This is a genomic window from Amycolatopsis sp. VS8301801F10, from assembly GCF_046195355.1.
In the GTDB taxonomy this organism is placed as follows: Bacteria; Actinomycetota; Actinomycetes; order Mycobacteriales; family Pseudonocardiaceae; genus Amycolatopsis.
Genome location: NZ_CP176065.1, coordinates 4,989,640 through 5,045,826, shown reverse-complemented (window position 1 = coordinate 5,045,826; position 56,187 = coordinate 4,989,640). Strand labels below are relative to the sequence as shown.

Sequence of the window (56,187 nt, the reverse complement as noted above, 5' to 3'; positions counted from 1 at the left end):
CTGGCCCGGTAAGCCCGGATCCCGGCGACGACCACCTGCGCGGCGGGCTGGTCGAAGATGTCCTCGCCCGCGGACCAGGCCACGAAACGCCGCCAGTCGCGGTCGCGGTTCAGCACGATCGCCGCGAGAGCGCGGCGTTGCGCGGCGGCGGAGAACTTCGCGCCGACCGTCGTCGGGTCGAGCAGGCACAGCGCGGCGAGCCGGTCCGGGGCGTGGATCGCCTGGTTGACCGCGTGCCAACCGCCGGTCGAGCCGCCGACGAGGCAGACGTCGCCGAGCCCGAGCCCGGCCAGGACGTCGTCGAGCCCGAGCGCACGGTCGCGGACGTCGGCGAACGGCCTGGTCTGCACGCTGCGTCCGGCCTCGCCGAGGGTGTCGACGGCGTAGACGGGACCGCTGAGCCCCGGGAGGAGCGGCGCGTAGCAGACCGAGGCGGCCATCAGGCCCGGCAGGAGCACGATCGGGCGGCCGCCTTCGCCGAAACGGTAGACGCGCGTGGTCCCGTGCCGGCAGGGAACGTCGAAAACCTCGTCCGGCCGCGGGCATTCCCGCAGCGCCTGCTCGTAGACGGCGAAATAGCGTTGCCGTGCCTCGGGGTTCTTGAACTGGCCGATCTTCTTCATGGACCGGAACGCTATTCCGCGCGCCTCCGGCCGGTCTTGGACGAAAGTAAGATGGCGGCATGACAGAGTGGTCGCTCGTCGTCCCGCGCCGGGAAATCACGGCCTCCCGGGGACGGCACTTCTTCGGGGGTTCGCGAGTCCCCGGCGTCTTGGACTACGCGGGCCACGAGTTCCCGGACTCCGCCGAAATGCCTTGGCGGGTAACGCCGTTGGGCGCGCTCACCCTGATCCTCGACTTCGAGGCTCCCCTCCGGTCGGTGCCCCGGTCGCCGGTCTTGGGGCTGCGGGACCGGCCGCTGCTCGTGTCGCAGGCCGGACCCGCGCGGGGAATCACGATCGCGCTGACCCCGCCCGCCGCGCACGCGTTGTTCGGCCTGCCGCTGCGCCTGCTGGCGAACGCGAGCGTCTCCGCGACCGACCTCCTCGGCCGCGACGCCGACCTGCTCGCCGAGCAGCTGGCCTCCGCCCCCGACTGGCCCGCGCGGTTCGCCCTGCTCGACGCCTTCCTGCTCCCCCGCATCCGCTCCGGCCCGGCCCTGGCGCGCCCCGTACACGCCGCGTGGCACCGGCTGACGTCCTCGGCGATCCGGGTCGACGCGGCAGCCGCCGAAGTCGGCTGGACCCGGCAGCATCTGACGGCCCGCTTCCGGGAGGAGATCGGCCTTTCGCCCCGGACGGTCGGACGGATCGCCCGCCTGCACCGCGCGGTGTCCCGGCTCCCGGCCGCGCGCTCGTGGGCGGAGTTAGCGGTCCGCTGCGGATACGCCGACCAATCCCACCTCAACCGCGATTTCCGCAGCCTCACCGGGTGCACGCCCACCGAATACGTCACCGGCTAGCGCTGGCCGCGGCAGCATCTGACGGCCGACACCGCGCCGTATCCCGGCCGCGCGATCATAAGCAGAGTCAGCGGTCCACTGCGGATACGCCGACCAATCCCACCTCAACCGCGATTTCCGCAGCCTCACCGGATGCACACCCACCGAATACCTCACCGGCTAGCGCTGGACGCCTCGGTGAGCTGTTCCCGCAGCGTGCTCAGCGTCCGGGCCAGCAATCGCGACACCTGCATCTGCGACAGGCCGACCCGTTCCGCGATCTGGCTCTGCGTCATGTTCGAGAAAAACCGCATGACGAGAATCGCGCGTTCCCGTTCCGGCAAGGCGCGCAGGAGCGGTTTCAGCGTTTCCCGGTCTTCGAGCTTTTCGATTTCCGGGTCCTCGTCGCCGAGCGTGTCGGCCAGTGCGGTCGAGCCCGTGTCGTCGTGGGCCGGGTGGTCGATCGAGGAGGCTTGGTAGGCGTTGCCTGCGTGCAGGGCTTCGGCGACCTCGTCGAGGTCGAGGTCCAGGTGGTCGGCGAGTTCGCGCGCGGTGGGCGCGCGGCCCAGGCGCTGGCCCAGTTCGGTGGCGGCCTGGCCGATCCGCAGGTGGAGTTCCTTGAGCCGGCGCGGGACCCGGACCGACCAGGTGTGATCGCGGAAGTACCGGCGGACCTCGCCCATCACCGTCGGGACGGCGAAGGCCACGAAATCCGTCTGCCGCGCCGGGTCGTAGCGGTCGACGGCGTTGATCAAGCCGATCCGCGCCACTTGCAGCAGGTCCTCGGACGGCTGGCCGCGCCGGGCGAAGCGGCGCGCGATGTGCTCGGCCAGCGGGAGGTGCTCCTCGATGAGACGGCGCCGCAGCCGGGAGTGCTCGTCGGTGTCCTCGGCGAGGTGGCTGATTTCCTCGAACAGCACCGCGCAGTGCCGGTAGTCGTCGCTGCGCCGGGTGCGGGTCATGGTCGCCGCGGTCATGCAGGTCCTCCTGACAGCCGAAGGGAACGTGACTCGGGGTGGTGCCCTGGTGCGCCTCGCCGACGCTAACCATCCTTAGTGGACAGTGCACGGCACCGCAAGGCGAGCGGGCGGCGGATCGGCGCGCTCGCCCGGTCGTTCGGAAGCCGGAGCGTCATGGCCGGGTGGTACCCGCCCGGGCGCGAGATCAATCAGCCGCCCACCCGAATGGGGGCTCAAGCCGCGGCGCGCAAGCGCAGCAGAGTGGCGATTTCCGCAGGACTGCCCACTGAACGCAGGGTCGGCGGCGTCAGCTGCCCGATGCGGTGATCGTCCTCACGCAAGGCGGTGAGGAACCGGACCAGCCGCGCGGGCGGCGGCGCGACGCTGTCGCCGCCGAGATACCGGATGACGATCAGGTCCTCGCCGGAATGGGTTTCCACCGCGGCCGACCAGCCGTGGACCTCGTCCCACAGCAGCGCGACGTCCCGGCCGGGGTAACCCGGGAGCCGGTCGTCGAGGGCGAGGTAGGCCGAGAGCGGCGAATCCTGGTCGACAGTGCGGGATTCCGGGCCGACCCCGAGTGCGCGCGCGACCTCGTCGAGGTAGCCGTACAGCGCGACGAGGACAGCCTGCGGATTGCTGGGCGAGAGGTGGGGGGTTGTGGTCACGAGTGCCTTTCTCCAGAAGAATCGGTGCTGGGCCGCCAACGGCCGCGCAGCGAACGGTGATCGGTGCGGCTGAGCACACCGGACGTGTCGCGCGTCCAGTGGCCGCCGCGGGAATCGGTGAAGGACAGAGCGGGAACCGCGGCTGCCGAGTACAAGTCGTCCAAGGGCAGCGCGTCCTCGCCGAAGGGCAGCGCGCGCACTGCGGTCGACGCGGGCGGGATGATCGCGAACCGGACGCAATGCGGTTCGTCCTCGTCCGGCCGCTCGACTTCCAGCGAGCAGTCGAACACCGGCGCGTCGCCGCTGTTGTGCGCGCACACCACGTAATCCTCGTCGCGGTCGTGCCGGGCGCCCTCGTCGAGCCACGCGGCGACCGACTGCGCTTGCTGCTCCTGGCGGACTTCCGCCTGGTCCTTCCGGTTGAGCAGCATGATCCACACGTACGAGGCGAACCCCAGCAGCGATCCCGCGCTCCCGATCGCCGACACCCAGGTCGCGGTCAGTTGTGATCCCATTTCGCGTCGGGTTCCCCGATCCGGCCGCTCGGCAAACCTCGTCCGGGAGAGGTTTGGACCTTCCCCGGACGGGGTAGCAAGAACGCGGCGCGGAACCCGTTCCGCCTTGAGACTTTCGTTGCCGTGGGGACGCCGGTGGTGCCGAGACACCGCCGGCGTTTCTGCTGTCCACAATGGACAACCGGCGGTCAGGCCGCGAGCCAGGACGGGCAAGCGCCCTTGCGCAGCGTGCGCCATTCGCCGGCGAACCTGTCCCGCAGCATCTTCGCCGCGGCTTCGTCACGGCCGTAGAGGAGCCCGAAGGTGAAAGTGTTCTGGTTCTCGCCGAAGCCGTCGATCGCGAAGTGCCGCAACGCCGCACGGTCGACCACCGTGTCCTGATGTTTGCCCAGGGTCTGCTGCACTGCCTTGACATTTTTGCGCCAGGTGCGCAGCTTCTTGCCGAACACCGGACGGACCGCGTCGGCCGCGTAACGGGCTCGCTTGGCCTTCTTCCGCACATTGTGCAACGCCTGCTCCAACTCGGCGCCGCTGAGCCCTTCCGTCGCCGCGGCGGCCCGGTAAAGCTTGCGCGCCGTCTTGCGCAACGGCTTCCGCAAGGCCTTCTTGCGCACCGGAGGCATCGTGTCGAGCAGCGTGGCGATCGACTTCAGCAAAGTCGCATACCGGGTGCTGGACAACGCTTCGGTCGCGCGAGCCAGCCCGTTTTGGGAAGTGCGGGCGAAGTCCCGCGTGAGGTATTGGCGCAGCGGCCCGAAAACCAGCTCCGACGGAACCTCGTCGAGACAAGCTTCGAGGCGAGCTTGGCTGACTTCGGCGTCCCGTGCCGGAGCGAGTTCGCCGCCCAGCCACTTCAGTTCCGCTGCGAGCGCGGTGGCTTTCTTCTTTCCTGCCAAGGAGTTGAACGTCTGGAGCGCGCTGCGCAGCTTTCGCGCCGCCACCCGCAACTGGTGCACCGAATCTTCTTCCCCCAGCCGGAAACCGAGGTCAGCCCGGCGCAACCGCTCGAATTGCTCGCTCAAATACGCGGGCAGAACCTCGTCCCGGCCGCGCGCGCCCTCGGTCTCGTCTCCGAGCAGCCGTTGCAGTTTCGACGGCCACCAGGCGTTCTCGGCACCGCGCTTCCGCAAGGTGCGATCAAGGCGGTCCAGAAGCCCGGGCGAGGAATCCGGCGCGAGTTCGACGTCCAGCTCGCGCCAGCGGTCCAGCCGAAGTGCTTGTCCCCCCAGGAATTCCCCGGTGACATGGTCGTCCGCCAGCGTCGCCACCGTCCGGCCGGACTCGTCGGACCAGCGATGCGTGAAACGGTCCGTCCGCACCTGCGCGATCGGGCGCAGCTTCCGGTCCAGCGTGTAGGCGCGCACCAGCGGAGCGAACGAAGCGGGGCCCTCGCCGAGCGGAAACCGCAGCTCCTGGCCGGACGGGAAACTCAGGCGCCACCCGGAATCGCTGCTTCTTCGCAGCGTGATCCCGGCTCTGGTCAACCGGAAACCCTTGGTGTCGTAATAAACAGTCTCCAGCGTCCGCTCGGCGGGAGCCTCCTGCGCGATCCCCTTGCCCGCCAGCCGCGGCACCCGCGCTTTCAGGCTCAGCTCGTACTTCCGTCCGGACTCCGCGCTCTTCATTCGCCCCTCCTTCAGTCGTTTTCCGCCGCACCGGCGACGCCCTCGGCGATCGCGGGCACCAGGCTCTCGTCGAACACGCTGGGCACGATGTGCTCCCGGTCGAGGTCGTCGCCGACGGTCCCGGCCACCGCGTGCGAGGCCGCGAGCAGCATCCGCGCGGTCACCCTCGTGGCGCCGGAGTCGAGCAGGCCGCGGAACATCCCCGGGAACACCAGGACGTTGTTGATCTGGTTGGGCAGGTCGCTGCGGCCGGTCGCGACGATCTCCGCGTGCTCGTGCGCGTCCTCCGGATCGACCTCGGGATCGGGGTTGGCCAGCGCGAACACGATCGCCCGGTCCGCCATCCGGGCGAGGTCGTCCCCCTTCAGCAGGCCGCCGACGCTCACGCCGATGAAGACGTCCGCGTCCTGCAAAGCGTCTCGCAGGCTCCCCCGGACCGCGTCGCCGCGGTTGGTGTTCTCCGCGAGCCACTGCTTCTCGCCGGTCAAATCGCGTTCGCCGTGCAGGGCGCCCTTGCTGTCGCAGACCACGATCCGCTCCGCGGCGAAATCCGCCTTGAGCAGCAACCGGGCGATCGCGGACCCCGCCGCGCCCGCGCCGGAGATCACCACCGACGTGTCCCCTGGCGTGCGGTCGGTCAGCTTCAGCGCGTTGTGCAGGGCGGCCAGCACGGCTATCGCGGTCCCGTGCTGGTCGTCGTGGAAGACCGGGATGTCCAGCTCGTCGTGCAGCTGCCGCTCGACGGTGAAGCACCGGGGCGCGGCGATGTCTTCCAGGTTGATCGCGCCGAACGACGTCGCGAGGTCCTTGGCGGTGCGCACCAGGTCTTCCGGTTCGCGGCTGACCGGGCAGATCGGCCAGGCGTCGACGTCGGCGAACCGCTTCAGCAGCGCCGCTTTGCCCTCCATCACCGGCAGCGCGGCGGCCGGGCCCTGGTCGCCGAGCCCGAGCAGCGCGGACCCGTCGGACACGATCGCGACGGAGTTGCCGCGCACGGTCTCCCGCGCCAGCACCGACGGGTCCTCGGCGACGCGCTTGGCCAGCTCGGCGACGCCCGGCGTGTAGTGCTCGGCGAGGTCGCCGGCGCCGTCGAGCCGCACCCGGGTGGTGACTTGGATCTTTCCGCGACTGCTCATGGCAGCCGGATACCCGGCCGCGCGGCGGCGGAACCGTGCTCAGCCGGAGCTCCGCCCCCTGCCCTGGCTGGGCAGCTGCCGCATCGGGTGCGAACGCAGATCCGGTCCCGGCGAGCATGATCGGGCGTTTCGGCCAGGTTGGCGTCCATCGCGGCGGTCAGCGGGGCTACTCAGCTCAAGTTCCCGGCATTGAGGCTCAGAGTCCCCGCACGGCTCGCTGCCGCGATGCCCGGCGCCGGTCGCCCTGTGCTCAGTCCAGCACGAGGGCCGCGTCCGGTTCGGTCACCCGGAAGCTGAAGCTCTCCTCCAGGTACAGCGTGAGCGTCTCGGCGTCGTGGTGGCGGTAGCCGACCGAGAGGTCCTGGCCGAGTTCCAGCACGAAGTCCCCGCCGGACAGGCTCAGCACCACCGCGCCGGTCAGCCCCGGCGTCCGCTTGACCCGGCCGCCGCCCAGCGCGCGGCGGAGGTGGTCGAGCACGAGAAGGCCGCCGTGTTCGGCGCTCTCCACGATGGACGTGTAGCCCGCGGGGTTGATCGCGAGCGCGTACGGACCCTCGATTCCGTTGCACCGCAACGTGTTCACCGCGTTGGCCACGACGTGCGGGTAGCGTTCCGGGTCGGTGCCCAGCGTCCCGTGGTCGTACGGGCTCGCTTCGACGATCCCGGTGATCCCGGCGTCCGGCCAGCCGTGGAACACCGCGCGGTTCTCCAGCAGGCCGACCTGAGCGGCGGCCTGGTCGAGGTCGTCGAACTCCAGGTCGTCGGCGCCGCGTTCGGCGTCCTCGAGTTCCCTGCGCTCGACGGTGAACGGCACCCGCACCTCCACCAGCGGCAGCACCCGGCGCTGCCGCGCGAGGGTTTCGCGTTCGCGGGCCGCTTCCGGCGGGTCGATCCGCCGGGTCCGGCCGAGCGGCGTGGCGGAGTACTCCCAGCCGTGCGGGCCTTCGACGTCGACCATCTTGCGCGCCGCCAGGTGCGTCGTCAGCCGCTCCCGCGCCTCGTCGTCGATCTGCTTCCAGCCCTCGGCCGGAATCGGCGCGAGTTCGCGCATCAGGTGGTTCATCGTGCTCCCTCTCCGTCAGTCCTTCAGGCTGCCGATGCCCAGCGAACCGTCGTCCGGCGGCGTCTTCCCGGCTTTCCGCTCCTGCTCCGCGACGTAGCGCTCCGGGTCGACGTCCCCGGTGTCGATGCCCTTGGCGCCCTCGTGCTCGGCCTTGAACGCGAGGAACTTCCGGCCGAGTTCCTCGCGCAGTCCCGGATCCGCGTGCTTGCGGAAGTCGGCGAGCGCGTCGTCCTCCTCCTCGGCCATGTGCTCGCTGTTGGCGGTGCGGGCCTGCCGGACCGCCGCGTGCCAGGCGGCGCTGCCCGGCGGGTGGCGGCGGGTTTCGGCGACGGCGTCGCGGATGTCGTTGTGGTCGCCGACCGCGTCGAGCGTCTCGTCCTCGGCGTCCGCGCCGCGCTGGATCAGCTCGGGGTAGAAGACCGCCTCCTCGGCCGCCGCGTGCAGGTCCAGCAGGTCGGCGAGCGGTTCCCAGGCCCGCGCCAGCTCGTCCGGGCGGTCGAGGTCGTCCAGTTCCGCGAACGCCCGCCGGAACCGCTCGTGATCGTCGAGGATCAGGCTGGTGATGTCGGTCATGGCCCCCGACGTTAGCTCTCCCGGCGGCGGCGCGCTCGCCGTGTTTGCCCGGGGCCCGGTGCGGGTAAAGAGATCCGATGGCCGCGCGACAGGAACCGGGAGCCGAGCCGCCGGACACCGCCAGCCTCGGCAAGCTCCGCGAAGCCGCCCTCGAATGCCGCGGCTGCGGGCTGTACCGCGACGCCACGGAGACGGTCTTCGGCGCCGGAAACCAGCGCGCGGACATCTTCGCCCTCGGCGAGCAGCCCGGCGACCAGGAGGACCGGCGCGGCGAGCCGTTCGTCGGCCCGGCCGGACGGCTGCTCGACCGAGCGCTGGAAGACGCGGGGCTGGACCGCGGTTCGCTCTACGTGACCAACGCGGTCAAGCACTTCAAGTTCAAGCTGCGCGGCAAACGCCGGATCCACGAAAAACCGGCGCGGTCCGAGGTCGTCGCGTGCCGGCCGTGGCTGGTGGCCGAGCTGCGTGCGGTGCGGCCGCGGCTTGTCCTGTTGCTGGGCGCGACGGCGGCGCAATCGGTGTACGGCAGCAGTTTCCGGCTCACCCGGCATCGCGGCGAACCGCTGGACCCGCCGGAGGAGTTCGCCGGCCTGTTCGCTTCGGCGGTCGCCACCGTGCATCCGTCCGCGGTGCTGCGCGCGCCCGACCGGGACGCCGCCTACGACGAGTTCGTCGCGGACCTGCGCGGGCTCTGACGTTTGCCCGCCCCGGCGAGGGGAATCCGGCCGCCATGAAAGCAGTGACCTGGCACGGCAAGCGGGACGTGCGAGTCGACGACGTCCCGGACCCGAAAATCGAGGAACCGACCGACGCCGTCGTGCGGGTGACCTCCACCGGCATCTGCGGCTCGGACCTGCACCTGTACGAGGTCCTCGGCCCGTTCATGACCGAGGGCGACATCCTCGGCCACGAGCCGATGGGGATCGTCGAGGAGGTCGGCGGCGCGGTGAGTTCGCTGAAACCCGGCGACCGCGTCGTGGTGCCGTTCAACATCTCCTGCGGCCGGTGCTGGATGTGCGAGCGCGGGCTGCAGTCGCAGTGCGAGATCACCCAGGTCAAGGACCAGGAAAAGGGCGCGGCGCTGTTCGGCTACACGAAGCTCTACGGCCAGGTGCCCGGCGGGCAGGCCGAGTACCTGCGCGTCCCGCAGGCGCAGTACGGGCCGATCAAGGTGCCCGAGGGCCCGCCGGACGAACGGTTCGTCTACCTGTCCGACGTGGTCCCGACCGCCTGGCAGGCCGTGGAGTACGCGGACGTCCCCGACGGCGGCTCCGTCGCGGTCTTCGGGCTCGGCCCGATCGGCCAGATGTGCGCCCGGGTCGCGCGGCATCGCGGCGCCGGCGAGGTGATCGGGATCGACCTCGTGCCGGAACGGCTGGCACGGGCCCGCGCGCACGGCGCGACCACGCTGGACCTGCGCGACCACCGGCGGATCGGGGACGCGATCCGCGACCTCACCGGCGGCCGCGGCGCGGACTCGGTGATCGACGCGGTCGGCATGGAAGCGCACGGCGCGCCGATCGGGAAACTCGCGCACAACCTGGTCGCGCTGCTGCCGCAGACGCTGGGCGCGAAGGTGACCGAGAAGGCCGGGATCGACCGGCTGAGCGTGCTGTACGCGGCGATCGACAGCGTCCGGCGCGGCGGCACGATCTCGCTGTCCGGGGTGTACGGCGGGATGGCCGACCCGATCCCGATGATGGAACTGTTCGACAAGCAGATCCGGCTGCACACCGGGCAGGCGAACGTGCGGCGCTGGATCGACGACGTGCTGCCGGTGCTCACCGCGGACGGGGACCCGCTGGGCGTCGAAGGGTTCGCCACGCACAAGCTCCCGCTGGCCGACGCGCCGCGGGCGTACGACATGTTCCAGAAGAAGCTCGACGGGGTGCAGAAGATCCTGCTGGAACCGGCGGCGTGAGCACGGGGGCGTCCGGGCTCACCGGCCCGGACGCTCTTCCGCTCGCCGGGCCAGCTGCTCCCGCTGCGGGACGACGACGTACTTCGGGTCCTTTGTGGACTCCACCCCGGCCGCGTACACGCCGAACCGCGTGCACAAGCCGGACGCGAGATAAGCCGCCCCGGCAGCGACGCCCGCCGCGCGATTGCGCCGTGCGGCCAACGACAACGCTGCCCCCGCCGCGGTCAGCACCTTCGCCGCCTTAAGCAAGCGCCCGGCCCGCCCGGTCCGGTACGGCTCCGAAGCCAGCCCCAGGCCGGTCTCGAGATGGTGCTCGGCAGCCAGTTCCGCCGCCGCCCCGGCGAGTCCGGCGCGCACCACCGGACCGTTTTCCTTCCGCGGCACGGAAATCAGCGCGATCCCCGCCCCGCTGGTGAGCGCGCTGCCCGCGAACAGCACCGGCAGCGTCCCGTGCGCCTCGTGCCAGGACGGGGTCGCCGTGTCGGCCAGCAGCACCGCGGTGTAGGTGCACATCGCCGGGCCCAGCACGCCCGCCCCCGCTCCGGCCAGCCGGCCGAGTCGCGGGAAACGCCCGGTCAGCGTGGAAAACGCCGCCCCCGCCGCGAGACCGGAGAACGGCGACAGGATCCACGAACCCACCGACAGCGGTGAAGTCGGCTTGAGCACGCGCAGCATGTTGAGGAACCGCGTCGGCTTGCCGAGGTCGTGGATCAGCGCGACCACGCTGGCGATCGACCCGCCCGAAGCCGCCAGCCTGCCGACCTTGGCCAGCTCCGTCCGTCCGGTCGCGTCGGCGAGCGCGGCCAGCGACGCCGACGCTCCGGCCGCGCCGCCGAGGAACAAATACAGCGGGACGTCCGGCTGCTTCCAAGCCGGCTCCTTGAGGATCGGCCTGCCGTAGTAGGACCGGAATTCGGCGGGCTCGACCATCGCCCGTTCGCGGCGCGGGCTCATCGGCGCCGTCCCAGGAACGACACGACGAGCGCCGCGGCCACCCCGGCGGCGGTGGTCGCGGCCCGCTTCCACATCCGCGGCAAGTCGCGCGTCGTCACCACCGGGTCCGGCGGGAAGCCGTACACCTCGGGTTCGTCCAGCAGCAGGAAGAACGCGCCGTCTCCGCCCACCCCGTCCTCGGGGTCGTGCCCGTAGAGCCGCGCCTCCGGCACGCCGTCCTCGTGCAGCGCCGACACTCGGGCGGCGGCGCGTTCGCGGAGTTCGTCCAGTTCGCCGAACTGGATGGAATCGGTCGGGCAGGCCTTGGCGCACGCGGGTTCCATCCCCGCGCCGAGCCGGTCGTAACAGAGGGTGCACTTGAACGCGCGCCCGTCGCTTTCGCGTTTTTCGATCACCCCGTACGGACACGCGGGAACGCAGTAGCCGCAGCCGTTGCAGATGTCCTGCTGCACCACGACGGTGTCGAATTCGGTGCGGAACAGCGCACCGGTCGGGCAGACGTCGAGGCAGGCCGCGTGCGTGCAGTGCTTGCACACGTCGCTGGACATCAGCCACCGCACGCCCGCTTCTTCCGGCGCTCCGACCGTCGGCATCCCCAGGTCGACCGCGGGCTGTTCGATGAACGCCACGTGCCGCCAGGTGTTCGAGCCGAGGTCGCCGGTGTTGTCGTAGGACAGCCCGAGCAGGTCCGGCGCGCTTTCGGCCTCCGGGACGCCGTTCCACTCCTTGCACGCGACCTCGCACGCCTTGCACCCGATGCACACCGACGTGTCGGTGAAGAAGCCCATCCGGGGCTGGGTGCCGTACTCAGCCATTCGCTCGCCTCCGGTACTCCGCCACGAATTCCAGCAGCGCCGGTCCGCGCGGCCGCCGTCCGGGACGGATGTCGCAGGTGGCCGCCTTGGCCTCCTGGATGTGCACGTTCGGGTCCAGCACGATCGACAGCAGGTCGTTGGCCGCGTCGCCGCGGGACAGGCCGTTCGGGCCCCAGTGATACGGCAGCCCGACCTGGTGGACGGTGCGGCCGCGCACCTTGAGCGGTTTCACGCGTTCGGTGACCAGCACGCGGGCCTCGATCGCGGTCCGCGACGAAACGATGGTCGCCCAGCCGAGGTGCTCGAGGCCGCGTTCGGCCGCCAGCGCGGGCGAGACCTCGCAGAAGAACTCCGGCTGCAGTTCGGACAGGTACGGCAGCGTCCGGCTCATCCCGCCCGCCGTGTGGTGCTCGGTGAGCCGGTAGGTGGTGAACACGTACGGAAAGACCTCGCTGCGCGGCGGGTTGTACTGGTTCACCGGGCTGTCCAAGGTCTGCCGCACCGGCGAGGACTGCTGGCCGTACAACGCGTTGCCGACCGGGCTTTCGAACGGCTCGTAGTGCGTGGGCAGCGGGCCGTCGGCCAGCCCGGCCGGGACGTAGAGCCAGGCTTTGCCGTCGGTCTGCATGATGAACGGATCGCGGCCGCTCAGCGCGTCCTGCGCCTTCGCCCCGTCCGGCGGGACGTAGCCGGGCGGCTTCGCCGGCTCGAAGTCCGGGACGTCCGGGCCGGTCCACTTGGCTTCCGCGGCGTCCCAGTAGATCAGCTTCTTGCGTTCGCTCCACGGTTTCCCGTCCGGGTCCGCCGAGGCGCGGTTGTACAGGATCCGCCGGTTCGCCGGCCACGCCCAGGCCCAGCCCGGAGCGATCCAGTCCTGTTCGGAGCCGGGCTGCCGGTTCGCCGCGTGGTTGTGCCCGTCGGCGCGGACGCCGCAGTAGATCCAGCAGCCGCACGACGTCGAACCGTCGTCCTTCAGCTGGGTATAGGCCGAGAGCGGGCCGTCCGGGCCGTGGCCGTTGATCTCCGCGAGCACGGACTCCGCGCTCGGGTCGTCCGTCGGGCCCTCGGTCGGATAGCTCCAGGCCAGGTCGCGCAGCGGGGCGTCGCGCTCGTCGCGGCCGGCGCGCTCCCGGATCAGCCTGCCCAGGTGGTAGTAGAACCACAGGTCGCTGCGGGCGTCGCCGGGCGGTTCGACCGCTTTGTGGTGCCATTGCAGCAGCCGCTGGGTGTTGGTGAAGCTGCCGTCCTTCTCGGTGTGCGCGGCGGCGGGCAGGAAGAAGACCTCGGTGCCGATCTCCTCGGACTTCAGCTCGCCGGTCTCGATCTCCGGGCCGTCTTTCCAGAACGTCGCGCTCTCGATCAGCTGCAGGTCGCGGACCACCAGCCAGTCGAGATTCGCCAGCCCGAGCCGCTGGAACTTCCCGTTGGCCGACCCGACCGCCGGGTTCTCCCCGACCAGGAAGTACCCCTTGCACTCCCCCGCGATCTGCTTCTGGACCGTCGCGTAGGTGCCGTGGTCGCCGGTCAGCCGCGGCAGGTAGTCGAAGCAGAAGTCGTTGTGCGGCTGGGCGTTGTCGCCCCAGTACGCCTTGAGCAGGCTGACCGTGTACGAGCGCATGTTGCCCCAGAACCCGGTCTTGCCCGCGTCGGCCTCCACGAAACTGTCCAGGTCGAGGTGCTGGTGCGCGTGCGGCATCGGGAGGTAGCCGGGCAGCAGGTTGAACAGCGTCGGGATGTCGGTCGAGCCCTGGATGCTGGCGTGCCCGCGCAGGGCGAGGATGCCGCCGCCCGGACGGCCGATGTTGCCCAGCAGCGTCTGCAGGATCGAGGCGGTGCGGATGTACTGCGCGCCGACCGTGTGGTGCGTCCAGCCGACCGAATACACCCAGGCCGTGGTGCGGTCGCGGCCGGAGTTCGCGGTGATCGCCTCGGCGATTTCGGCGAACTGCTCGACCGGCAGGCCGCAGACGTCCGCGACGGCCTCCGGGGTGTAGCGGGAGAAATGCCGTTTGAGGACTTGGTAAACGCAGCGCGGATGCCGCAGCGTCTCGTCCCTCTTCGGCTTCGCGCCGATCGCCGCGCCGCCGCTGCCGTAGGACTCGGCGCGCGCGGAGCTTTGGTGCTTCTCGCCGCCGTGGTGCCCGCCCGGCTGCCCCGGGTCGCGGGCGCCCGCGGCCGGGCTCGCTTCGGCGTCCTCGTACGCCCAGGTCGAGTTGTCGTACTGGCGCTTCTCCGGGTCGAAACCGGAGAACAGGCCGTCGAGGTCTTCGGTGTCGGCGAACTCCTCGGTGAGGATCGCCGCGGCGTTCGTGTAGGCCACGACGTACTCGCGGAAGTCCAGCTCGTGCTGCAGGACGTAGTTGATCAGCCCGCCGAGGAACGCGATGTCCGAGCCCGCGCGCACCGAGGCGTGGACGTGCGCGACCGCGCTCGTGCGGGTGAACCGCGGGTCGACGTGGATGATCTTCGCGCCGCGGGCCTTCGCCTCCATCACCCACTGGAACCCGACCGGATGGCATTCGGCCATGTTCGAGCCCTGGACGACGATGCAGTCGGCGTTGGCGAGGTCCTGCTGGAACGTCGTGGCGCCGCCACGGCCGAAGGAGGTCCCCAGACCGGGAACCGTGGCGGAGTGTCAAATACGGGCCTGATTCTCGATCTGTATCGCGCCGAGCGCGGTGTACAGCTTCTTCATCAGGTAGTTCTCTTCGTTGTCCAGCGTCGCGCCGCCGAGGCTCGCGAAGCCGAGCGTGCGGTTGAGCTTGCGGCCCTGGTCGTCGGAGTCCTGCCAGGTTTCGGCACGCGTCTTGAGCACCCGGTCGGCGATCATGTCCATCGCCTGGTCGAGGGACAGCCGTTCCCAGTCGGCGCCGTACGGGCGGCGGTAGAGGACTTCGGTGACGCGGCTCGGGCTGGTCACGAGCTGCTTGCTGGCCGATCCCTTCGGGCACAGCCTGCCGCGGGAGATCGGCGAATCCGGGTCGCCTTCGATCTGGGTGACCGCGCCGTCCTTGACGTACACCTTCTGCCCGCAGCCGACCGCGCAATACGGGCAGATCGAACGGACTACCTTGTCCGCGTCCTCGGTGCGGGCGTGCCAGTTTTCCGAGCCGCGGGATTTGGCCGCCGCGCCGCGCGCGGTGCGGTCGGGACCGGCCAGCTGCCGGTACACCGGCCAGCCTTCGATCCACTGCCGCATGCCCATGCTGTCACGGTAATCCGTTCCCCGGGCGCTCGCAGCACATCCGGCGGGTCCCGTCGCCGAGCGGTTCGGTCAGCCCGGCCGCGTCGAGGTGCTCCAGCAGCGGGATCATCACCCGGCGGGTGCTGTCCAGCGCCTGCCGCGCGCGCGACACGGTGAACGGCTCGCCGAGCGCGGCCAGCACTTCCGCCGCGCGCCGCGGCGCGTCCGGGCCCAGCACCACTCCGTCGGCGAGCGCCCGCAGCCGGCCGACGCGCACGGCGGCGGCCAATTCCCGTTTGCCCAGGCCGAGTTTCCGCAACTCGTCGGCTTCCGGCGCGCGGAAGGGGTGCTCGGCGAACCGCTCTTCGAGGAGTTCGACGGCTTTTTCCACTTCGGCGGTCAGGCCCGCGCCGGGCTTGCGGACGAGCCCGTCCTTCAGCACCAGCCCGTCGGCGAGGACGGCCGGGAGGAGCTCCGCGTCCGGCAGGCCGAGCCGGCGCCGGAGCGCCTCGGCCGGGATTCCCGCCGCCAGCGGATGTTCCCGGCTCCAGTCCGCGACTGCCTCGGTGGCCTCCGCGCGCAACCGGACAAGGTGTGCCGGGTCGGCGTGCCAGCCGCCGAGCCGTTCGCCCGCCTCCGGCAGCCCTAACGCGCGGAAGTCCTCGTGGCGCACGAAACCTTCGCGGCGGAGGTAGTCCCAGCCGGGTTCCACGGCGGTCAATTCCTCGCCCCGGGCGCGCGCGGCGCCGCGGCGGGCGAGCGACGGCGGCCGGACGTCCAGCACGTCGAACCCGGCCGGGATCCGGTGCTCCCCCGGGTCGCGCAGCAATCCCCGGTCGCCTGCCCGAAGCGGCAGCGCGCTCGCGAGCAGCAGCCTGGCGGTGTCCGGCCCGAGCGGACGGACCCGGGCCGGCACCGCCGCGGAGCCGAGGTGCAGCACGAGATTCCGGTGCAGTTCGCCCGACAGCGCACCGCGCAACCGGACGTCGATTTCGGTCGCCGGACGCCACGCGCCCGGGGTCAGCAGCACGTCGCCCCGCCCGACGGAATCCTTGGGCACGCCGCGCAAATTCACCGCGACCCGAGCTACCGCGGACACGCTTTCGCGCGGTTCGCCGAGCGCCTGCAGGCCGCGGATCTGCACCCGGTGCGCGCCCAGCGTCAGCTCGTCGCCGATCCGCAGGGTGCCGCCGCCGAGCGTTCCGGTCACCACGGTGCCCGCGCCCTTGATGGTGAACGCGCGGTCGATCCAGAGCCGGACGTCCGCGGTCAGATCCGGCGGCGGCAACCGGCTGGCCAGCTTGGCGAGCTGCGCGCGCAGTTCTTCGAGCCCCTCGCCGGTCGTGCCGCTGACGCTGACCGCGGGTATCTCGCCGAGCGCCGTCGCCGCGATCTCCTCCAGCGCCGCCGCCGTCGCGCTCGCCGGATCGGCGCGGTCGGATTTGGCGACGGCCAGGAGACCGTGCCGGACACCGAACGCGTCCAGCGCCGCCAGGTGCTCCGCGGACTGCGGCATCCAGCCCTCGTCCGCCGCCACCACGAACAACGCGGCCGGGACGGGACCGACGCCCGCCAGCATGTTCGGGACGAACCGCTGGTGCCCCGGAACGTCGACGAAGGCGATCTCCTCGCCGTCCAGCCGGGTCCAGGCGAAGCCGAGGTCGAGGGTCAGGCCGCGGCGGCGCTCCTCGGCCCACCGGTCCGGCTCCATGCCGGTGAGCCGGCGGATCAGCGTGGATTTCCCGTGGTCGACGTGCCCGGCGGTGGCGATCACCCGCATCGGCGGACCGCCTCCCGCACCGCCGCGTCGTCCGCCGGGGCGACCGTCCGGAGGTCGAGCAGGCACCGGTCCCGCACGATCCGGCCGACGACGGCGGGCTCGCCGAGCCGCAGCGCCTCCGCGTACCGGGCAGGCAACGAGACCGCGGCGCTGGGCAGCTCGACGCCCGGCGCACCGCCGCCGCCCACGACCGCGGTCGAATCCACCGCCTCGGCGTCCACGCCCGCCGAACGCAGCGATCGAGCCAGCGCTTCGGCTCGCTGGTGCAGACCCCGCGCGGAAAGCGCCGCCCGCACGGGTGGTTCCGGCCCGCGAAGGGTGGCTTCGAGCGCGGCGAGAGTCAGCTTGTCGACTCGCAGCGCACGCGCCGCCGGATGCCGGCGCAACCGCCGCACCAGTCCGGCATCGCCGAAGAGCAAGCCCGCCTGCGGACCGCCGAGGAGCTTGTCGCCGCTCGCGGTGACGACGTCCGCGCCGTCGGCCAGCGCGGTCGTGACGTCCGGTTCGTCCGGCAGCACCGGATCCGGCGCGAGCAGCCCGGACCCCACGTCGGCGACCACCGGGACGCCGAGCCCGGCCAGCTCCGCGACGCTCGCTTCCGAGGTGAATCCGGTGACCTGGTAGTTCGAGGGATGGATTTTGAGCACGAATCCGGTGTCCGGGCCGATCGCCGCCGCGTAATCCGCCGCCGAAGTCCGGTTCGTGGCGCCGACTTCGCGCAGCCGGGCTCCGGTCGAGGCGAGCAGGTCCGGAATGCGGAACCCGTCGCCGATCTCGACCAGTTCGCCGCGGCTGACCACGATTTCCTTGCCGGGAGCCAAGGTCAGCGCGCACAGCAGCAACGCCGCCGCGTTGTTGTTGACCACGTGCACCGCCTCCGCGCGCGGCACCGCTTCCGCCAGCGCGGCCAGGGTGCCGCGGCCGCGTTGCGCGCGCTCGCCGGTTTCGAGCGAGAACTCGACGTCGGTGGAACCGCCCGCGGCGACGATCGCGTCCAGCGCGGCGGCGGACAACGGCGCGCGGCCGAGGTTGGTGTGCACGAGGACGCCGGTCGCGTTGAGCACCGGGCGCAGGGACGACACCGTCGCGGGCAGCCGGGCCACCACCTCCGCGACGACCTCGCCGGGCTCGATCCCGCCCGCCCGGGCCCGCTGCTGCGCCGCCGCGACCAGCGATTTCACCAGGTCGCGGCCCAGCGTCTCGGCGGCTTTCGCGATCCTCGGCTCGGCGAGCACGGCGTCGGTGCGCGGGATCGCCCGGCGCGGGTCACCCATGGCGGAGGCGGACGGGAATCGAACCCGCCAGCGGCAGGACCTGCCGCTCAACGGTGTTGAAGACCGCGCCGGTCACCAGGCCGGATACGCCTCCCTGGGGCATTCCGCCATCCTGCCAAGACCGTCGCGCGCCCGCATGATGAAAAGCATGAGGCTGACCCAGTACGCCCACGGCGGCGGCTGCGCGTGCAAGATCCCGCCCGGCGAACTGGAATCGATCGTCCGCGGCCTTTCCGGCGCCGCGCCGCGGAACCCGCCCGGCGAACTCCTGGTCGGCCTTGCCGACGGCGACGACGCGGCGGCCGTCCGGATCGCCGGGAACGTCGCGCTGATCGCGACCACGGACTTCTTCACCCCGGTGGTGGACGACCCGTACGACTGGGGCCGGATCGCCGCCGCGAACGCGCTCTCCGACGTGTACGCGATGGGCGGCGTCCCGGTCGTCGCGGTGAATCTCCTCGGCTGGCCGCGCGAGGTGCTCCCGTTCGAATTGGCCGCGGAGGTGCTGCGCGGCGGGTCGGCCGTCTGCGCGGAAGCCGGCTGCCATCTCTCCGGCGGGCACAGCGTCGACGACCCGGAACCCAAGTACGGCCTCGCGGTCACCGGCACCGCGGACCCGGAACGCTTGCTGCGCAACGATTCGGGCAAGCCGGGCACGCCGCTGACGCTGACCAAGCCGCTGGGGATCGGCGTGCTGAACTCGCGGCACAAGGCCACCGGCGAACGCTCCGAGGAGGCGATCGCCGCGATGACCGCGCTCAACCGCGCCGCGTCGGCCGCCGCACTGGAGGCGGGCGCGGTCTGCGCGACCGACGTCACCGGCTTCGGGTTGCTCGGCCACCTGCACAAACTGGCCCGGGCGAGCGGCGTCACCGCGCGGCTGGACCCGGCGGCGGTCCCGTATCTCGAGGGCGCCCGGGAGGCGCTGCGCGACGGTTACGTCAGCGGCGGTACTCGCCGGAACCTCGACTGGGTCCGCCCGCACGCCGACCTGTCGCGGATCTCCGAGGACGAGGCCCTGCTGCTGGCGGACGCGCAGACGTCCGGCGGACTGCTCGTGGCGGGCGAGCTTCCCGGCTACCCGGTGATCGGCGAGCTGACCTCGCGCACGGATCACACGATCGTCGTGGGTTGAGGTCCGGGCGGGGAACCTTCACGGGATCAGGGCCCGGAGGGTTCCCCGCCCGACCCGGCCAAGTTCGCGCTCCCGCGCGTTGGCGTCGCGTGCCGGACCGGGCCAGCGACGGCGGATTGGCCGGTCTCCGAAGTGGGTAGCCCCTGCCCGAGGTGAGACATGGGCGCTGCGACCGAGATCCTGCTGTGGTGGCTTGCCCTGACCGGGCTGTGGATCCTCACGCTGTCCGCCCCGGCAATCCCGGAACTCCTCGCGGGCGCCGGAGCCGCGGCGGTCTGCGCGGTCGCTGCCCGTTCCGCGCGCCGGGCGATGAACGGTGCGTGGCAGTTCAAAGCCGCCTGGCTGACCTGGTTGGCCCCGCTGCCCAAGGCCGCGCTTAGCGAGTCGATCGCCGCGTTGCGCGCGGTCTTCCAGCGTCCCTCCGCCGGAAACTGCGAAAAAGTCACCGTTCCCGCCGAACCGCGCGCGCAGCACGAAGCGCGGCTCGCCGTCGCGACAGTGGTCGTCGGCTGCACGCCGGGCGCGATGGTTGTCGCGAGCCCGCCAGATAGCACCGACCTCGTCGTCCACCGGCTGCTGCACGACTCCGCGACCCTCGACCGGGTGACGCGATGACGTGGCTGCTCCTCGCCGCGCTGCTCCTGATGTCAGGGGGTCTCGGCAGCGCGTTGTGGCTGGCCGCCCGGGGCAGCGCGATCGAACGCCTCGCCGGGATGCAGTTCGCCGGCACCGTCACCGTCCTGACCCTCCTGCTGCTCGTCCAGGCGTACGGCCCGTCGAGCGCCGTCATCCTCCCGCTGACGCTGACCGTCCTCGCCTTCGCCGGAACGCTCGTCTTCGCGCGCCTCCTGGGGACCCGATGACGCTCGCCGCGCAGATTCTCGTGTTCGCCGGGGTGTTCGTCGTCCTCGCCTCCGCCGCCGGTCTGCTCCGCGCCAAAGACCTGCTCACCCGCCTCCACCTGCTCACCCCGGCGACCACGCTCGGCGCGCCGCTCGTCGGTGCCGGGCTCGTCCTGGTCAACGGCGTCCACCTCGGCTCGGGCGCGATCCTCGCGACGGTGGTCCTGCTGGCGGTCACCGGCCCGATCCTGCAATCGGCCACCGCCCGGCTCGAGGCCCGCCACCGCGGCGAGATCGACGAGGACCTCCCGTCGTGACCGCCGCCGTGCTGCTCGTGGCCCTCGCGCTCGTCGCGGTGGCCGGGTACGCCGTGGTCGCAACGCACGATCCGAAGCGGCAAGCAATCACGCTGACGGTGTTTTCCCTGTGCCTGACCGTGCTTTTCGTGGTTTTCCAAGCCCCGGACGTCGCCTTGTCCGAACTCGCCGTCGGCGCGGCCATCGTCCCGCTGCTCGTCCTGCTGACGCTGCGGAAGACAGGCAAGCGATGAGGACCCGAGACGTCGTCGGAGCCGCGGGGCTGGCCGGGGTGGCCGCGCTGTTCCTCGCCGCGTTCACCCGGATGCCCGCGGCCGGGACCGCCAGCCACGTCTACCGGGATCTGGTGCTGCCACTGGGTTTCCGGGAGGTCACGCCGAACCTGGTGTCCTCGGTGAACTTCGACCTCCGTGCGCTGGACACCCTCGGCGAGGAGACGATCGTCGCCGCCGCGGTGGTCGGCGCGCTCGCCCTGTTGCAGCCGCCCGGAAAGGAGCCGGAAACGGACGGGACCGGCTACGTGCTGCCCGCCGTGAAGCTCGCCGGTTTCCTGCTGCTGCCGGTCTCGGTGCTGCTGGGCATCGACATCGTCGTGCACGGGCATCTGACGCCAGGAGGCGGTTTCCAGGGCGGCGTCGTCCTCGCGACCGGCTGGCACCTGCTCTACCTCTCCGGCAGCTACCGCGCGCTCGCCCGGCTGCGCCCGATCGACTGGTGCGAATACGCCGAAGCGACCGCCACCGGCCTGTACGTCGTGACCGGCCTCATCGGACTGGGGATCGGCGGCTCGTTCCTCGCGAACGTGCTGCCGCTGGGCGAATTCGGCTCGCTGCTTTCCTCCGGGACGGTCCCGGTGCTGAGCGTGCTGATCGGCATCGAGGTCGCGGCCGGGTTCGTCGTCCTGCTGTCGCGGTTCTTCGTGCACGGGCTCAAGGAGGACAAGTGACGGGCGTGGTGTCGGCGGCCTGCTACGGCGTGGCGGCGTGGCTGTTGCTGCTGGGCTGCGCCGGGATCATGCGCAGCCGGCACCTCGTGCACACCGTGGTGTCGCTGTCGGTCGCGCAATCCGGCACGTACGTGCTGCTGCTCGCGATCGGCTACCAGGACCAGGCCACCGCGCCGATCGTGGCGCAGGGACAGACGCAGCCGGTGGTCGATCCGATGGTGCAGGCCATGACGCTGACTGACATCGTCGTCTCGGCGACCATCACCGCGCTCCTGCTCGCTCTGACGCTGCAGATTTCGCGTCGGCACGGCACGGTCGACCCTGACGAACTGCGTGCGCTGCGCGGCTGACCATGACGACCCTGCCCGCACTCGCCATCGCCGTCCCGCTGCTGGCCGCCTGCCTGCTGCTCGGCCTCGGCGGCAAACTCCCCCGCGTCGTGGTCGACGTGACTGCCACGGTGACCGCGGCGGCAGTGTGCGCACTGTGCGTGGTCCTGCTGACCGCCGCGCACCACGAGCGGGTGGTCAGCTGGCTCGGCCGGCAGCGGCCGGAAGGCACCCGGTCGGTCGGCATCGTGCTCGTCGCGGACGGCCTGAACACGACTTTCGCCGCGCTGGCCGCGTTCCTGACCGTCTGCGCGCTGCTCTACAGCTGGCACTACTTCGAAGCCGTCGAAGCCCGCTACCACGCGATGATGCTGCTCTTCCTGACCGGCATGACCGGTTTCCTCTTCACCGGAGACCTGTTCACGCTGTTCGTGTTCTTCGAGCTGATGAGCGGGGTCGCCTACGCGCTGACCGGGTACCGGATCGAAGAGGCGGACTCCGTGCAGGGCGCGCTGAACTTCGGCGTGGTGAACTCCCTCGGCGCGTACTTCACGCTGATGGGCATCGGCCTGCTCTACGCCCGCGGCGGCCAGCTCGGCCTCGCCCAGCTGGGCGTCGCGCTCGACGGCCGTCCGGCGGACGCGCTGGTCATCGCCGCGTTCGTCCTGGTGTGCACCGGACTGCTGGTCAAAGCCGCGACCGTGCCGTTCCACTTCTGGCTCGCCGACGCGCACGCGGTCGCGCCGACGCCGGTGTGCGTGCTGTTCTCCGGGGTCATGGTCGAACTCGGCCTCTACGGCGTGCTCCGGGTCCGCAGCGCCGTGTTCGGCACGGTGCTCGACGACGCCACGGTCAGCCGGGTCTTCCTCGCCGCCGGGATCGCCAGCGCTGTGCTCGGCGCCGTGCTTTGCTTCACTCAGCGGCATCTCAAACGCTTGCTGGCCTATTCGACCATTGCCCACATTGGACTGTTCCTGTGCGGACTTGCCGCCACCGGCGGCGAAGCGACGGCCGCGTTCGTGCTCTCGGTGCTCGGGCACGCCGGAGCGAAAGGCGCGCTGTTCCTCCTGACCGGAGTGTTGAAGGACCGGTACGGCAGCGTGGACGAGGACGATCTCTTCGGCCGCGCAACGCATTCCCGGACCGAAGCGGTGCTGTTCCTCGTCGCGGCGGCTGCCCTCGCCGGGCTGCCGCCGTTCGGCCTCGCGCTGGGCAAAGACGCCGCCGAACACGCGGGCCCGGAGTGGCTGATGCTCGTGTTCGCGGTGATTTCCGCACTGACCGCCGCCGCGGTGCTGCGCGCCGGGCTGCGCGTCTACTTCGGACTCGGCAGGCCGCCCGCCGAGGATTCCGCCGACACGACGTCCGGGTCCGGCGAAGAACCCGAGACCGGGCGGCCGATCGCGCGCACCCCGATCCCGATGCTCGCCGCGATCGTCGTCCTGCTCGGGTTCGCGCTGGCCGCCGGGCTCGTGCCGTGGATCCGCGACGTCGCCGCGGCCGCCGGGGCGCAGGCGGTCGACCGCGCGGGCTACCTGCACGACGTCCTGCCCACGCTGCCGCCTTCTCTTCCTGCCGCAGTGCCCGAACTGTCCTGGACCCCGCCCGGCCTGCTGTCCGCGGCGGTGACCGCGCTGCTCACGCTGGGCGCGGCGGCACTCGCGCTGTGGTCGCGGCGGCGAACCCCGAAACCGCTGCACGAAGCCCTTACGGTCCTGCACCGCGCGCACTCCGGCCAGGTCGGCGACTACGTGGCGTGGCTGCTGGCGGGCGTCGCCGTCCTCGCCGGGCTGGTCTGGCTCTGACCTCGCGTTTACCCGCCGAGCGGCCGGGCTACCCGCAGAGCGGCCCGTGACGCCGACCGGAGGAGCTGCCGTGCCCGCCAAGACCGCCGACGGCCCGAAACTGCTGCCCGAAACCGAAGAGCTGGCCACCGGGAAGAACTTCGCCGCGGTCACCACGGTGCTGCCGAGCGGCCGGCTGCAGACGCAGACGATCTGGGTGCACGTCGAGAACGGCCGGATCGTGCTCAACACCGAGACCCACCGCGCGAAGTACCGCAACGTCGAGCGGGACGACCGGATCACCGTCCTCGTCCGAGACGAGCAGGATCCGTACCGCTACGCGGAAGTCCGCGGCCGCGTTACCGGCGTCGAGACCGGCGAACGGGCCCGCCTGCAGGTCGACGAACTCGCCCGCAAGTACACCGGCGACAAGTACCCGCCGGACGCGATCAAGTCCGAACGCGTGATCCTGCAGGTGACCCCGGAGCGGCAGACGTACATCGACCAGAAGAAGGGCGTCGCCGACTGATGCGCGACGCGCTCCGCCGCTACCGCCGGGCGTGCGACTACCTGGCCGCGGCGATGATCTACCTCAAGGACAACGTCCTGCTCACCGAGCCGCTGCGGCCCGAGCACCTGAAACCGCGGCCGCTCGGCCACTGGGGCACCTGCCCGGGCCTGACCCTCGTCTACGCCGCGCTGAATCGCCTGGTCGCCGAAACGCGGCAACGCACGCTGCTCGTCACCGGACCCGGCCACGGCGCCCCGGCCATCCACGCCAACCTGTGGCTCGAAGGCACCCACGCCGAATACGACCCGCGGTTGTCGCTCGACGGATCGGGCCTCGCCGAACTCGTCCGCCGGTTCTCCTGGCCCGGCGGGTTTCCCAGCCACCTCTCCCCCGAGGTGCCCGGCGTCATCCACGAGGGCGGCGAACTCGGCTACGCCCTCGCCACCGCGTTCGGCGCCGCCTTCGACGATCCGGACCTGCTGGTCGCCTGCGTCATCGGCGACGGAGAAGCCGAAACCGGCCCGACCGCGGCCGCCTGGCACAGCCCGAAGTTCACTGCTGCGGGCGACGGCCGCGTGCTGCCGATCCTGCACCTCAACGGGTACAAAATCGCTTCGCCGACGGTCTATGAAGCGATGTCGGACGACGAACTCACCGCTTATTTCACCGGCTGCGGCTGGACCCCGCTGCTCGTCGACGTCCGCGGGACCGACGATCCGGACACCCCGCTCGCCGAGGCCCTCGCGCGGGCACACCGCCAGGACACCGGCCCGCCGCCGATGCTCGTCCTGCGCAACACCAAGGGCCTCGGCCTGCCCGCGACGTCCCCGGACGGCACCCCGCTGGAAGGCACTTTCCACGCCCACCAGGTCCCGCTCGCCCCGGATCAGCTCGGGCCGCTGGAACAGTGGCTGCGGTCCTACCGTCCGGAAGAACTCTTCGACGCCGACGGCGTTCCCGCGCCGGATCTGCTCGCCGTGCCCCCGGAACCGGAGCTGCGGCTCGGCCGGGTCCCGCAGGCCAACGGCGGCCGGCTCCGCCGCGACCTGCCGCTGCCGGACGTCGGCAAGTTCGCCGCGACCGGTGCGGAGGAAAGCCCGACGGAGGTCCTCGGCGGCTGGCTCGCGGAACTGGTGCGCCGCGCCCCGGACACCTTCCGCGTCTTCTGCCCGGACGAACTGCAGTCCAACAAACTCGGCGCGCTGCTGGAGGTCACCGACCGGCAGTTCGACCGCGCCGTGCCCGGCCACACCGAACATCTCGGCCGCCGCGGGCGGGTGCTGGAGGTGCTGTCGGAACACCTCTGCCAAGGCTGGCTGCAGGGCTATCTGCTCACCGGACGGCACGGCCTGTTCCCGTGCTACGAGGCCTTCGTGTCCATTGTGGACAGCATGGTGAACCAGTACGCCAAATTCCTCAAGATGTCCGGCGAGGTGCGCTGGCGGGCTCCGGTGGCGAGCCTGAACTACCTGCTCACCAGCGACGGCTGGCGGCAGGAGCACAACGGCTACAGCCACCAGGGCCCGGGCTTCATCAACCAGATGCTCACGAAAAAGGCCCGCACCACGCGGATTTTCTTCCCTCCGGACGCGAACGCGCTGCTGGAGACCATGCACCGCTGCCTGTCCTCGACCGGCTTGATCAACGTCGTGGTCGCCGGAAAGCAAAGCAGCCCGGTGTGGCTGTCCCCCGACGAGGCCCGCGCGCACTGCCGCGCCGGGACCGCCGTCTGGCCCTGGGCGAGCCACGAGGGTTCGCCGGACGTCGTGCTCGCCTGCGCCGGAACCACCCCGACCGGCGAAACCCTCGCCGCCGTGCAGTTGCTGGCCGCGGCGGCGCCGGACCTGCGGGTGCGGGTGGTGAACGTCGTCGACCTGCTCTCGCTGTGCCCGCCGGACCGGCATCCGAACGGCCTGTCCGACGAGGCGTTCGCCGAGTGCTTCGGCGAGGACGTCCCGGTGGTCTTCGCCTTCCACGGCTACCCGTCCGCCGTGCACGAGGTGCTGCACGGACGCCCGGCCACGCAGCGCTTCCACGTGCACGGCTACCGGGAAGAAGGCACCACGACCACCCCGTTCGACCTGCTGGCCGGCAACCGGATGACCCGCCACGACCTGGCCGCCGACGCCGTCCGCCGGGCCCGCGGCTGGTCCTCTCTCGGCGGCGACCTTGCCCGCGATTTCCAGCGCGAGCGAGACGAACTCCTCGCCGCCGCCTACCGGGACGGCAAGGACCCCGCCGAAGTCACCGGCTGGCGGTGGCAGCGATGAACGTCCTGACCGTGAACCCGGGTTCGGGCAGCTTGCGCTTGCACCTCGTGCGCGCCGAAGACGAGGAAGTCCTGGACTCCACTTCGACCGACGACGTCGCGTCCTTTGTAGACCGTCAGCCCCCGATCTCCGTGGTAGCGCACCGATTGGTGCACGGCGGCCCGGATCTCGTCCAACCCGCTGAAGCCACCGCCACCGTCCGCGCGAAGATCGCGGCCGCCCGCTCCTTCGCCCCGGAACACGTGCCGAAAACCGAGGCCCTGCTGGACCAGCTGACCGAACTCCTCCCGGACGCGAGGCACGTCGTCTGTCCCGATCCGGCGTTCCACCAGACCCTGCCCGCGGTCGCCCAGACCTACCCGCTGCCCACCCGCTGGCGCACTCGATGGGACCTGCGCCGCTACGGCTTCCACGGCTGGTCCTTCAGCTGGGCGACCCGCCGCGCCGCCGAGCTGCTGAACCGGCCGTCCGGCGAGCTGAACCTGCTCGTCGCACACCTGTCCGGCGGCTGTTCGGTGTGTGCGGTATCTCACGGACGCAGCGTTGATACGTCAATGGGCTTCACGCCGCTGGAGGGCTCGATGATGACCAAACGCTCCGGCTCCGTCGACCCCGGCCTGCTGCTGTGGCTGCTGCGCGAAGGAAAGCTGACGGTCAGCGAACTGGAAGACGGTCTCTACCACCACTCTGGCCTGCTAGGCCTGTCCGATATCTCAGACGACACCCGGGACCTGGTGCACGACGGGTCCGTCGAAGCCCGCTTCGCGCTGGCCGTCTTCGAACACCGCATCCGCCGGGAACTGGCCGCGGCGGCCGCGAGCCTGACCCGGATCGACGCCCTGGTCTTCACCGGCGACATCGGCTGGGACCAGCCCGAAACCGCCGAGGCAGTCGCGAGCGGCCTCGGAGTCCTGGGCATCGCGGGCGGGTTGTCGCGCACGAGGGACCGCGACGCGGTGATCAGCCCGCCCGGGGCGAAGGTGCCGGTACTGGCCCTGCGCTCCCGGGAAGAACTCGAACTCGCCCGTGCTGCGGTCGAGGCGGTCCGCTGACGTCACGGGTGCGGATCGAGATCCTCACCTGGGCCACGGCCGAGGCGGGACGGTTGTCCTCGCGTATGCCGGTCGAGACCTCCGCCCGCGCCACGACCGACGCGAGCCGCCGACCCCGCACACGCGAATCGAGATCCTCGACAGAGCCCGGCCGAGGCGGTCCGCCGACCTCAGGAATGCGGGTCGAGGTCCTCGCCGAGCAGCCGGTGCACCGCGTCGGCGTTCTCGTACCGCTGCTCGGGCAGTTTGCCGAGATGGCCGATCACGTCGTCGCCCGCGCCGTTCGCGGCGGCGCGGCGGAGGAGTTCGTCGCGCTCGCACGGGTACTCGACCTCCGTCAGATACTCCCGGACGTCAGACATGGCGCTCCCTTCCTCGGGTCCTCCCTCCGCATACCCGCCCGCTCCTGGATCGATGCGGGCTACGCTCGACCGGTGAACGACTCCCCGGAACCGGCCAAGATCGGGAACGTGCTGCATCCCGTCGCCGACGTCAGCGCAGCCGTGCGGTTCTACGCCGAGACCTTCGGCCTGCCGGCGAAGTTCGTCGACGGAGACCGTTACGCCGCCCTCGACGCAGGCGGGACGACACTCGCCCTCGCCGGCCCGGAGGAGGACGTCACCGACGGCGTTCCCGCCGCGTCGTTCAAGGTGCCCGACGTCGCCGCCGCACTGACCGCCCTGGTCTCCGGCGGCGGAACCGTGGTGCGGCAACCGGAACAAGGACCGCACGAGGTCCGAGCGGTGGCGCGGGACCCGTGGGGAAACACGGTCGTGGTTTACGGACCGCGATAAGAGCAGCGGGCGAAATCCTGCGGCTGCTCCGCCCGCGCGAGGTCCGCGTCGACCCGGGATTCCGCCAGTACCCGCGGAACAGCATTTCCCGGTCGTCAGCCAGTTTCACCGGAAAACTCCGCGAGCCGCCCAGCCCGGTCAGTCGCAAGTGGACGGGCGGGCTCGGCGAATTCGAACTCCGGACCGGGGAACAGCGCACACCGCGCAGGGCCGGAACTCCGCGGAACCCGCGCCGCCTCCGGAGGAAACGCGACCGGACGGGCACCGCGCCGGAGCGGGAACTTCCGGATCCGCCCTTCCCGCTCCCCACGCCTTGTCTCCGGCGACCAGCCACAGTGGACTCCTGTTATGGTCTGCGGTGACCACGTCCCGTTTCCAGGAGGAGCCGCCGCGATGGCACAGAAAGTCCTCGTCGAGATGATCGACGACCTCGACGGGTCCGAAGCCGGGCAGACCGTCCCCTTCGGACTCGACGGCGTCCAGTACGAAATCGACCTGTCCGACGAAAACGCCGCGTCCCTGCGCGAGGAGCTGGCGACGTTCATCGCCGCCGCCCGCCGCACCGGCGGACGCAAGACCACCGTGCGGGCCACGGCCGCGCCGACCGCCGAGGAACGCGAACGCTCCAAGGCGATCCGCACCTGGGCCCTCGACAACAACTGGGCCATCGCCGAACGCGGCCGCATCCCGCGCGAGGTGATCGCCGCCTACGAGGAAAGCCAGAAGCAGGAGGCCAAGCCCCGCAAGCGCGCCGCGAAAAAGCGCACCGGGAAATAGGCTCGGATCCCGGGAAGATCATTTCCGGAAAACCGGGCACTTCCCCGCCGGGGTTTCGGCGCCGGGAATCCCGGAACAGTTCGCGGCCTCCGTTCGCGAGAAAAGACCGCCCGGCCGCAGGCGAATGCCTCCGGCCGGGCGGTCTTTTTTCCACCGGCCAGGAGCGGATGCCGGTACACACGAGCGCGGGCGGCACGGCGCAAGCGAGCACGGCGCGGCGAGCACGGCACGGCACCGGCGAGCGCGGCACCTCGCGGCACGGCACGGCGCGGAGCAGCGCGGTACGGCGAGCGCGGCACTGCGCGGCGCAGGCGCGGACACTGGACAGCGCGGCGCAAGCGAGCGCGGCACGGCGCAAGCGAGCACGGCGCGGCGAGCACGGCACGGCACCGGCGAGCGCGGCACCTCGCGGCACGGCACGGCGCGGAGCAGCGCGGTACGGCGAGCGCGGCACTGCGCGGCGCAGGCGCGGACACTGGACAGCGCGGCGCAAGCGAGCGCGGCACGGCGCAAGCGAGCACGGCGCGGCGAGCACGGCACGGCACCGGCGAGCGCGGCACCTCGCGGCACGGCACGGCGCGGAGCAGCGCGGTACGGCGAGCGCGGCACTGCGCGGCGCAGGCGCGGACACTGGACAGCGCGGCGCAAGCGAGCGCGGCACGGCGCAAGCGAGCACGGCGCGGCGAGCACGGCACGGCACCGGCGAGCGCGGCACCTCGCGGCACGGCACGGCGCGGAGCAGCGCGGTACGGCGAGCGCGGCACTGCGCGGCGCAGGCGCGGACACTGGACAGCGCGGCGCAAGCGAGCGCGGCACGGCGCAAGCGAGCACGGCGCGGCGAGCACGGCACGGCACCGGCGAGCGCGGCACCTCGCGGCACGGCACGGCGCGGAGCAGCGCGGTACGGCGAGCGCGGCACTGCGCGGCGCAGGCGCGGACACTGGACAGCGCGGCGCAAGCGAGCGCGGCACGGCGCAAGCGAGCACGGCGCGGCGAGCACGGCACGGCACCGGCGAGCGCGGCACCTCGCGGCACGGCACGGCACGGCACGGCACGGGTGAGCCCGGCACGGCACGGGCACCGGGCAGGCACCGCGCCCCCCATGCCAGCCACATCTCCCCACGCGGGCCCCACCGTGCCCCTCACCACCGGCCCTCCCCACCGACAGCAGCCGCCTCCGGCCCCTCGCCAGCCGGGCGAACTCGCCTCGGGGCCGGGCAGGAGAAACCCGCTACAGTTGCCGGAGGACTTCTCCAGGGGGTGGCGATGGAGTTTCAGGAAGTCGTGCGGCGCAGGCGGATGGTGCGCAAGTTCACCAGCGAGCCCGTCTCCGAGGACAGCGTCCGCCGGATCATGCGCAACGCGGTGCGCGGGCCGTCCGCCGGATTTTCGCAGGGCCAGGCGTTCCTGGTGCTCCAGGGCGACGACGTGCGGCGGTTCGCCGACACCCTCCGATCGTGGACACTGGACGAAAGCGCCAAAGCCGCACCGGTGATCGTGATCCCGTTCTCGGTGAAGGACGCATACCTCGACCGGTACGCCGAGCCGGACAAGGGCTGGACCGACCGCAGCGAGGACCGCTGGCCGGTGCCGTTCTGGTACATCGACACCGGCATGGCCGTCCTGCTGATCCTGCAGACCGCGGTCGACGAGGGGCTCGGCGCGGTGTACTTCGGCATCGGCGCGGAGGATTTCGACAACCTGCGCGCCGAATTCGGCGTGCCCGCCACCCACGAGCCGATCGGCGCGATCGCCATCGGCCACGACGCAGACACCAAGATCTCCGCGGGAGCCTCCCCGGCCGCTCGCCGGCGGAAGCCGGAGAGCGAAACCGTCCACTTCGGACAGTGGTAAGCCGCCACCCTCCCGAGACGCCGAGCCAGCCCCGCACGCCGGTCCGGCGGGCACAGTGCCGAGAACGCGCGACGGCACGTCCGGCTGGTTGAGATATCAGCGTGCCCGGCCGTCGCCGGTGAACGCGCCTTCCGCCCTCACCGGTCATCGCCGACGAGCACAGCACCCAGGACACCGCCCGCGCGGCCAGCCCGCAGAACCCGAACACCAACGGCGACAATTCCGGAGCGCGCCCGGCGGTCGCCGCAACGATTCCGCCGAAACCAGCGCTTGGCGCAGCGAGTTCCGCGCGATGCGGCGACGCCCCCATGACCTCCCGCCCCATTCCCTCTCCCTACCCCGGGAAATCCGGACAACCCGAAAATATTTCGAAAATTCCGGAACCCGACCCTCCAGCCGCGGAAAACCCCGCCCGGCGGGCACAAATCCGGCGGAGCAACTTCGCCCCGGCCGAACAGCGCAACGGCACCGGCCGTCCGCCGCACAGATCGCCTCTGCGACACGAATTCGCGGACAAGACAACAATCCCCCGAAAGTGCCCGCACTGCCGGGAAATAGAACTTGCATATTCCGGCCGAAGGAACAGGGTCACCGCAATTAAGGACCAACGAACCTTGACGGCCGCGCCGCGCCGCTTCGAGCGAGGCGAAAACCCATCGGAACACCCGCTCCGCACAGCGACTCCGCACCACTCGTCGTCCCACGGATTTCACCCCCGCGGAGCAGTTCGGCGTGCGCCAACCGGGGAATCCTGCCCCCGGAAGCGGGGAAATCCTGGTAACATCGCCCGTGCGGACGATCGCTTTGCGGTAAACGCACGACGACGACCGGACTTCGCCGGAGCTCTTCGCGGACCGTCCCGGATCCGTCGAAAGCCGCCACGGATCGTGGAAAAACAAAGGGCATTCACGGCATTGGTCCTCTTTGCCAGATTAATGACCGTTCACGTGGTCTAGACCGCACACTGAACCGGTGCCGGATTTGTCAACCGCGACTCGCATCGAACAGGTCACGAAATTGTCAACACCGACGTCCGTAGGTTACGTCGGCGTTACATCCTCCGATGATAAGGAATATGGATCTCACCGAGTACCCGACCGCCCGCCCCGGTCCGGCACCCGACACCGGAGAAGCGTTCGCCCAGGTGATGGCCGATGTCACCGGGCAGGAAAACGTGTCGGCCGACAGCAACTTCTTCGCCGATCTCGGGGCCAACTCGCTCGTGCTGGCACAATTCTGCGCACGAGTGCGCAAGCGTGCCGATCTTCCCTCCGTCTCCATCAAGGACATTTACCGGAATCCGACCATCGCCAGTCTCGTGTCGGCGTTGGCCGAGACGGAGGAAGCCCCGGCCGAGGAGCCCGCTCCCGAGCCCGCCGAGCCGGCGAAGCGGGCGAGCCGGCTCGAATACCTCGGCTGCGGAATCCTGCAGACGGTGATTTTCCTGCTTTATTCCTATCTCGTCGCCCAGGTGCTCGGCATAGGCGCCAGCTGGATCGTGACCGGAACCGGCCTGCTCGACTACTATCTGCGCGCGGTCGGTTTCGGCGCGCTGGCGCTGGCCGTGCTGTGCACCCTCCCGATCGCGGTCAAATGGCTTCTCGTCGGCCGCTGGAAACCGGCCGAGATCCGCGTGTGGAGCCTCGGCTACGTGCGGTTCTGGGTGGTCCGCACCCTCGTCCAGCGGAACCTGCTGGTCCCGCTTTTCGTCGGGTCCCCGCTCTACTCGTGGTACCTGCGCGCGCTCGGCGCGAAGATCGGCAAGGGCGTCACGATCTTCTCCCGCCACGTCCCGGTGTGCACCGATCTGCTCACCGTCGGGGAAGGCGCGGTGGTCTGCAAGGACACCTACTTCGCCACCTACCGCGCGCAGGACGGGACGATCCGGACCGGGCCGGTCGCGATCGGCGCGCACGCCTACGTCGGCGAGATGGCCGTGCTCGACATCGAGACCCGGATCGGCGACCACGCCCAGCTCGGGCACGCCTCGTCGCTGCACGCCGGGCAGACCGTCCCGGCGGGGCAGAGCTGGCACGGCGTGCCCGCCGTCCCCGCCGACGTGCGGTACCGCCGGGTCGAACCGCGGGCCTGCGGCAGTTTCCGGCGGGCGTTCTTCGCCGTGCGCCAGGTGCTGACCCTGCTCTTCCTGGCCGCCCCGCTGGTGCTCGGCCTGCTCAGCTTCGTGCTGCTCACGCTGCCGAACCTCAGCCCGGCGCTGGGGCTCGGCTCGGCCGTCATCGACTTCGCCAGCCCGAAGTTCTACGGGAAGGCACTGGTCCTCTCCTTCCTCCTGTACTTCGGCCTGCGGCTGACCGGGCTCCTGATCGCCACCCTGCTCCCCCGGCTGCTGAACCTCGCGCTCAAACCGGGCGAGGTCTACCGGCTCTACACCCTCCGCTACACCGCGCACCGCGCGATCCGCGCGCTCACCAACCTGAGGTTCTTCAAGACCCTCCTCGGCGACAGCTCGGCCATCGTGCACTACCTGCGCGTGCTGGGCTGCAAGGTCTCCAAGGAAGAACAGACCGGGTCCAATTTCGGGCTCGAGGAGAAATACGAGAACCCGTACCTGTTCGAGGCCGGGGCGGGCACGATGGTCGCCGACGGCCTCTCGGTGGTCAACGCCGAGTACACCAGCACCTCCTTCCGGCTTTCCCGGGTGCGCGTCGGGGCGCACAACTTCCTCGGCAACCACGTCGTCTACCCGGCCGGGGCCCGGACCGGGGACAACTGCCTGCTCGCCACCAAAGTCCTGGTGCCGCTCGACGGCCCGGTGCGCGAGAACGTCGGGCTGCTCGGCTCCCCCAGCTTCGAAATCCCGCGTTCGGTGGAGCGCGACAGCCAGTTCGACCACCCGAAAACGCCGGAGGAATTCCGGCGCAGGCTGGCCGCCAAGACCTGGCACAACGCCGGGGGCATGCTGCTGTACACCCTGTCGCACTGGCTGTTCTTCTACGGCCTGCTGCTGCTCACCTGGGCCTCGGACGTCTGCTACGACGTCATCGGGGCCCCGCTGTTCGCGCTCGACACGCTCGTCTTCCTCTTGTACGGCATCGGGTATTTCGCCGCCCTCGAACGGATCACGGTGGCGATCCGCCCGCTGCGCCCCCTGTCGTGCTCGATCTACGACCGGCGGTTCTGGCGGCAGGAACGGTTCTGGAAAGCGGCCGCGACGAACGCCCACCTGCAAGCGCTCAACGGCACCCCGATGAAGAGCCTGCTGTGGCGGCTGCTGGGCGTCAAGGTCGGCAAGCGCCTCTTCGACGACGGCGCGGGCATCATCGAGAAAACGCTGGTGCGCATAGGAGACGACGTCACGCTCAACGCCGGGTCCGTCATCCAGTGCCATTCGCAGGAGGACGGCGGTTTCAAGATGGACCGCATCTCCATCGGCAGCGGGTGCACGGTCGGCGTCGGGGCGTTGGTGCACTACGGCGTGACGATGGGCGACGGTTCGACGCTCGCCCCCGACTCCTTCCTCATGAAGGGCACCGAAGTCCCGGAAGGCGCGCACTGGGGCGGAAACCCCGCGCACGAGATCCGGGCGGGCCGCCGCCGGCCGGCGGGGAAATCGTGACGGACCACCGACAACCACGGGAAGGAAAGCCCATGAGAACCGGACTGGGAGCGGTTCGCGAGCATTGGCGAGAGGTACTCACCGCCGGCGGCCGGACCAGCGTCCCGCGCTGGACGCTGGAAGCCGGCCCCGGGATCGGCGACCACGAAACGCCGGTCCCCCGGGGGACCGCGGCCGCCCTGCGGCTGCTGGCCGGCCAGCTGCGCGTGCCGCTGAGCGCGGTGCTGCTCGCCGCGCACGCCAAGGTGCTCGCCGCGGTGTCGGGCGAGGCGCAGGTGTGCACCGGCTACGTCGCCGAGCCGGGCGGGGCGCCGCTGCCCTGCCGGCTCAGCACCGAACCCGGCACCTGGCGCGAACTGATCGACCACGCCGCGGAGATCGGCGCCACGACCGCCGCCTTCCGGGACTTCCCGGTCGACGACCTGCGCGCCGAGCTCGGCATCATGACCCCGCCGTTCGAGACGGTGCTCGACCCGACCGGAGCCGCCGGGGACTTGGCCGCGGACACGGTGCTGCGGCTGGACGTTTCGCCGGATCTGGAGACGCTCCGGCTGCGCTTCCGCACCGAGGTGCTGGATTCCGAAGCCGCCGAACGCATTCTCGGCTACCACCTGAGCGCGCTCGCGCTGATCCGCGCCGACGTCTCCGCGCCGCACCGCGAGACGACGCTGCTGTCGGCCGCGGAACTCAAACTGCAGCTGGAAGGGCTCGCCGGACCGCACGTCGAGGTGCCGGACCTGCGCTGCCACGAGCTGTTCGAGCGCAGCGTGGCCCGGAATCCGGACGCGATCGCCGCGGTGCACGGCGACCGGCGGTGGACGTACCGGGAGCTCAACGGGCGCGCCAACCGGCTGGCGCGGGCGCTGGTGGCGCGCGGGCTGCGCCGCGAGGGCGTCGTCGCGGTGGTGACCGAGCGCAATCTGGACTGGATGGCCGCCGTGCTCGCCGTGTTCAAGGCGGGCGGCGTCTACCTGCCGATCGAGCCGCATTTCCCGACCGACCGCATCGCGACCACGCTGCGCCGCGCCGGCTGCGAACTCGTGCTGACCGAACCGGGCAGCACGACGACGCTGCGCAAGGCCGTCGAATCGCTGCCCGGCGTGCGCACGCTGTTCGTGGACGCCGCGTACGAGGAGGACCACTCCGAAGACGACCTCGGCGTCGCCGTCGATTCCGGCCAGCTCGCCTACATCTACTTCACGTCGGGCTCCACCGGCGAGCCGAAGGGCGCGATGTGCGAGCACGCCGGGATGGTCAACCACCTCTGCGCCAAGATCAACGACCTCGGCATCACCGAGGATTCGGTGGTGGCTCAGGTCGCGCCGCAGTGCTTCGACATTTCGTTGTGGCAGCTGGTTTCCGCGCTCGTGGTCGGCGGGACCACGCTCCTGATCGACCAGGACGTGATCCTGGACGCGGACCGGTTCGCCGCCCGGCTCGGCAGCGGCGGGGTCACCGTGCTGCAGGTCGTGCCCTCCTACCTGGAGGTCCTGCTCTCCGCGGTCGGCAAGAACCCGGTCGCGCTGCCGGACCTGCGCTGCGTTTCGGTGACCGGCGAGGCGCTCAAGACCGAGCTGGCGCAGCGCTGGTTCGCCGCGATGCCGGACGTCAAGCTGGTCAACGCCTACGGCCTCACCGAAACCTCGGACGACACCAACCACGAGGTGATGGACCGCGCGCCGACGCGGGAGCGGGTGCCGCTCGGGCCGCCGGTGCAGAACGTGCGGGTGTACGTGGTCGACGAGCAGCTCCAGCCGGTCCCGCTGGGCGCGCCCGGCGAGATCGTGTTCTCCGGGGTGTGCGTCGGCCGCGGCTACGTCAACGACCCGGAGCGCACCGCGCGCGCCTTCACCACGGACCCGCACCGGCCGGATTCGCGGCTCTACCGCAGCGGCGACCACGGCCGCTGGCTGCCCGAGGGCAAGCTGGAATTCCTCGGCAGACGCGATTCGCAGGTCAAGATCCGCGGTTTCCGGATCGAAATCGGCGAAATCGAGAACACGCTGCTGCGGGTGCCCGGCGTGCGCGACGGCGCGGTGGTCGTGGCCGACCGCGGCGGGCAGAGCAAGCGGCTGGTCGCGTTCTACTCGAGCCGCGAACAGCTCGACCACGAGCTGATGCGGGAGCACCTCGCCGCCGCGCTGCCGGAGTACCTGCTCCCGTCCGCGTTCCACTGGCGGCAGCGATTGCCGTTGACCGCCAACGGAAAGATCGACAAGAAGAACCTCGCCGCGCTGGCCGTCGAACTCGACTCGACGGAAGAGCAGTACGACGCGCCGGCCACCGGCACCGAGGAGCGGCTCGCCGGGGCCTGGGCGCAGGTGCTCGGCCTGCAGGCGGACCGGGTCGGCCGCCGCGACCATTTCTTCGACCGGGGCGGCACGTCGCTGTCCGCGGTGAAACTGGCGATCGCGCTCGACCGCGCGGTCTCGATCAAGGACGTCGCCAAGCACCCGGTGCTCGCCGACCTGGCCGCGCTGATCGACAGCCGGTCCGGCTCCTCGTCCCCGACCTGACCCCCGAACCGCGGAAATCGAAAGGATTCCCCGATGTCGTTGTCCAAATTCCTGCCCAAGACGTCCCCGCCCGAGCCGGAGGTCCGCCCCGGGCTGCCCGCCGTGCTGCGAGCCGAGGCGGGCGGCGACCCGGCCGGCTGGGCGAGCAAGCACCGGGAGACGGTGCGAAGACTCGTCGCCGAACACGGCGCGGTGCTCGTCCGAGGTCTCGGGCTCTCCGACCGGACCGCCGTCGCGGCCGTGTTCGGGAGGCTGACCGACCTGCTGACGACCGAGCGGGAGGCGTTCGCGCCGCGCACCGCCTATCCCGGCGGGGTGCACTCCTCGACGGAATGGCCGCCGAACCAGCCGATGTGCATGCACCATGAACTCAGCTACACCCTCGAATTCCCCGGCCTGCTGCTCTTCGCCTGCGTGACCCCGCCGACCTCCGGCGGGGCCACCGGGGTCAGCGATGCGACCGCCGTGCTGGCTTCGCTGCCCGCCGACTTGCGCGCGCGGTTCGAACGCGACGGCTGGCTGCTCACCCGCAGCTTCAACGACGAGATCGGGGCCTCGGTCGCCGAAGCGTTCGGCACCGAGGACCGCTCCGCGATCGAGGACTACTGCCGCGCCAACCGGATCGAGTTCGAGTGGCAGCCCGACGGCGGCCTGCGCACCCGGCAGCGCCGCCAGGCGATCGTCGGGCATCCGGTCACCGGGCGGCCCTGCTGGTTCAACCAGATCGCCTTCCTCAACGAATGGACGATGGCCCCCGAGGTGCACGAGTACCTGGTCGACATCTACGGGGCCGAGGGGCTTCCGTTCAACACGCGCTTCGGCAACGGCGACCCGATCGGCGAGGACGTCGTGCAGTTGCTGAACGAGGTGTACGAGGACCACACCGTCCGCGAACCGTGGCAGGCGGGAGACCTGCTGCTGGTCGACAACGTCCGCGCCGCGCACAGCCGGGACGCCTACGAGGGCCCGCGCGAGGTGCTCGTCGGGCTGGCCGACCCGGTGCGGCTTTCCGACTGCTCGCTCGCTTCCGAGGGGGAAAACCTGTGACCACGCAAGCAACCGCTGCCGAATCCGCGTCCGCGGGGCCGGCGGCCGTCCCGCCGTTCGCGGTGATCTCCGGCGCCCAGGTGCAGCGGGCGCTGTCCGGGCGCGAACGCGAGATCGTCGACCTCGTCGAAACCGCCTACCGGGTGCACGGCTCCGGCGATTCGGTCAACCCGCCGTCCTATTTCCTGCGCTTCCCCGACCGCCCGGCCGACCGGATCATCGCCCTGCCCGCCTCGCTCGGCGGGAAGACGAACGTCGCGGGCCTGAAGTGGATCTCCAGCTTCCCGGGCAACGTGGCCGCCGGGATCCCGAGGGCCTCGGCGGTGCTGATCCTGAACGACCTCGCGACCGGATACCCGTTCGCCTGCCTGGAAAGCTCCATCATCAGCGCGACCCGCACGGCCGCGTCCGCCGCGCTCGCCGCGGACTGGCTCAGCCGGACCCGGGAGCGGCCGCGGCGCGCCGGGTTCTTCGGCGCCGGGCTGATCGCCCGCTACCTCCACACCTTCCTCGCCGGGACCGGCTGGGAGTTCGACGAGATCAACGTGCACGACCTGCACCCGGACAGCGCCGCCGGGTTCCGCGGCTACCTGGAGCAGTCCGGGTTCGCCGGCGAGATCAGCGTGCACGAGACCGCCGAGGGCCTGATCCGCGACAGCGATCTGGTGGTCTTCGCGACCATCGCCGGCGAACCGCACGTGCACGATCCCTCGTGGTTCTCGCACCATCCGCTGGTATTGCACGTTTCCTTGCGCGACCTGGCCCCGGAAGTCCTGCTGGCGTCGGCGAACTTCGTCGACGACGTCGACCACTGCCTCAAGGCCAACACCTCGCCGCATCTGGTCGAACAGCGCACCGGCAGCCGCGATTTCCTGGACGGCACCCTGGACGACGTGCTGACCGGCCGGGTCAGCCCGCCCGCCGACCGGACGGTGGTCTTCTCCCCGTTCGGGCTCGGCGTCCTCGACCTCGCGGTCGGGGCCTTCGTCCACGAGAGAGTGTCCGGCTCCGGCGGACTGCACGTCATCGAGGACTTCTTCCACGAACTGCGCCGGTATGGCTGAGCGCCGTCCGCCACTGAGCTTTGCCTGAAGGGGAGAAAACTGTGCGAGTCATCACCGTTCCCGAAGCTTTCAACGAGGAGGCGCTCTACGTCGACCTCCGCTGGAGCTTCGGTTATTCGCTCTACCTCAAATGCGAGGGGTTCAATTTCGCGGGCTCCATCAAGCTGAAGGCCGCGACCGAAATGGTCGACGCGGCCGAACGCGACGGCCTGCTGCGGCCGGGCTCGATCATCGTCGAATCGTCGTCGGGCAACCTCGGCGTCGCGCTCAGCATGATCGCCGCCAGCCGGGGGTACAAGTTCCTGTGCGTCACCGATTCCCGCTGCAACCTGGCGACGCGCCGGGCCATCGAGGCGCTCGGCAACGAGGTGCACATCATCACCGAACCCGATCCGGAAAGCGGGTTCCTCGGGGCGCGCATCGGCCACGTGCGCATGCTGTGCGCCTCCGACGAGCGCTACGTATGGCTCAACCAGTACACCAACCCGGACAACTGGGGAGCGCATTTCCACCGCACCGGGCCGGAGATCGCCGCCGCGTTCCCGAACCTCGACGTGCTGTTCGTCGGCGCGGGCACCACCGGCACGCTGATGGGCTGCGCGCGGTTCTTCCGGCAGTGGCGCCGGCCGGTGCGGATCGTCGCGATCGACAGCGTCGGCTCGGTGACCTTCGGCGGACCAGCGGGCAGGCGGATGCTGCCCGGGCTGGGCACCAGCGTGCGCCCGGCGATCCTCGACGAGTCCTATGTGGACGACGTGGTCCTGGTCGAGGAGCCGGATTCGGTCCGGGCGTGCCACCGGCTGGCGCGCAACGGGTTCCTGTTCGGCGGTTCGACCGGGACGGTGGTCAGCGGCGCCACGAGCTGGCTGTCCGAACACGACGCGCACCACCTGACCGCGGTGGCCGTCGCCCCGGACCTCGGCGAGCGCTATCTCGACACGATCTACCAGACCAACTGGCTGCAGGGCATCTACGGCGAGGACGTGCTTTCGCCGCGGACCCGGCAGTCCGTCTGATCCGCCCGCTGCGGGCCCCGCCGCTCCTGCTGGGCTCGGCGACGGGACGAACGTGAGGGGAGCCCGGAGAGGGTGGGGTGGAACCTGGTGGCCGGTTCGGTGTGTCGGTGGCGGTAGCCGGTCTGGCGGGGTGATCATCGGGCCGGGTGCGCAAACCGGCTTATGACTCGTCGTTGACGGATGCGCGGTGGGCGGTGGTGGAGCCGCTGCTGCCCACAACGCATCCGGGCCTGGGCGGGCGGCCGCGGGTGCGTTCGCGGCGGTGCCGCGCAACGCCGATGTGGACTAACCACCCAGGTTCCACCACACCCCCTGAGGGAATCCGGTTCCCTCAGGGCTCCCCTCGCGGACGCCGGTCGGGCCGAAGCTCCCGGCGGGATCAGACCTTCTTCTGCCATTCCTCCCAGCTGAAGCGCCAGTCGGTCCAGCCGTCGCCGGGTTTGAGGTCGACGCCGGTGTCGGTCACGACCACGACGTCCCCGCGATGGGAGTTCTCGTAGAACCATTTCGCGTTCTCGACGCTCACGTTGAGGCAGCCGTGCGAGGTGTTGGTGCGGCCCTGCTGCCGGACCGACCACGGAGCGGAGTGCAGGAACTGGCCCGAGTTGGTGAGCCGCAGCGCGTACTTGACCGTGGTGCGGTAGCCGCCTGGCGAGTCGGTCGGCACGCCGTACGTGCTGGAGTCCATGGTGTAGGGCGACTGCACGGTCATGATCAGCATCGTGCCGGAGACGCTGCGCGCCGACGGCTTGCCGAGGCTGACCGGGGACGTCAGGACCAGCTGGCCGTCCTTGTAGGTCCGCATCTGCTTTTCGTGGTCGGACACCTTCGAGATGATCGACGGGCCGGTCTTGAAGGTGATCTTGCGGTCGGCCTTGCCGAACACCCCGTTGCCGAGCGCGCGGCCGGCGATCTTGATGTCGAGGGTGATCGTGGAGTACGCGGGCCAGTATTCCTTGGTGCGGTAGTGCACCTCGTCGTCGCCGAACCAGCGCCACGCCCCGGTGGCGGGCTTGTCGGAGGTGACGGTGAGCATCTTCTCGACGGCGGCCTTGTCCGCGACCGGCGCGGAGAACTTGACCGTGATCGGCATGCCGACGCCGGTGGTCTCGCCGTCGAGCGGGATCACCGACGGGTACGCCTGCGCCCGGGCGGTCGCGGTGGTGAAGGTGCTCGTGCGGGTCACCGGGGCGCCGTCCGCGCCGACCGAACGCGCGGTCAGCGTGTACTTCGTGCGGTATTCCAGGGGCTTGCTGCTGGTCCAGCGCTGCTTCGCGGCATCCATCCCGCCGGGAACCGCGGTGCCGTCCGCGGCCGCGAGGGTGACCTCGCTGAGCGTGGACCCGCCGGCGGTCGCGGTGACCGGTTCGCCGGGCGCGACGTCGTTCGAGCCGTCCTTCGGCCCGAGGTCGAGGGTCGCGGGCGCCGGAGCGGCGGCGGTCTTCTGCCCGCCGCCGGTCGCCGGCCCGGGGTCCGGTGCGGCCGTGCAGCCCGCCGCCAGCGCCAGCCCGGCGAGGATTCCTGCGACGATCTGCGTTCTTCTCCCCAGCACCTGCATCTGCCCCCGTTCGCGATTACTACCGGACATAGTAGTCATACCGGTCAGGCGTGAAGCAGAGCGGGAGCCGCCGTCCAGGCCCCGGCGACGATCAGGGCCGCGGCCGTGCTCACCGGGAGCAACGCCGCCGCGTGCGCGAACCCGACCAGCCGGTGGTGCCGTCCGCGCAGTTGGGGCCGTTCGTGGTCGACGACCGCGGCGAGTTCGCGCTGCGAAAGGTCCTTCGCGAGCCCCTCGGAAAGCACGACGAGGCCGGGCTTGCCCTCGAGTTTCTCCTCCGACGGCAGCCACCACACCCCGGTCCGGGCGTCCAGCCGCAGCCGCGCGACCAGCCTCCGCGCCGCCTCGCGCCCGGGTCCGAACGCCGCCGCACCGATCCCGGCAGCGATCATGCTGCCCAGCAAGACAAAGCGGAGCGACGCGGGCATCCGCGCCCGCAACACCCGACCGTCGCGGTGGCCACGACGAGCGCCGCGTAAACGATCACGAGCGCTTCCGCAGCCCGCGCCGCAACGCTTCGCGCTCCCCCTCGGACGCCGACCGCGCGAAATGCAGCAGCACTCTTTCGGGATCGCCGACGTCGGCGAGCAGATTCCGCATCGCGCGTGCCGCGGCTTCCTCTCGCGAAACCGTCGGCGTGTAGCAGTAAGCCCGGCTGCGTTTTTCGCGGTCTGCCCAGCCTTTGCGGTGCAAATGGTCGAGCACGGTGAGGACCGTCGTGTAGGCCAGGTCCCGGTTCAGCTCCTCCAGCACTTCGCGGACCGTGCGCGCCTCGCCCGCGCGCCACAAGACGTCCATCGCCGCCGATTCCAGCTCGCCGAGTCCCTGCACGCCACGCATCCTAGGGCTCGCTCATTCCGCGTCTTCGGCGGTTGTTTCCCCGCTCTCCGGCTCGGCCGGCGGACGACGGCGGGCCTGGTCGCGGGCCTGCGCGACGCCGATCGCGGTCAGCAGGATCGCGAGCACCGCGAAGACGGCCAGCAGGGTCCAGCCGCCCGCGGCCGGGTCCGCACGCAGGCGGTTCCGCTCAGCGCCGTCCGGTGAACCGGTACGTCGGGCCGTGCGCCCGCTCGCAGTGCTCGGCCCGGTCCTCGTCCACGTGATCCACCTGCAGCGTCGTGTGGCCGAGCCGGTGCCGGGACCGCATGATCTCCTCGATCCCGGCCCGCACCGCGTGACAGTCGGCGGCGGGCCGCACCAGCACGTGCGCGGACAGCGCCGGCTCGCCCGAGGTGATCTGCCAGATGTGCAAGTCGTGCACCTGCACCACGTCCGGGACGGACGCCACCTGCTCCCCGACCGCTTCGGGGTCGATCCCCGCGGGCGCGGCCTCCAGGAAGATCCGGCCCGATTCGCGGACCAGCCCCCAGCCCGCCTTGGCCATCAGCGCGGCGACGACCAGCGCGGCGATCGCGTCGGCGCGCGCGAACCCGGTCCACCACACGATCGCGCCGGCCGCCGCGGTCGCGATGAAGGCGTAAAGGTCGTTGAGGGTGTGCTGGAACGCGCCCTCGACGTTGAGGCTCGCCCGGTTCGCCCGGCTGAGGCACCAGCTCGCCGCGACGTTCACGACGATCCCGGCCAGCGCCGTCACGAGCACCAGCGCGCCCTGGACTTCCGGCGGTTCGATCAGCCGGGTCACCGCCTCGTAGAGGAACCACGCGGTCAGCAGCAGCAAGGTGATCCCGTTGGCCTGCGCGGAGAGGATTTCCGCGCGCTTGAGCCCGTAGGTGTACCCGCCCTTCGCCGGACGCGCCGCCAGCCGGATCGCGACCAGCGCGAGCACGATCGACGCGGCGTCGGTCAGCATGTGGCCGGCGTCGTGCAATCGACCGCGGAACTCAGCGAAGGCAGCGAACAGTTCCCGGAATTGTGGAAAACACATCAGGTCCGCGGCAAAACCGAGAGCCGAAACAGTTCGCACATCCCGCCGTCGGGCCGTTGACGCTGACATATCAGGCATTCGACGCACGCAGCGCACCCGGGCAGCAATTGATCGTGTATCAGGCCGAGCCGGGAAGCCGCAGTGGTGAGGCGCTGTCGTTGCTGCGAAGCATTCCGTTGCGGGTCAGCGGGAAAGCCGACCGATAAACACGTCCAGATGCGACTGGAAGGCCGTGAACCGGATCCGGTAGCCGAGTGAATTCACGTGCGTGAAGTCTGCCGCGAAAACGTCGAATAGGCGCGCCGTCCGGAATGCACGGGCAAAATCCGCGTGCGCGATTTTGACCTCGTCCGCCGTCTCGGCAAGCGCTTTTCGATACGGCTTGCTCCCGCGCTGCAGCGGCACGTCGGACAGGATCGGCCGGTCCGCGGGAACACGCTCGGCAAGTTCGCGCACATCAGCCCGGAATTGCCCGAGGGGCACGCGGGCGATGGCGTCTGCCGAACCCGCCGCCACGAGCACCGCGTCGGCTTCGGCCAGATCCGCCCGGTGCAGCTGGTCCAGGACGGTCGCGACTGTGCCGCCGCCGCTCGACAAGTTGGTCAGGCGCACCGGCCGGTCGCCGCGAAATCCGTTTCATCGCCGCCAGATTCCGGCGAATGCGATTCCTGCGCGGCACTCCATCGAACAACCACCATTCGAACCCCGGCCCAAGTGTGTTTCCGACTCTACTCGGAAACCGCGGCCGCGGACGTGCGCTCGGAATCTCGCCCTCGCGGCAAGGCGTGCGGCGCGGCCGGGCCCGTGTTCCCACGAAGCAGGTCCGTCCGCCCCGCACGCCGGCCGCCGGGGAGCGCGCGGTGCCCGAGCGCACTTTCGCGCGCGTGCACCGGCGGCCTCCGGCCGGGGTCGTGCCGCCCGGGGGAAAGCGGCGCGGGGCCCGGCCGGGGCCTCGGCGGGTTACTTCGTGACGATCTTCTGGCCGACCAGGATCAGGTTGGCGTCCGGGATGTACTTCGCGTTCAGCTGCTGCAGGTGCTGCCAGCCGCCCTCGACGCCGAGGTTCTTCGCGATTCCGGAGAGGGTGTCGCCGGCCGCGACGGTGTAGCTGCCGTCCGGGTTGGAGGCCGGCGCGGCGTGCTTCGGCGCCGACTTGACCTTCGCCTCGGCCTTGACCTCGACCTTCGGCTTCGCGACCGCGGCCTCGACCTCGGCGGAGCCGCCGGAGGTGTCGCCGCCGAAGTCCGCGTAGCTCGCCGGGCCGGAGCCGCCGCGGCACTGCCACGGGGCCGAGCCCTGCTTCGCGTAGATCCGGTCCGCGACGATCTGCTGCTGCGCGGGCGTGGCCTTGTCGGCCGTCGGGGCGAACTGGCCGCCGCCGTTCGCGAGCCAGGTCTTCGTGACGATCTGGAACAGGCCGGCGGGGCGACCCGCGCGCTGGCCCGCGGCGGTGTTGTTGACCGCCTTCGGGTTGCCGCTGCTCTCGCACTTGACGATGCCGGCCTGCCCCGGGAAGGCGTTGGCCGTGCCCGCCCCGGCGAGGCCGATGCCGCCGAGGGTGGCGCCCGCGAGAGCCGCGGTCGCGCCGGTGCGCTGGAGAGCTGTCTTCGTTTTGCTGGGTTTGCTGTGCCGTCCCACGGTGGGTGGGGCTCCTTCGCTGTCTCACCGCGGCGCCGTCCTCGTGCCTGAACCAGGCAGCGAGCCGCGACGGCACGCGGCGGCTTCGGGTCGCTGATCCTCGGGGTAGATCGCAGGTCACCGCGAAAGCGCGAGAAGATTACGAAACGGAAACGGCAGGTGTACAGCAGCAGTGGCATCGGCCACAGGCCGCCGCAGCGCGTAGCAGGCAGACGACAGTGCGTCATGCCCGTGATCGGACATTTAGTGAATAAATAACGGCTCAACCACAGGCTTTACTTTCAACTAATTGCGCCTCATCAGTCTCGTGGGAAACTTTCGTACCGGCACATATATAAGTACTTTGCTGACCATAACCAGATAACGGCCGAGATAAACCTCGGTTCCACGGACCTTGTTCACTCCGCACTGCGACACCCGGCCCGGCCGCGCACCTCCCACCGGACCACGCCCGCTCCCCCGGCCGCCGCCTCCCGCGAGCGGCCCGCGCCACCGGACCAATGGTCCGGACCACCGCTATGGTCTGGACCACTCGCCCAGCCGCCCCACCGTCGGAAACCGCAGTCCGCCGCCCGCCGTCGGCGGAAACTGCACCGGCGACCGGCCCCGAACGGCAAAAAGACCCGAAAATCCCGGAAAGTCCCACATTTCTCCCGCTCGACATATCCTCGAATCCCGCGCGCAACCCTCGCGCAAACATCCCACCATGCGGCCTTCCGCGCCGATTCACACGCCGGAAACGGACGGTGAATATTCACGTTTCGTTTCGCGGCGCCGAGAACGCCGTTGCCGCTTCAGTCGTTCGGCCCAGTACGGCGAACTCCGCGAAATCGCCGCGTTCACTCTCCCGGCGCATTGCCTTGCCTTGTCTTGGCCGGTTCTTTTCTTTCCGCGGCCGGACGCCGCCCGGCGGCGGGCGAACCTCCGTTCGGACGGATCCGGCTGCGCTACGCTGTGCCCCGCGGCATTCCAGCGAGATCGGCCGGGGAGGGCCGAGCCCCGGCGCGGCCTTCCCCCGCCTCCGCTGCCGGCACACCGTTTTCTCACCGCAGACCGTTTTCCGGCGGTCCGCGAATCCCTGCGAAAAAGAGGAGGAGTGCATGACGGACTCGGCGCCGGAAGCGCGGCGCGACGTCGGCGGAACGCATCCGGGAACCGGAGCGATCCGTTCCGGCGAAGGCAACGCATTACCGCGGCAAACGGGAGAACGACCGCTCCGTTCGTTCCGGCAGAAGCGCGTCCGGCGGACGGCGGACAGCAGCAGGGCGGTTTCGGCCAGGGCGACCAGGGCGGCTTCGGCCAAGGCGGCCAGCAGGACGGCTTCCAGCAGGGCGACCAGGCCGGTTTCGACCAAGGCGGCCAGCACGACGGCTTCCAGCAGGGCGACCAGGCCGGTTTCGACCAAGGCGGCCAGCAGGACGGCCAGGACGGCCAGGACGGCTTCGACCAGGGCGAGCAGGCGGCTGCCAGCAGGGCCCGGCCGCGCCACCACCACTGTCAGGGGAGAACAGGCCAGATGACCACCCTCGAGCATCCCGCGCCGCTCACCGGCCCCGCCGTCTACTGCGATCTGCCCGGCCCGCGCTCGGCCGAGTACCTCGCCCGGCAGGACCGCCGGGAGCCGAACGCCCGCGGCGGCCCGCGGCGGCTGCCGATCGCGATCACCGAGGGCTCGGGCAGTTTCGTGCGCGACGCCGACGGCAACGTCTTCATCGACTTCCTCGCCGGGGCGGGCGTGCTGTCCCTCGGGCACAACCATCCCGAACTGGTCGCGGCCATGACCGCGCAGCTGAGCAAGCTGACCCACGCGCTGGACTTCGCCACCCCGGTCAAGGACGAGTTCTCCGAGGCCCAGCTCGCGATGCTGCCGGAGGCTCTGCGCTCGAGAATGAAGCTGCACTTCTGCGGGCCGGCCGGGACCAACGCGGTCGAGGCCGCGCTCAAGCTGTGCAAGACCGCGACCGGACGCGGCGGAGTCGTGTCGTTCCAGGGCCGGTTCCACGGCAGCGCGCACGCCGCGCTCGGCCTGACCGGGCCGTCCGGATCGCGGTCCGGCGCGACCGCCCTGCCCGGCACGCAGTACCCGCCGTACTCGTCATGCCCCCGCTGCCCGGCCGGGCACGACGGCGAACCCTGCGCGGCGACCTGCCCGGACCTGCTCGAACGCTCGCTGCACGATCCCGACGGCGGCCTCCCGCTGCCCGCGGCCGTGGTGCTCGAGCTGGTGCAGGGCGAGGGCGGCGTGGTCCCGGCGCGGGCGGATTTCGTGCACCGGGTGCGCGAGCTGACCCGGGAGCTGGACATCCCGCTGATCGTCGACGAGCTGCAGACCGGCTGCGGCCGGACCGGGACCTGGTTCGCCTTCGAGCGCTACGGCATCGAACCCGACGTGATCGTCGCGTCCAAGGCGCTCAGCGGGATCGGCTCGCCGGTCTCGCTGATCATCTACGACGAGCGCCTCGACAGCTGGGCCCCGCGCGCGCAAGCTGGCGCGTTCCGCGGCAACCAGCTCGCGTTCGCCGCGGGCGCGCGGGCGATCCAGGTCGTCAACCGCGACAGCGTGCTGGACAACGTCGTCGAGCGCGGATACCAGTTCGAGGAATTGCTTTCCCCGCTGGCCAGCCATCCGTGGGTGACGGACGTGCGCGGCACCGGGCTGATGTGGGGCCTCGAGCTGACCGACCCGCGCACCGGGGCGCCGGCGTCGGAACTCGCGCTGGCGGTGCAGAACCACGCGTTGCGCCGAGGGCTCATCGTCGAACTGGGCGGTCGCGGCGACAGCGTGGTCCGGTTGCTGCCGCCGCTCAACGTCGCCGCGGACGTGGTGCGCACGGCCGCCGGAATCCTGCTGGCCGCGCTCGACTCCGCGACCCGGGAGGCACGCTGACTCCGCGGCGCGCCGCCGCCCGGGGTCTGGCGACGGCGCGCCGCGGTTCTTTCCGGCGGACGACGGCGAAACCGCGGCTCCGGAGGAAACACAGAAATTCGGGTGGCGGGAACAGGGTGCGTGGCTGAACCCGTCGGCGTTGCCCGCCAACGGGATTCCAGGCGAGCCTCGCGGGGCGCCCGGTCAGAAGCTGAACCACTGCGAGGACACCAGCACCAGTCCCAGCGAGCACACCGCGACCACCACGAGCCCGAGCGCGGCCACGAGCAACGGCCGCCACCCGCTGCGGGCCATCTGGCGCAGGTCGAAGTTCAGGCCCACCCCGGCGAAGCACAGCAGGAACGCCCACTTCGACAAATTCCCGAGATTGGCGACTTGTGCCTTGGTGAACACGTGCGCGGTCGCCAGCGCGGAGACCGCGATGAAGCCCAGCACGAACTTCGGGAATGTGCGCCACACAAAGCCCGCGCGGCCCTTCAACCCGCCCGCGACTGCCTTGCCGCCGCGCGTGGACCAGTACGCCGCGTAGCCGAGGACGACCAGGCCGATCAACGCGTTCCGCGTGCTCTTCACCGCGACGGCCACGTCCTGCGCGTGCGGGGAGTACGCCGCGCCGGTCGCGGTCGTCTCGGCGGTGTTGTCCACCGCGAGTCCCGCCCAGAGGCCGAATTCGGTGTCGGTCAGGTTCAGCGCGTGCCCGATCGCCGGGAAGGTGAACAGCGCGACCGCGCCCAGCGCGAGGATCGCGGCGATGGCGTAGCCGGAGTCCTCGTCGTCGGCGTCGATGGAGCCGCGGCCGGCGATGATCGCGGACACACCGCAGATCGAGGTGCCGATCGCCAGCAGCGACGAGAGTTTCCCGCCCAGGCCGAAAGCCTTGCCCACCACCAGAATCACGGTCGTCGCCACGGCCATGTCGACCAGGATCAGGCCCAGGCTGAACCCGCCGAGCTTGGCGAGGTCGCCCAGCACGAAGCGGGCGCCGAGCAGGACGATGCCGGTCTTCAGCCAGAACTCGTAGGTCCCGACCCCGGGCCGGAACAGCGCCGGGATGCCGATCGTGTTGCGGATGACCAGTCCGAGGACGATCGCCCACAGCACGTATTCGAGGTCCGGCAGCGCGGTCCCGGTCGCGTGGCCGAGGCTGCGGATCCCGTTCTGTGCCAACGTTCCCACCACGCCCACTGCTGCTAACAGCAGAAGCCCCGGCAGATATCTCAGCACCGCGGGCACCGTGCGGCGGCCTTCCAGCGCGGCGGTCATTTGACCAGGAACGGAATCGTCGGCAGCACGCCGAACGCGGCCAGCGCCACCAGAACGGCCGCGACCAGCACCGCGGCCCAGTCGGCGCCGATCCGCGCGGCGCCTCGCGGCTTCGCATCTGAACTCATGACCGCAGGACTGTAGGCCGCCCGGCCGCGCCGGTCCGCCATGTCCACCAGCTGGGACAGCCTCCCTTGTGGACACCGGCGGAACAACACCGCACCCGCCGCCCACATCCTGAGCGGCGGTGCGGCGCGCCCCGCATTCCGGCTACCTGTGGCACAAACGAATCGAGGGCCCGCATGAGTTCATCGAAAACCCTGCACCTCGCGGTCGAACTCGACAGCGACGGAGCAGCACCGGAAACCGGCCCGCGCGCACTGGCGGACGTCGTCGCCGACGCCGAACGGGCCGGGTACGCGTTCGCCACCTTCGACGACGCACCCGTCCCGCCCGCCAGCGGATTCCGGATCGACGCGACCGTCCGCGCCGCCTATTCCGCCACCGAAACGTCCCGCCTCGGCTTGGTGCCGACGTCGCACGTGCTCACCGCCGAACCGTTCCACCTGGCCGCGCAGCTGGCGAGCCTCGACCACGCCACGCACGGCCGCGCCGGCTGGATCGTCGGCACTGCCGCCACTCCCGAAGCACTCGCGACGGTGGGCCGCGCCGCGCCGGACGATCTCCGCCAGGAGGTGGCCGACGTCGTCGAAACGGTCCGGCGGCTGTGGGACTCGTGGGAGGACGACGCGGTCATCAAAGACCTCGCCACCGGCCGCTATCTGGACCCGGAGAAGGTCCACCACGTCGACTTCGTCGGGAAGACTTTCTCCGTCAAGGGCCCGCTGATCACGCCGCGCCCGCCGCAGGGCAGTGTCGTCGTCCTGGCCGCGGAGGAGTTCGCCGACGTCGTCCGGCCGGACATCGTGTTCACCGACGATCTCCAGCGGTCTCGCGCGTCCGGCGCTCCGCTGGTGTTCGGCGAGCTGGAAGTCCGCTTCGATTCCGAGGATCCGGAGCCGAACGGCCGCACCCGCTACACCGGGTCTCCCGCCGGGCTGGTCACGTTGCTGGAGGAACTCGACCTCGACGGCGTGCGGCTGCACCCCGGCCCGGCGGACTTGCCGCTGCTGAGCCGGGAAGTGCTCCCGGAACTGCGCCGGCGAGGCCGGCACACCCCGCCGGAACCGGGCGCGACCCTCCGCACGACGCTGGGCCTCCCGCGTCCCGGGAACCGATTCGCCGTGTCGTCGAAGGGAATCGCATGACCGCGCAGCTGCACCTCGGGGTCTTCTACACCGGCGTCGGACCGCAGTTCCTGTGGGACGACCCGTCGAACGCGGACCACACCGAGATCGAGACCTACGTGTCCGTGGCCCGCACGATGGAACGCGGGCTGTTCGACGCGTTCTTCCTCGGCGAAGGGCTCCGGGTCCGGGAGAACCGCGGCCGCGTGCACGCGCTCGACGTCGCCGGCCGCCCGGACGCGATCACCCAGCTGAGCGCGCTCGCCGGGGCCACCTCGAAAATCGGGCTGGTCGCCACGCAGAACACCACCTACAACTACCCGGCGGATCTGGCCCGCCGGCTCGCCTCGCTCGACTACGTCTCCGGCGGACGGGCCGGCTGGAACATCGTCACCACCGACAACGCCTGGACCGGAGCCAACTTCCGGCACGGCGGCTGGCTGGCGCACGAGCGCCGCTACGAGCGCGCGACCCAGTTCGTCGAAGCCGCGAAAGCGTTGTGGGCCGGGCCGGTCGAGGCGGACACCGACCTGGTGCGGCTGCGCGCCGAACCGACGGTTCCGCCTCGCCGTCCGGTGCTGTTCCAAGCCGGCGACTCCCCCGGCGGCCGGGAACTGGCCGCTCAGCACGCCGACGTGGTCTTCTCCGCGAACACCGCCTACGACAAAGCCGCGGCCTACGCGGCCGACCTGCGGGCCCGGCTGGTACGCCACGGCAGGCCCGCTGACGCGGTACGCATCCTGCCTGGCGCGTCAGTGGTCCTCGGTGATACTCCAGCCGACGCCGCCGAACGCGCGGAGGAAATCCGCCGCCGCCAGATCAATCCGCAGCGGGCCATCGCGTTCCTCGAGCAGTACTGGGGCCAGGACCTGTCGGCCTACGATCCGCACGGCCCGCTGCCGGACATCGAACCGGTGGAGGGGGAACTCGACCCGTCGCGCGGCACGATTTCGATCGAGCACCGCACCGGGAAGCTCGAGCGCATCCGGCAGTGGCGCGATCTCGCCGAAGCGAAGAACCTCTCGATCCACGAACTGGTGCTGGAGGTCGAACCGCGGCACCACTCGTTCGTCGGCACCCCGGCGCAGGTCGCCGACGAATGGGCCCGGTATGTCACCGACCGCGTGGTGGACGGGTTCAACCTCAGCCCGCACCTCGTTCCGGGATCGATCGACGAGGTGGTCGACCGGCTCGTGCCGGAACTGCAGGACCGCGGCGTCTACCGCACCGAGTACACCGGCTCGACCCTGCGCGAACATCTGGAGCTGCCGTGAAGTTCCTCTTGATCACCCTGATCACGCACACGCCCGACCCGGTCACCGGAGAACTCGCCGCGCCCGACGCCCGGCTGCGCGAGGTCGTCGAAAACGCCGAACTCGCCGAGGAACTGGGCTTCGACGGCTACGGCGTCGGCGAGCGGCACGAGCGGCCGTTCCTGTCGTCGTCGCCGCCGGTGGTGCTCAGCCACATCGCCGCCCGCACGCGCCGGATCCGGCTGTTCACCGCGGTCACGACGCTCAGCCTGCTCGACCCGGTGCGCGCGTTCGAGGACTATTCGATGCTGGACAACCTTTCCGGCGGCCGGCTCGAACTCATCATCGGCAAGGGCAACGGCTCCGCCCAGCGCGAACTGTTCGACGTCACGCCCGAGGACCAATGGGACCGCAACGCCGAGGGCTACGAACTGTTCCGCAAGCTGTGGCAGGCGGACCGGGTCACCTGGTCCGGCCGGTTCCGCCCGCCGCTCACCGCGGCGGAGGTGTGGCCGCGCCCGCTGCAGCAGCCGATCCGCATCTGGCACGGCAGCGCCACCAGCCGCGAATCCGTCGAACTGGCCGCGAAGCACGGGGATCCGCTGTTCTCCGCGAACGTGACCAACCCGATCGAACCGTACGCCGAACTCATCCGGCACTACCGGCGACGCTGGGCCTTCCACGGCCACGACCCCGCGGACGCCGTGGTCGGCGCGGGCACGGCCGGATTCCACCTGGCCAGCCGATCACAGGACGCCCTGGACGCGTACCGGCCGATCTTCGAGGCCCGGCTCGCCCTCCAGCGCCAACTCGGCCAGGAACCGGTTTTCCCGACGCTGGAGGACTTCGTCGAGCGCAGTTCCGCGCTGATCGGCAGCCCTGCTCAGGTCACGGAGAAGGTGTTGAGATATCACGAGCAGTTCGGCCACCGAGTAACGCACCTGTCCGCCGACCGCGACGGCCGGACTCCGCGGGACCACCGCGCGGCGTTGGAGCTGTTCCAGGCTGAGGTGGCACCGGCGTTGCGGCGTGCAATACCTGGGCCGCCTTGGCCGTCGAGCAGTTCGGATGGCTGATATCTCTGCGCCAGCCCGGCGGCAGCATCGGCCTCCCGGGCGGCACGAGAGAAACGCGCGGTGCCAGAGCCGCTCCAGATCGAGGTAGCACCAGCACTGGGCCGTGCAATACCAGGGCCGCCCCGACGTCGAGCAGTTCGGGGGACTGATATCTCTGCCCCAGCCCCGGAGGCAGCATCAACCTCCCGGACGGCACACGTAAAACGCGTAGTGCCAGAGCCGCCCCAGATCGAGGTAGCATCAGCGTCGCGCCGTACAATACCAGGACCGCCACGGCCGTCCAACAATTCAGAGGACTGATATCTCTGCACTAGCTCCGGCGGCAGCACTGCATCGACATCTCGCGCAGCACAAGGAAATCGCGCGGCACCAGAGCCGCCCCAGGCCGAAGTGACACCAGCGTCGCGCCGTGCAATACCAGGACCGCCACGGCGTCGAACAATTCAGAGGACTGATATCTCTGTCCCAGCCCCGGCAGCAGCATCAACCTCCCGCGCAGCACACGTAAAACGCGCGGTGCCAGAGCCGTTCCAAGCCAAGGTGGCACCAGCGTCGCGCCGTGCAATACCAGGAGCACTCTGGCCGTCCAACAGCTCAGCAGACGGATATCTCAATCCCTCAATACCGCTGCCCCGGCTCCAGCAACAACACCGCCAACGCATCCGCGCACCGCTGCGCCCGCGAAAGGAACCACGGCAACCGGTCATCCGTCAACGTGTCCGAAGTGGACCGAAGCGCCAGCGCCGCGTGCACGTGCCCCGAAGCGCGCAGCACCGGCACCGCGATCGTGCGGACCCCGAATGCCGACTCCCCGTCGTTCAGCGCGTAGCCATTCGCACGGACGCGGTCCAGTTCGTCGAGCAGGTCAGCTTTGTCGGTGATCGTGCGCTCGGTGTAGGCCGTCAGCGGCGGCAGGGCGTCCAAGTCGTCCTCGCCCGGCGGCGCCCAGGCGAGGAGGACCTTCCCCAGCGCCGTCGAGTGCAGCGGGCGGCGCAGGCCGAGCCCGGCGGTCAGCGCGACGCTCGATCCGGCCAGGATCACCGCGTCCGTGCCGTTGCGGATGGCCAGGTCCGCGGTGGTGCCGGTGGCCTTGGCGACCTCGGCGAGTTCGTCCGCGGCGAGGTGGATTCCGCGCTGGTAAAGGGAAAGCTGCCCGAGTTCCGCGACCGCGGGTCCGAGCCGGTAGCGCAGGCTGCCCTCGGCCAGCGCCAGGAAACCCGTCGCGGCCAGGGTGCGGGCGATCCGGTGCGCGGTCGAGACCGAGAGGTTCATCCGCCGCGCCAGGTCGGAGACGCTGAGATCGCCCGGGTTGTCCCGGAAGCACTGCAGCATGCCCAGTGCCCTGGTCACCGCCTGCGCTCCGGCGGGCACTGCCTCCGCGTTACCGGCTTTGCTCACCATGTGGCAAGTCTCGCACAGAATCAGTCGGCTAGTACCAGTAGCGGCCACCAGATCTCTCATGATGTGGAAAATATTGTCGGCCCGGCACGGCTCGTGCGACGGTCTCGGCCGTCTCCCCTCCCCACCCGCTGGAGAAACTGTGCCCGCCCTGCCGGAAATCTGGTTCACCCGCTGTCCCGTCCCGACCGCGACCGGGATCGCCGCCGACCGCGGCGAGCTGGCCCGCGAGTTCGCCCCGGACGGCATCCGCGTGCGCGCGTTGCAAGATCTGCCCGCCGACCAGCGGGACGCGCACTTCACCCACGAACTGCCCGGCCTGTTCCGCGAGGGCGGCAACGTGCCGGCGCTCTGGGCCCGTTCGCGCGGCGTCGAGACCCGGCTGATCGCGTTGACCTGGATTGAAGAACGCCAAAGCATCCTGGTGCGCGCGGACAGTCCGGTCGCCGAACCCGCACAGTTGCGCGGGCTCCGGCTCGCCGTGCCCCGGCACGAAATCGCGATCGACTTCTGGCGGGCGATGGCGTTGCACGGCCACGCCGGAGCGCTGTCGCTCGCCGGACTCACCCTCGCCGACGCCCACCTGGTCGACGTGCCCGGTTCGCCGATCGGGCAATGGGAAGGCGAGCTGGCCGCGTTGCGGGACGGCGTCGTCGATGCCGTTTACGTCAAGGGTGCGGTCGCAGTCGAAACCGCCCGCAGGTTCGGGGCCAAGGTCGCGATCGATCTCGACGCCGTGCCGGACCGCCGCGCCCGGGTCAACAACGGCACTCCGCGACCGGTGACCGTCCACCAGCGACTGCTCGACGAGCACCCGGACGTCGTGACCCGATTCCTGGCCCTGCTGCTGGAATCCGCCGCATGGGCAGCTGATCGACCAGAGGACGTCGCTCGGATATTACAAAGCGAGACCGGCGCGGGCGCCGAAGGCGTCACCGGTGCGTACCGCCCCGAAACCGCGGCGAACCTCGGCCTCTCGCTGTCCGGCGAACGGCTTTCCTTTCTCGAACAGCAAGAACTTTTCCTGCGGCAGCAAGGTTTCCTCGAACGTCCGGTGGACGTGTCCGCCTGGGCCGCCCCCGAACCGCTGCTCGCCGCCCGCGCGCTCGTCGACCGGCGCGCGACTCCGCCCGTACCTTCGATCTCCCCCGGAGCCCGACCATGAGAATCCGTTCCCTCGCCCTGGCCGCCGCCGCGGTCCTCGCCTTCGCCGGCGTCGCAGCCTGCTCGTCGAGCGCGGCCGACGCGGGCACCGTGAAGGTCCGCATCCCCGATGACAGCAACTCCGGCCTGCTCGCGGTGGGCCGCAAAGACGGTTCGCTGGCCGCCGCACTCGCGAAGGTGCACGCCTCGGTCGAATGGACCGGCACCGCCGGACCGTTCGCGCCAGCCGCACAACAGCTCGACGCGAACGCGCTCGACTTCGCCTCCGGTTCTATCACTTCGGCGACGGCGGCGCTCGCGCAGAATCCCGGTTTCAAGCTCTTTTCCGCTACCCAGCCGGACAAACTCGGCGAAGGCATTCTCGTCAAGAACGATTCGCCCATCAAGAACGTGCGGGATCTCGCCGGCAAAAAGGTGGCGGTCTGGCACGGCGGAACGAGCGAATACCTGTTGCTGCAAGCGTTGCGGCAGGCGAACGTGCCGATCGATTCGGTGCAGCGAGTGTATCTGCAGCCCGGCCAGGTCGCGCCGCTGTTCGCGTCCGGCCAGGTCGACGCCTGGTCGACCTGGGCGCAGTTCTCGGTTCCGCGCCTGGCCGACGGCGGCGCCCGGTTCCTCGTGACCGGCGGCCAGGTCGGCTCGGAGAACTACGCGGTCTGGGCGGTGCGCACCGGATTCGCCGAGCAGCACCCGGAAATCGTGCGCGCGCTGTACGATTATCTGCGTGGCGCCGGACAGCGGCAGCAGCAGGATCCGGGCGCGTTCCTGAACGTCAAGACCACCACGGGACCGGAAGCTCTTTCCCCGGAACAGAAAAAGGTCGCGGAGTCGATCAACAAAGCGCTGACCCCGACTTCCCCGATCGGCGCGGCGGAACTCGACCGCTTCCACAACGTCGCGCGATTCTTCGCCGAGCAGCACATCACCAATGGTTTCTTCGACGTCAAGCCGTACGTCATCGACGTGAACTCCTTGCCCGGGAGCCCGAAGTGACCGCGGCGACCGAAATATCCGTCGCGTCGACGGCCGGGCTCGTCACCCCGGACGCGCCCGCCACCCGCACCCGGCGCCGCGGACTG

General features: G+C 70.8%; 52 protein-coding genes, 1 tRNA gene and 2 pseudogenes (2 of these 55 cut by a window edge). 31 read left to right on the top strand and 24 right to left on the bottom strand.

What is annotated here, in order from left to right; all coding sequences use genetic code 11:
• Positions 1-623, bottom strand: partial view of an alpha/beta fold hydrolase gene (locus tag F9C11_RS23980; protein WP_409179606.1) — the 5' portion only. 265 nt of this gene lie to the left of the window's left edge; only the first 623 of its 888 coding nucleotides appear in the window; it begins with the start codon at positions 621-623; its stop codon lies beyond the left edge, outside the window.
• A 59-nt stretch (positions 624-682) separates the two neighbouring features.
• Between F9C11_RS23980 and F9C11_RS23975 the strand changes: the two genes are divergently transcribed.
• Both F9C11_RS23975 and F9C11_RS23970 read left to right on the top strand, forming a co-directional pair.
• Positions 683-1,462 carry a helix-turn-helix domain-containing protein gene (locus tag F9C11_RS23975; protein ID WP_409179604.1) on the top strand — a complete coding sequence of 260 codons (780 nt, stop codon included), beginning with the start codon at positions 683-685 and terminating at the stop codon, positions 1,460-1,462.
• Positions 1,463-1,538: 76 nt separating this feature from the next.
• Positions 1,539-1,625, top strand: a pseudogene (locus tag F9C11_RS23970) (helix-turn-helix domain-containing protein); the annotation flags it as partial.
• On the opposite strand, the gene F9C11_RS23965 reads toward F9C11_RS23970, so the two are convergent.
• The 7 genes from F9C11_RS23965 to F9C11_RS23935 all read right to left on the bottom strand — a co-directional run bounded on the left by F9C11_RS23965 (position 1,615) and on the right by F9C11_RS23935 (position 7,980).
• Positions 1,615-2,418 (bottom strand): SigB/SigF/SigG family RNA polymerase sigma factor, encoded by an 804-nt coding sequence (locus F9C11_RS23965; protein WP_409179603.1) that lies wholly within the window; start codon positions 2,416-2,418, stop codon positions 1,615-1,617. The pseudogene F9C11_RS23970 and the gene F9C11_RS23965 overlap by 11 nt on opposite strands.
• Positions 2,419-2,633: 215 nt before the next feature.
• Complete coding sequence (locus F9C11_RS23960) at positions 2,634-3,068, bottom strand: DUF6292 family protein (RefSeq protein WP_409179602.1); 435 nt, start codon at positions 3,066-3,068, stop codon at positions 2,634-2,636.
• Positions 3,065-3,583, bottom strand: a complete 519-nt coding sequence (locus F9C11_RS23955; protein WP_409179601.1) for a hypothetical protein — start codon at positions 3,581-3,583, stop codon at positions 3,065-3,067. The genes F9C11_RS23960 and F9C11_RS23955 overlap by 4 nt, the downstream gene beginning before the upstream one ends.
• 188 nt (positions 3,584-3,771) lie before the next feature.
• Positions 3,772-5,208, bottom strand: coding sequence for a CHAD domain-containing protein (locus tag F9C11_RS23950; protein ID WP_409179600.1), 1,437 nt, complete (start codon positions 5,206-5,208; stop codon positions 3,772-3,774).
• A gap of 11 nt (positions 5,209-5,219) precedes the next feature.
• Positions 5,220-6,344, bottom strand: coding sequence for an NADP-dependent malic enzyme (locus F9C11_RS23945; RefSeq protein WP_409179599.1), 1,125 nt, complete (start codon positions 6,342-6,344; stop codon positions 5,220-5,222).
• A gap of 250 nt (positions 6,345-6,594) precedes the next feature.
• The gene (locus tag F9C11_RS23940) at positions 6,595-7,407 is read right to left on the bottom strand and encodes a family 1 encapsulin nanocompartment shell protein (protein WP_409179598.1); all 813 of its coding nucleotides are present in this window, start codon (positions 7,405-7,407) and stop codon (positions 6,595-6,597) included.
• A 15-nt stretch (positions 7,408-7,422) separates the two neighbouring features.
• Positions 7,423-7,980 carry a hemerythrin domain-containing protein gene (locus F9C11_RS23935; RefSeq protein ID WP_409179597.1) on the bottom strand — a complete coding sequence of 186 codons (558 nt, stop codon included), beginning with the start codon at positions 7,978-7,980 and terminating at the stop codon, positions 7,423-7,425.
• A gap of 77 nt (positions 7,981-8,057) precedes the next feature.
• On the opposite strand from F9C11_RS23935, the gene F9C11_RS23930 reads away from it, so the two are divergent.
• Both F9C11_RS23930 and F9C11_RS23925 read left to right on the top strand, forming a co-directional pair.
• Positions 8,058-8,675, top strand: coding sequence for a UdgX family uracil-DNA binding protein (locus F9C11_RS23930; protein ID WP_409179596.1), 618 nt, complete (start codon positions 8,058-8,060; stop codon positions 8,673-8,675).
• Between the two features lie 35 nt (positions 8,676-8,710).
• Entirely contained in the window at positions 8,711-9,901 is a 1,191-nt protein-coding gene (locus F9C11_RS23925) for a zinc-dependent alcohol dehydrogenase (RefSeq protein ID WP_409179595.1), read from the top strand.
• Between the two features lie 18 nt (positions 9,902-9,919).
• On the opposite strand, the gene nrfD is transcribed toward F9C11_RS23925, so the two are convergent.
• The 6 genes from nrfD to F9C11_RS23895 all read right to left on the bottom strand — a co-directional run bounded on the left by nrfD (position 9,920) and on the right by F9C11_RS23895 (position 18,002).
• Positions 9,920-10,855 carry an NrfD/PsrC family molybdoenzyme membrane anchor subunit gene (gene nrfD / locus F9C11_RS23920; RefSeq protein WP_409179594.1) on the bottom strand — a complete coding sequence of 312 codons (936 nt, stop codon included), beginning with the start codon at positions 10,853-10,855 and terminating at the stop codon, positions 9,920-9,922.
• On the bottom strand, positions 10,852-11,670 hold the full coding sequence (locus tag F9C11_RS23915) for a 4Fe-4S dicluster domain-containing protein (RefSeq protein ID WP_409179593.1): 819 nt from the start codon (positions 11,668-11,670) through the stop codon (positions 10,852-10,854). Before F9C11_RS23915 ends, nrfD begins: the two co-directional genes overlap by 4 nt.
• Entirely contained in the window at positions 11,663-14,875 is a 3,213-nt protein-coding gene (fdh, locus tag F9C11_RS23910) for a formate dehydrogenase (RefSeq protein ID WP_409179592.1), read from the bottom strand. The genes F9C11_RS23915 and fdh overlap by 8 nt, the downstream gene beginning before the upstream one ends.
• Positions 14,876-14,879: 4 nt before the next feature.
• Positions 14,880-16,634, bottom strand: a complete 1,755-nt coding sequence (gene selB, locus F9C11_RS23905) for a selenocysteine-specific translation elongation factor (protein ID WP_409179591.1) — start codon at positions 16,632-16,634, stop codon at positions 14,880-14,882.
• A complete protein-coding gene (gene selA / locus F9C11_RS23900) occupies positions 16,625-17,908 on the bottom strand; it encodes an L-seryl-tRNA(Sec) selenium transferase (RefSeq protein WP_409179590.1) in 1,284 nt (427 codons plus the stop codon). Before selA ends, selB begins: the two co-directional genes overlap by 10 nt.
• A tRNA-Sec gene (locus F9C11_RS23895) sits at positions 17,908-18,002 on the bottom strand. Before F9C11_RS23895 ends, selA begins: the two co-directional genes overlap by 1 nt.
• A 45-nt stretch (positions 18,003-18,047) precedes the next feature.
• On the opposite strand from F9C11_RS23895, the gene selD reads away from it, so the two are divergent.
• The 11 genes from selD (at position 18,048) to F9C11_RS23840 (ending at position 27,094) form a co-directional block, all read left to right on the top strand.
• Positions 18,048-19,043 carry a selenide, water dikinase SelD gene (selD, locus tag F9C11_RS23890; protein WP_409186961.1) on the top strand — a complete coding sequence of 332 codons (996 nt, stop codon included), beginning with the start codon at positions 18,048-18,050 and terminating at the stop codon, positions 19,041-19,043.
• 159 nt (positions 19,044-19,202) lie between these two features.
• Positions 19,203-19,658, top strand: coding sequence for a Na+/H+ antiporter subunit E (locus F9C11_RS23885; RefSeq protein ID WP_409179589.1), 456 nt, complete (start codon positions 19,203-19,205; stop codon positions 19,656-19,658).
• Positions 19,655-19,906, top strand: a complete 252-nt coding sequence (locus tag F9C11_RS23880) for a monovalent cation/H+ antiporter complex subunit F (RefSeq protein ID WP_409179588.1) — start codon at positions 19,655-19,657, stop codon at positions 19,904-19,906. The genes F9C11_RS23885 and F9C11_RS23880 overlap by 4 nt, the downstream gene beginning before the upstream one ends.
• The gene (locus F9C11_RS23875; protein ID WP_409179587.1) at positions 19,903-20,202 is read left to right on the top strand and encodes a cation:proton antiporter; all 300 of its coding nucleotides are present in this window, start codon (positions 19,903-19,905) and stop codon (positions 20,200-20,202) included. Before F9C11_RS23880 ends, F9C11_RS23875 begins: the two co-directional genes overlap by 4 nt.
• Positions 20,199-20,435, top strand: coding sequence for a Na(+)/H(+) antiporter subunit B (locus tag F9C11_RS23870; RefSeq protein WP_409179586.1), 237 nt, complete (start codon positions 20,199-20,201; stop codon positions 20,433-20,435). Before F9C11_RS23875 ends, F9C11_RS23870 begins: the two co-directional genes overlap by 4 nt.
• Complete coding sequence (locus F9C11_RS23865) at positions 20,432-21,148, top strand: MnhB domain-containing protein (protein WP_409179585.1); 717 nt, start codon at positions 20,432-20,434, stop codon at positions 21,146-21,148. Before F9C11_RS23870 ends, F9C11_RS23865 begins: the two co-directional genes overlap by 4 nt.
• Complete coding sequence (locus F9C11_RS23860; RefSeq protein ID WP_409179584.1) at positions 21,145-21,498, top strand: NADH-quinone oxidoreductase subunit K; 354 nt, start codon at positions 21,145-21,147, stop codon at positions 21,496-21,498. The genes F9C11_RS23865 and F9C11_RS23860 overlap by 4 nt, the downstream gene beginning before the upstream one ends.
• Positions 21,499-21,500: 2 nt before the next feature.
• Entirely contained in the window at positions 21,501-23,282 is a 1,782-nt protein-coding gene (locus F9C11_RS23855; protein ID WP_409179583.1) for a complex I subunit 5 family protein, read from the top strand.
• Positions 23,283-23,352: 70 nt separating this feature from the next.
• Positions 23,353-23,790, top strand: a complete 438-nt coding sequence (locus tag F9C11_RS23850) for a PPOX class F420-dependent oxidoreductase (protein ID WP_409179582.1) — start codon at positions 23,353-23,355, stop codon at positions 23,788-23,790.
• Positions 23,790-26,042 carry a phosphoketolase family protein gene (locus tag F9C11_RS23845; protein WP_409179581.1) on the top strand — a complete coding sequence of 751 codons (2,253 nt, stop codon included), beginning with the start codon at positions 23,790-23,792 and terminating at the stop codon, positions 26,040-26,042. The genes F9C11_RS23850 and F9C11_RS23845 overlap by 1 nt, the downstream gene beginning before the upstream one ends.
• Positions 26,039-27,094, top strand: coding sequence for an acetate/propionate family kinase (locus tag F9C11_RS23840; protein ID WP_409179580.1), 1,056 nt, complete (start codon positions 26,039-26,041; stop codon positions 27,092-27,094). The genes F9C11_RS23845 and F9C11_RS23840 overlap by 4 nt, the downstream gene beginning before the upstream one ends.
• A gap of 170 nt (positions 27,095-27,264) precedes the next feature.
• Here F9C11_RS23840 and F9C11_RS23835 read toward each other — a convergent pair whose 3' ends face one another.
• Positions 27,265-27,456: a DUF2795 domain-containing protein gene (locus tag F9C11_RS23835; RefSeq protein WP_409179579.1), complete on the bottom strand. Its 192-nt coding sequence runs from the start codon at positions 27,454-27,456 to the stop codon at positions 27,265-27,267.
• Positions 27,457-27,528: 72 nt separating this feature from the next.
• On the opposite strand from F9C11_RS23835, the gene F9C11_RS23830 reads away from it, so the two are divergent.
• From F9C11_RS23830 to sbnA, 8 genes are all read left to right on the top strand, one after another.
• The gene (locus F9C11_RS23830) at positions 27,529-27,888 is read left to right on the top strand and encodes a VOC family protein (RefSeq protein WP_409179578.1); all 360 of its coding nucleotides are present in this window, start codon (positions 27,529-27,531) and stop codon (positions 27,886-27,888) included.
• 393 nt (positions 27,889-28,281) lie between these two features.
• Positions 28,282-28,665, top strand: a complete 384-nt coding sequence (locus F9C11_RS23825; protein ID WP_409179577.1) for an Lsr2 family protein — start codon at positions 28,282-28,284, stop codon at positions 28,663-28,665.
• Between the two features lie 1,266 nt (positions 28,666-29,931).
• Positions 29,932-30,519, top strand: a complete 588-nt coding sequence (locus F9C11_RS23820) for a nitroreductase family protein (protein WP_409179576.1) — start codon at positions 29,932-29,934, stop codon at positions 30,517-30,519.
• A 1,075-nt stretch (positions 30,520-31,594) separates the two neighbouring features.
• On the top strand, positions 31,595-34,096 hold the full coding sequence (locus F9C11_RS23815) for a Pls/PosA family non-ribosomal peptide synthetase (protein WP_409179575.1): 2,502 nt from the start codon (positions 31,595-31,597) through the stop codon (positions 34,094-34,096).
• A gap of 32 nt (positions 34,097-34,128) precedes the next feature.
• Entirely contained in the window at positions 34,129-36,612 is a 2,484-nt protein-coding gene (locus tag F9C11_RS23810; RefSeq protein WP_409179574.1) for a non-ribosomal peptide synthetase, read from the top strand.
• Between the two features lie 33 nt (positions 36,613-36,645).
• Positions 36,646-37,659: a TauD/TfdA family dioxygenase gene (locus F9C11_RS23805; RefSeq protein WP_409179573.1), complete on the top strand. Its 1,014-nt coding sequence runs from the start codon at positions 36,646-36,648 to the stop codon at positions 37,657-37,659.
• Positions 37,656-38,723, top strand: a complete 1,068-nt coding sequence (sbnB, locus tag F9C11_RS23800; protein WP_409179572.1) for a 2,3-diaminopropionate biosynthesis protein SbnB — start codon at positions 37,656-37,658, stop codon at positions 38,721-38,723. Before F9C11_RS23805 ends, sbnB begins: the two co-directional genes overlap by 4 nt.
• 41 nt (positions 38,724-38,764) lie before the next feature.
• Positions 38,765-39,739 (top strand): 2,3-diaminopropionate biosynthesis protein SbnA, encoded by a 975-nt coding sequence (sbnA, locus tag F9C11_RS23795; RefSeq protein ID WP_409179571.1) that lies wholly within the window; start codon positions 38,765-38,767, stop codon positions 39,737-39,739.
• A 379-nt stretch (positions 39,740-40,118) separates the two neighbouring features.
• Here the strand turns inward: sbnA and F9C11_RS23790 are convergent, their stop codons facing one another.
• The 4 genes from F9C11_RS23790 to F9C11_RS23775 form a co-directional block, all read right to left on the bottom strand.
• Positions 40,119-41,327, bottom strand: a complete 1,209-nt coding sequence (locus tag F9C11_RS23790; RefSeq protein ID WP_409179570.1) for an Ig-like domain-containing protein — start codon at positions 41,325-41,327, stop codon at positions 40,119-40,121.
• A 14-nt stretch (positions 41,328-41,341) separates the two neighbouring features.
• On the bottom strand, positions 41,342-41,689 hold the full coding sequence (locus tag F9C11_RS23785) for a hypothetical protein (protein ID WP_409179569.1): 348 nt from the start codon (positions 41,687-41,689) through the stop codon (positions 41,342-41,344).
• 91 nt (positions 41,690-41,780) lie between these two features.
• On the bottom strand, positions 41,781-42,128 hold the full coding sequence (locus F9C11_RS23780) for a BlaI/MecI/CopY family transcriptional regulator (RefSeq protein ID WP_409179568.1): 348 nt from the start codon (positions 42,126-42,128) through the stop codon (positions 41,781-41,783).
• 196 nt (positions 42,129-42,324) lie between these two features.
• The gene (locus tag F9C11_RS23775; RefSeq protein ID WP_409179567.1) at positions 42,325-43,107 is read right to left on the bottom strand and encodes a cation diffusion facilitator family transporter; all 783 of its coding nucleotides are present in this window, start codon (positions 43,105-43,107) and stop codon (positions 42,325-42,327) included.
• A gap of 21 nt (positions 43,108-43,128) precedes the next feature.
• On the opposite strand from F9C11_RS23775, the pseudogene F9C11_RS23770 reads away from it, so the two are divergent.
• Positions 43,129-43,388: pseudogene (locus F9C11_RS23770) on the top strand (transcriptional regulator); the annotation flags it as partial.
• On the opposite strand, the gene F9C11_RS23765 reads toward F9C11_RS23770, so the two are convergent.
• Together F9C11_RS23765 and F9C11_RS23760 are read right to left on the bottom strand one after the other, a co-directional pair.
• Positions 43,366-43,794 (bottom strand): SGNH/GDSL hydrolase family protein, encoded by a 429-nt coding sequence (locus tag F9C11_RS23765; protein ID WP_409179566.1) that lies wholly within the window; start codon positions 43,792-43,794, stop codon positions 43,366-43,368. The pseudogene F9C11_RS23770 and the gene F9C11_RS23765 sit on opposite strands and share 23 nt — an antisense overlap.
• A 348-nt stretch (positions 43,795-44,142) precedes the next feature.
• The gene (locus tag F9C11_RS23760) at positions 44,143-44,820 is read right to left on the bottom strand and encodes a LysM peptidoglycan-binding domain-containing protein (protein WP_409179565.1); all 678 of its coding nucleotides are present in this window, start codon (positions 44,818-44,820) and stop codon (positions 44,143-44,145) included.
• A 1,096-nt stretch (positions 44,821-45,916) separates the two neighbouring features.
• Between F9C11_RS23760 and F9C11_RS23755 the strand changes: the two genes are divergently transcribed.
• Positions 45,917-47,707, top strand: a complete 1,791-nt coding sequence (locus F9C11_RS23755; protein ID WP_409179564.1) for an aspartate aminotransferase family protein — start codon at positions 45,917-45,919, stop codon at positions 47,705-47,707.
• Between the two features lie 183 nt (positions 47,708-47,890).
• Here the strand turns inward: F9C11_RS23755 and F9C11_RS23750 are convergent, their stop codons facing one another.
• Positions 47,891-48,970 (bottom strand): YeiH family protein, encoded by a 1,080-nt coding sequence (locus tag F9C11_RS23750; RefSeq protein ID WP_409179563.1) that lies wholly within the window; start codon positions 48,968-48,970, stop codon positions 47,891-47,893.
• Positions 48,967-49,098, bottom strand: coding sequence for a hypothetical protein (locus tag F9C11_RS23745; RefSeq protein ID WP_409179562.1), 132 nt, complete (start codon positions 49,096-49,098; stop codon positions 48,967-48,969). Before F9C11_RS23745 ends, F9C11_RS23750 begins: the two co-directional genes overlap by 4 nt.
• Before the next feature lie 174 nt (positions 49,099-49,272).
• Between F9C11_RS23745 and F9C11_RS23740 the strand changes: the two genes are divergently transcribed.
• Genes F9C11_RS23740 through F9C11_RS23730 form a run of 3 tightly spaced genes read left to right on the top strand, consistent with a single transcriptional unit; the run spans position 49,273 to position 52,546 of the window.
• Positions 49,273-50,238 carry an LLM class flavin-dependent oxidoreductase gene (locus F9C11_RS23740; RefSeq protein WP_409179561.1) on the top strand — a complete coding sequence of 322 codons (966 nt, stop codon included), beginning with the start codon at positions 49,273-49,275 and terminating at the stop codon, positions 50,236-50,238.
• Complete coding sequence (locus F9C11_RS23735) at positions 50,235-51,491, top strand: LLM class flavin-dependent oxidoreductase (protein WP_409179560.1); 1,257 nt, start codon at positions 50,235-50,237, stop codon at positions 51,489-51,491. Before F9C11_RS23740 ends, F9C11_RS23735 begins: the two co-directional genes overlap by 4 nt.
• Complete coding sequence (locus F9C11_RS23730; protein ID WP_409179559.1) at positions 51,488-52,546, top strand: LLM class flavin-dependent oxidoreductase; 1,059 nt, start codon at positions 51,488-51,490, stop codon at positions 52,544-52,546. The genes F9C11_RS23735 and F9C11_RS23730 overlap by 4 nt, the downstream gene beginning before the upstream one ends.
• A 618-nt stretch (positions 52,547-53,164) precedes the next feature.
• Here the strand turns inward: F9C11_RS23730 and F9C11_RS23725 are convergent.
• Positions 53,165-53,947 carry an IclR family transcriptional regulator gene (locus F9C11_RS23725; protein WP_409179558.1) on the bottom strand — a complete coding sequence of 261 codons (783 nt, stop codon included), beginning with the start codon at positions 53,945-53,947 and terminating at the stop codon, positions 53,165-53,167.
• 139 nt (positions 53,948-54,086) lie between these two features.
• Here F9C11_RS23725 and F9C11_RS23720 point away from each other — a divergent pair, with 139 nt between their 5' ends.
• The 3 genes in view from F9C11_RS23720 to F9C11_RS23710 are tightly spaced (each overlapping or abutting the next) and all read left to right on the top strand, a layout consistent with a single transcriptional unit that may run on beyond the window.
• Positions 54,087-55,109 (top strand): ABC transporter substrate-binding protein, encoded by a 1,023-nt coding sequence (locus F9C11_RS23720; RefSeq protein ID WP_409179557.1) that lies wholly within the window; start codon positions 54,087-54,089, stop codon positions 55,107-55,109.
• A complete protein-coding gene (locus tag F9C11_RS23715) occupies positions 55,106-56,101 on the top strand; it encodes an NrtA/SsuA/CpmA family ABC transporter substrate-binding protein (RefSeq protein ID WP_409179556.1) in 996 nt (331 codons plus the stop codon). The genes F9C11_RS23720 and F9C11_RS23715 overlap by 4 nt, the downstream gene beginning before the upstream one ends.
• A protein-coding gene (locus F9C11_RS23710; RefSeq protein WP_409179555.1) for an ABC transporter permease crosses the window boundary here: on the top strand, positions 56,098-56,187 show its 5' portion. The gene runs 756 nt beyond the window's last position; only the first 90 of its 846 coding nucleotides appear in the window; the start codon lies at positions 56,098-56,100; its stop codon lies beyond the right edge, outside the window. The genes F9C11_RS23715 and F9C11_RS23710 overlap by 4 nt, the downstream gene beginning before the upstream one ends.

Coding starts and splice junctions, on each gene's coding strand:
- F9C11_RS23925 (WP_409179595.1), top strand. CDS start 8,711: ATGAAAGCAGTGACCTGGCACGGCAAGCGGGACGTGCGAGTCGACGAC.
- F9C11_RS23855 (WP_409179583.1), top strand. CDS start 21,501: ATGACGACCCTGCCCGCACTCGCCATCGCCGTCCCGCTGCTGGCCGCC.
- selD (WP_409186961.1), top strand. CDS start 18,048: ATGAAAAGCATGAGGCTGACCCAGTACGCCCACGGCGGCGGCTGCGCG.
- F9C11_RS23965 (WP_409179603.1), bottom strand. CDS start 2,418: ATGACCGCGGCGACCATGACCCGCACCCGGCGCAGCGACGACTACCGG.
- F9C11_RS23825 (WP_409179577.1), top strand. CDS start 28,282: ATGGCACAGAAAGTCCTCGTCGAGATGATCGACGACCTCGACGGGTCC.
- F9C11_RS23955 (WP_409179601.1), bottom strand. CDS start 3,583: ATGGGATCACAACTGACCGCGACCTGGGTGTCGGCGATCGGGAGCGCG.
- F9C11_RS23820 (WP_409179576.1), top strand. CDS start 29,932: ATGGAGTTTCAGGAAGTCGTGCGGCGCAGGCGGATGGTGCGCAAGTTC.
- F9C11_RS23915 (WP_409179593.1), bottom strand. CDS start 11,670: ATGGCTGAGTACGGCACCCAGCCCCGGATGGGCTTCTTCACCGACACG.
- F9C11_RS23940 (WP_409179598.1), bottom strand. CDS start 7,407: ATGAACCACCTGATGCGCGAACTCGCGCCGATTCCGGCCGAGGGCTGG.
- F9C11_RS23865 (WP_409179585.1), top strand. CDS start 20,432: ATGAGGACCCGAGACGTCGTCGGAGCCGCGGGGCTGGCCGGGGTGGCC.
- F9C11_RS23880 (WP_409179588.1), top strand. CDS start 19,655: ATGACGTGGCTGCTCCTCGCCGCGCTGCTCCTGATGTCAGGGGGTCTC.
- F9C11_RS23805 (WP_409179573.1), top strand. CDS start 36,646: ATGTCGTTGTCCAAATTCCTGCCCAAGACGTCCCCGCCCGAGCCGGAG.
- F9C11_RS23725 (WP_409179558.1), bottom strand. CDS start 53,947: ATGGTGAGCAAAGCCGGTAACGCGGAGGCAGTGCCCGCCGGAGCGCAG.
- F9C11_RS23815 (WP_409179575.1), top strand. CDS start 31,595: ATGGATCTCACCGAGTACCCGACCGCCCGCCCCGGTCCGGCACCCGAC.
- F9C11_RS23785 (WP_409179569.1), bottom strand. CDS start 41,689: ATGATCGCTGCCGGGATCGGTGCGGCGGCGTTCGGACCCGGGCGCGAG.
- F9C11_RS23930 (WP_409179596.1), top strand. CDS start 8,058: ATGGCCGCGCGACAGGAACCGGGAGCCGAGCCGCCGGACACCGCCAGC.
- selB (WP_409179591.1), bottom strand. CDS start 16,634: ATGCGGGTGATCGCCACCGCCGGGCACGTCGACCACGGGAAATCCACG.
- F9C11_RS23775 (WP_409179567.1), bottom strand. CDS start 43,107: ATGCTGACCGACGCCGCGTCGATCGTGCTCGCGCTGGTCGCGATCCGG.
- F9C11_RS23975 (WP_409179604.1), top strand. CDS start 683: ATGACAGAGTGGTCGCTCGTCGTCCCGCGCCGGGAAATCACGGCCTCC.
- F9C11_RS23885 (WP_409179589.1), top strand. CDS start 19,203: ATGGGCGCTGCGACCGAGATCCTGCTGTGGTGGCTTGCCCTGACCGGG.
- nrfD (WP_409179594.1), bottom strand. CDS start 10,855: ATGAGCCCGCGCCGCGAACGGGCGATGGTCGAGCCCGCCGAATTCCGG.
- F9C11_RS23790 (WP_409179570.1), bottom strand. CDS start 41,327: ATGTCCGGTAGTAATCGCGAACGGGGGCAGATGCAGGTGCTGGGGAGA.
- F9C11_RS23740 (WP_409179561.1), top strand. CDS start 49,273: ATGAGTTCATCGAAAACCCTGCACCTCGCGGTCGAACTCGACAGCGAC.
- F9C11_RS23950 (WP_409179600.1), bottom strand. CDS start 5,208: ATGAAGAGCGCGGAGTCCGGACGGAAGTACGAGCTGAGCCTGAAAGCG.
- F9C11_RS23935 (WP_409179597.1), bottom strand. CDS start 7,980: ATGACCGACATCACCAGCCTGATCCTCGACGATCACGAGCGGTTCCGG.
- F9C11_RS23810 (WP_409179574.1), top strand. CDS start 34,129: ATGAGAACCGGACTGGGAGCGGTTCGCGAGCATTGGCGAGAGGTACTC.
- F9C11_RS23840 (WP_409179580.1), top strand. CDS start 26,039: ATGAACGTCCTGACCGTGAACCCGGGTTCGGGCAGCTTGCGCTTGCAC.
- selA (WP_409179590.1), bottom strand. CDS start 17,908: ATGGGTGACCCGCGCCGGGCGATCCCGCGCACCGACGCCGTGCTCGCC.
- F9C11_RS23875 (WP_409179587.1), top strand. CDS start 19,903: ATGACGCTCGCCGCGCAGATTCTCGTGTTCGCCGGGGTGTTCGTCGTC.
- F9C11_RS23735 (WP_409179560.1), top strand. CDS start 50,235: ATGACCGCGCAGCTGCACCTCGGGGTCTTCTACACCGGCGTCGGACCG.
- F9C11_RS23845 (WP_409179581.1), top strand. CDS start 23,790: ATGCGCGACGCGCTCCGCCGCTACCGCCGGGCGTGCGACTACCTGGCC.
- F9C11_RS23750 (WP_409179563.1), bottom strand. CDS start 48,970: ATGACCGCCGCGCTGGAAGGCCGCCGCACGGTGCCCGCGGTGCTGAGA.
- F9C11_RS23745 (WP_409179562.1), bottom strand. CDS start 49,098: ATGAGTTCAGATGCGAAGCCGCGAGGCGCCGCGCGGATCGGCGCCGAC.
- F9C11_RS23835 (WP_409179579.1), bottom strand. CDS start 27,456: ATGTCTGACGTCCGGGAGTATCTGACGGAGGTCGAGTACCCGTGCGAG.
- F9C11_RS23945 (WP_409179599.1), bottom strand. CDS start 6,344: ATGAGCAGTCGCGGAAAGATCCAAGTCACCACCCGGGTGCGGCTCGAC.
- F9C11_RS23715 (WP_409179556.1), top strand. CDS start 55,106: ATGAGAATCCGTTCCCTCGCCCTGGCCGCCGCCGCGGTCCTCGCCTTC.